Below are 55,370 nucleotides of genomic sequence, written 5' to 3' on the forward strand. Positions count from 1 at the left end.
GGCGTCACCCTGTCGGCGCGGCCGCGCATGTCAACGACCAGGATCTTGTTGCCAAGCCCGTTCATCTTCGCGAATTCGACCGTTGCGCTCATGGGTGTCACGTCCGTCTCTGTTTGGGCTGTATATGGCGGAAATGCGGGGGAATTACCAGTGGGTTGACGGACCCGAACGCAGCGACACATTGATGGGAGCGCTATACCGAAGCCTCATATTTAAGAATGATCGCAACTGTCTGGCGCTTTTCTTCGCTTCGAGGCATTCTTTGGTTTCGGATGCGTGCTTTTGGCAGGGAGGATCGCCGATGCGCTGCTTCACGGTACTTGGGCCCTCGCAGACGGGAAAAACGACGCTCGTCGCAAAGCTGGCCTCGCTCGAGGGAACGCCCAGAAAGTCAGCCTCTCCATACGGATCAAGCCTGACGGAATTCGATTTCAAGGACGAAGCGTGGTGTGCGGTCGACACGCCTGGGGCAAACGAGGCCCTGGCCTTGGCGCAGGATGCCCTGCTCGTCAGCGACGCCTGTATTCTCTGCATATCACCGACGCCGGATGATGCCGTTCTGGCCGCACCTTATCTGCGCGCCATCGAGGCTTCCGGCACGCCCTGCGTGGTCTTCATCAATCGGATGGACGAGCCGCGCGGTCGACTGCGTGATGTCATTGCCGCACTTCAGGCCTATTGCAACCATCCCCTCGTCTTACGACAGGTCCCGATCCGTGACGGCGACACGATTGTCGGCAGCTGCGACCTGATTTCCGAGCGCGCCTGGCGCTACCGGGAGGGGCAGCCCTCCGCGCTGATCGAACTGCCGCAGGATGCCGTCGAGCGCGAGCACGAGGCGCGGGCAGAGATGCTCGAGCAGTTGTCGGAGTTCGATGACTGGCTTCTCGAGGAGCTCATCGAAGACCGGGAGCCGGCAAGTGACACGCTGTTTGCCATCTCCTCGCGCATCCTCAAAGAGAACCGGGTCATCCCCGTGCTGTTCGGTGCCGCCTCCCACAGCAACGGCATCATGCGCCTGATGAAGGCCCTGCGCCACGAAGCCCCACCGGCAACGGCACTGCGGACCCGTCTCGCAACAGGTTCCGGTGCGGAAGGAGGGGCACTTTCCGCCGTCAGTTTCCATGCCTATCACAAGGCCAATGTCGGCAAGACGGTGCTGGTTCGCGCGCTGGCCGACGGCTTGAAGCAAGGTGCCTCCTTGGGCGGCGCAACTCTGGGCCCGCTGCAGGAGGCCGGCAGCGGAAAGCCGATCAGCGGCAGCGTGCAGCCAGGCGGCGTCTTTGCCGCTCTCAAATCAGACCATCTGCCCGCGCCCGCCCTGCTGACACAGTCGGCAAGCGTCGAACCGCCCGACTGGACTACACCGCCGACACCGATGCTGGAGAGAATACTTGTTCCCGGCAGCGAGCGTGACGAAACCAAGCTCTCGGCAACGCTGGCGAAATTGGCGGAAACCGATCGCGGCCTGAAGGTGATGCAGGAGGAAGGCACCGGCGCGGCACTGATCTGCGCTCAGGGACCGGTCCATCTACGCGAACTTCGCAAGACGCTGTCGGAAGTCTTCCGGGTCGAAGTTTCGGACCGCGCGCCAAACCCGATCTACCGGGAGACCATCTCGAAGCCCTCGGACGTCCACTACCGACACCGCAAACAGACGGGCGGCGCCGGACAATTCGCCGATGTGCAGCTCAGCGTCCGGCCGAACGAGCGCGGCCAGGGCTTCACGTTCGGCGAAAGCGTCAAAGGGGGCACTGTGCCGCGAAACTACATACCGGCCGTCGAGGCCGGTGCCCGCGAAGCGATGGAGAAAGGGCCGCTCGGCTTCCAGGTCATAGACGTCGATGTGACATTGACCGATGGCCAGTATCATTCGGTCGACAGCTCTGATTTCGCCTTCCGTGCGGCCGGCAAAATGGGCGTCAAGCAGGCGCTTTCACAGGCGTCCGCCGTTCTCATGCAGCCGGTCGTACGGGTGGAAATCCATATCCCCTCGATCTTTTCGGGCGGCATTGTGACGCTCGTCTCCTCAATGAGGGGTCAAGTGCTCGGCTTCGATCGGGACGAGAACGCGAAGGGCTGGGACATATTTCGAGCACTCGTCCCCGGCGGGGTGCTTGACGAATTGGGGCGGTCGCTCAGGTCCGCAACGCAGGGCATTGGCCATTTCTCCAAGAGTTTCGATCACTTCGAGGAGCTCTATGGCAAGGAGGCCGACACCATCATCAATGCGCACGGCGCGGGGGCACAAGCGCACTAACGATCATGCCGACGGCACGTCGAATACCTCGCCTGCCCTGAGCGGACGGAACCGCTCGGGCGGTATGCCATGCTCAACCATGGCGGCTTTCAGCGCCTTGACCGGCGCATCGACCGCCTCGTCGGTCAGCTGGAACGTTGCAAAGTGATGCCCTGCCACATAGGCCGCATTCGCCAGCTGCATGCCCATCACCGCTTCCGAAGGATTCTGATGCTGGCCCTTCATGAACCAACGCGGCTCGTATGCCCCGAAGGGCAGGATGGCGAGGCGAAAGGCGCCATGCTTTTGCCGCGCGGCCTCATAGTTGACGCCGCCGTGGAAGCCCGTATCCCCGACGTGGTAGATCTTCCCGGCCGGCGTCGCCAGGACGAAAGCAGCCCACAGCGCCATGCGGCGATCCCCGGTGCCGCGTGCGGACCAATGATGCACGGGTTCGGCATCGATGCTGATTCCCGCAAGGGAGAGGCGCGTGCCCCAATCCATAGCCGTCACCTGCATGTCGGGCACCGCACTGCGAATGATCGTATCGTTGCCGAGGGGCGTCACAACATGCGGCCGATGCTTTGCCTGCAAGAGCTTGAGCGTCACAACATCAAGATGGTCGTAGTGATTGTGGGACACAAACACGAGATCGATCGGCGGCAGATCGTCGATTGCGATGCCCGGGGCAACGGCGCGCTTCGGGCCGGCAAAGGTGAAGGGGCTGGCACGCTCGGACCAAACAGGATCCGTGAGAATGTTAAGCCCCGCGACCTGCACCAACAGTGTCGCATGACCGACCATGGTCACCCGCAGATCATTTCCATCCACGCGCAGATCGGGTTTTACTGGTGCGAACGGGCTTGGAACCGACCTCGGCCAGCGATCGCGACCGCCGCCGAACTGCCATCTCATCAAATCTCGGAAGCCGAGAGGCTCGATACCATCCGGATTGAAGAAATGCGTGCCGTCGAAGTGATCGGAAACAGGCCCCTGATAGTATGGATTGCGTCGCTTGGCTGTCGGCATTCGAAAGCGGTTCCGTTTGAGAGCAAAACAGGATCTGGGTTTTAGCGCGTACTTTTGAAAGACCCGCGCGTGGTCTTTTCTCGGCGTTCCCTTGACTCCCAGCCCGTTTTCCTGTTTATCGCCGCTCAATCTGCGACGAGCTTCAAGACTCGAGCCACCGACCGGGACCCGTTAAAAGGTATAAAGAGATCCCGGAGGTCCACACCCGACAGCGCGATGCGCCCTCGGGTGCTTTTTGGTTATGCGTCTTGTTTTCGTCAAGGAAAAGCACGAGGTTTCCGCTATCCCGGAAACACAAGGAAGAGCCGATGTTTGAAAACCTCCAGGACCGTCTTGGTTCCATTCTCAATGGACTGACAGGCCGTGGCGCGCTTTCGGAAAGTGATGTTTCCGCAGCGCTGCGCGAGGTTCGCCGTGCGTTGCTGGAAGCCGACGTCGCGCTCGACGTGGTGCGTGCCTTCACCGACCGCGTCCGCGAAAAAGCCGTCGGCGCCGAGATCCTGAAGTCGATCAAGCCTGGCCAGATGGTCGTCAAGATCGTCCATGACGAGCTGATCGAGATGCTCGGTGGAGAAGGCGTCGGTGTCGACCTACACGCAGCCGCCCCCGTCGTCATCATGATGGTCGGTCTGCAGGGCTCGGGCAAGACTACCACGTCCGCCAAGATTGCCCACCGCCTGACGACGCGCGAGAAGAAGAAGGTGCTGATGGCATCGCTCGACACGCGCCGTCCGGCAGCGCAGGAGCAGTTGCGCCAACTCGGCGTCCAGGCGAGCATCGACACGTTGCCCGTCATCGCGGGCCAGTCGCCCACCGATATCGCCGCCCGCGCCGTGCAGGCAGCCAAGCTCGGCGGCCATGACGTCGTCATCCTCGACACCGCCGGCCGCACTCATATCGACGAACCCTTGATGGTCGAAATGGCCGATATCAAGAAGAAGTCGAATCCGCACGAAATCCTGCTGGTCGCGGACTCGCTGACCGGTCAGGACGCCGTCAACCTCGCCCGCAATTTCGACGAGCGCGTCGGCATCACCGGCCTCGTTCTGACCCGCATGGACGGCGACGGCCGTGGCGGCGCCGCGCTGTCGATGCGCGCCGTGACAGGCAAGCCGATCAAGCTGATCGGTGTCGGCGAGCGCATGGGCGAGTTGGAGGAATTCCATCCCCGCCGTATCGCCGACCGTATTCTCGGAATGGGCGACATCGTTTCGCTGGTCGAGCGCGCTGCCGAAAATATCGACGCCGAAAAGGCGGCCGCGATGGCCGCCAAGATGGCCAAGGGCAAGTTCGACCTGAACGACCTCGCCGACCAGCTGCGCCAGATGCAGAAGATGGGCGGCATGGGCGGCATCATGAGCATGATGCCCGGCATGGCCGGCATGAAGGACAAGATGGCCTCCGCCGGCCTCAACGACAGCCTGTTCGGCCGTCAGCTCGCCATTATCGGTTCGATGACCAAGGCCGAACGCGCCAACCCTGACATGCTCAAGCATTCGCGAAAGAAGCGCATCGCCGCCGGTTCCGGTACCGATGCCTCCGACATCAACAAGCTTCTGAAGATGCACCGTCAGATGGCCGACATGATGAAGATGATGGGCGGCAAGGGCAAAGGCGGGATGATGAAGCAGATGATGGGCGGCCTTGCCGGCAAGATGGGCCTCGGTGGCCTTGGCGGCGGCATGGGCGGCATGCCTGATCTCTCCAACATCGATCCGAAGCAGCTCGAAGCACTGCAGAAGCAGGCGGAGGCCGCCGGCCTCGGCAAGCCGGGCGGCGGCATGCCTGGTCTCGGCAATGGTTTGCCGGGTCTGGGCGGCGCCAAGCTCCCCGGCCTTGGCGGTGGTTTCCCGGGTCTGCCCGGCTTGCCCAAGAAGAAGTGAAGGGTCGCGTAGAAGATGATTGATCCTGAAATCAAAGCCCAGCTTTCGAGCTATCGCCAGTCGATCGACAACATCGACGCGGCATTGGTGCATATCCTGGCCGAACGTTTCCGCTGCACCAAAGAGGTCGGCGTTCTCAAGGCCAAGTACAAGTTGCCGCCGGCCGATCCGGCGCGCGAAGAATACCAGATCGAACGCCTTCGCCACCTGGCGAAGGATGCCAATCTGGATCCGGATTTCGCCGAGAAGTTCCTGAACTTCGTCATCAAGGAAGTCATCCGGCATCATGAGCAGATCGCCGCGGATCACGCCGAAAACGGCGCCGCAGCAAAATGAACCATACCGCCAAACCAGGCGGTCCAAAAAGTCCAAGGAGTAAAGAAAATGGCACTGAAAATTCGTCTCGCCCGCGGTGGCTCCAAGAAGCGCCCGTACTACCATGTTGTCGTCGCCGACGCCCGTTCGCCGCGCGATGGCCGCTTCCTCGAAAAGCTCGGTTCCTGGAACCCGATGCTCGCCAAGGACGATGCAAAGCGCATTGAACTGAACGCCGAGCGCATCAAGCATTGGCTCGACAACGGCGCACAGCCGACCGACCGCGTTTTGCGCTTCCTCGACGAAGCTGGCGTTGCAAAGCGCGAAACCAAGAACAACCCGGTCAAGGCAAAGCCGGGCAAGAAGGCTCAGGAGCGCGCTGCTGAAAAGGCTCAGAAGGTCGCTGACGCTGCCGAAGCTGCTGCTTCCGCAGAATAATCGGGATCCTTCCCTTATGACGCGGGCGGCATGGCGACATGCCGCCCGTTTTCGTTTCCATTCCGCCGCACTTCGGTTAAGAGAAGCCCCAGATTTGCGGCTTCATGTGAAGGACGTCATGGCAAAGCTTGAAAATCCGGTTCTGATGGCAACGATCGGTGGCGCCCAGGGGCTGCGCGGCGAAGTGCGGGCTAAGGCCTATACCGCCGACCCAACCGCGCTCGGCGACTACGGCAACCTGCACAGCACGGATGGGCGCACCTTCGAGATCCTCGATATCCGGGAAATGAAGAACGTTGTCGTCGTCCGCTTCCGCGGCATCAACGACCGCAATGCGGCCGAGGCGCTGAACGGATTGGAGCTCTACATCGAGCGCGACAACCTTCCGGACGAGGAGCTGGAGGAGGACGAATTCTTCTACGCCGATCTCGAGGGGCTGGAAGCGCTCGACGACCAGGGCGTCAGCTACGGCACCGTGACCGGCGTTTTCGACTTCGGCGCCGGCGATCTCCTGGAACTGAAGGGGCCCGGCAAGCGCCCGGTACTGATCCCCTTCTCGGAAGTCTCGGTGCTCGACATCGACCTCGAAGGCGGAACGATCACCATCGATCCGCTGGCCGCCGGCCTCGTGGACGGTGAGGATGACGGCCCGAAATTCACACCCGACAAGCCTAAAAAGAAGAAGTGAGGCCGTCGATGGCGTTCCGCGCGACCGTGCTGACCCTCTACCCGGAAATGTTTCCTGGCCATCTCGGCTACTCCCTTGCCGGCAAGGCAATCGAGCGTGGCCAGTGGTCGCTCGATACCGTGCAGATCCGCGATTTCACCACGGACAAGCACCGCACCGTCGATGACACGCCCGCCGGTGGCGGCGCCGGTATGGTGCTGAAGCCCGACGTTCTCGCCCGCGCCATCGATAGCGCCTGCGAAAATGACACCCGCCCGCGACTGCTGATGAGCCCGCGCGGCAAGCCGTTGACACAGGAGCGCGTGCGCGAACTCGCATCCGGCGACGGCGTTATCATCGTTTGCGGCCGCTTCGAGGGGGTGGATCAGCGTGTCATCGATGCACGCGAGCTCGAAGAAGTCTCGATCGGCGACTACGTGCTCTCGGGAGGCGAACCGGCGGCGTTGACCGTGCTCGATGCGATCGTCCGCATTCTACCCGGCGTCATGGGCAACGATCTTTCCGGATTGCATGAGAGCTTCGAAGGCGGCCTGCTGGAGCATCCGCACTATACCCGGCCGCAAGAATGGGAAGGCCGGGAAATTCCGGCGATCCTGACATCGGGGAACCACGGTGCGATCGACAAATGGCGCCGCGAGCAGGCACTTCAGCTGACCCGGGAACGGCGCCCGGACCTGCTGGAAGACTAGGAAATGCCCGGGCGAAGCCGGGCACTCGATCTTCAGGGTGGTCAGCTGGTGGCTCCGACCGCCGAGCCGCGCGCGCTCATGCGCAACACGTAGTAGACGAGGCCGCCAATGCCGACGCCGAAGAACCAGCCATAGGTCGCCCACCAATCCGGCAGGATTGACGTGAAGGTCGGTAGGATCGATGAGAACAGCGCACCGATCACGAAGGCGATGAAGGCATTCGTGTGCCAGCCGTTCTGGAAGCGGAACTCACCATTCTCCTGATAGAGGGCCGCAACGTTCAACTCGCCCTTCCGGATGAGATAGTAGTCCACCATCATGATCCCGAAGATCGGCCCCATCGTCGAACCGATGAAGTTGACGAAGTGCGCGGCACCCGTTTCCCACGGTGCGAACGGATAGAGCACCAGCGCAATCAGAGCAGCGATGTAACCGCCCCGCTTGAAGCTGATCTGCCGGGGGAAGACATTCGAGAAATCGAAAGCCGGCGAGACGAAGTTTGCAACCACGTTGATGCCAAGCGTTGCGACGGCGAAGGTCAGAGCCGCAAGCAGCGCCAGGAACCAGCTGTCGAATTTCGCCGAGATCGCCTCCGGATGCAGCAGCACTTCACCGTAGACGGTGAACGCAGCCGTGGTCGTGACGCCGGCGACGAGGCAGAAGGCGATAAGGTTGATCGGCAGACCCCAGAGATTGCCCTTGCGAAGCGTCTTGGTGTCCTTGGCATAGCGGGAGAAATCGCAGAAATTCAGGTAGAGAGCCGCGAAGTAGGTGATCCATGTCGCGGCAACCGCGGCAAGAGCCGGGAACGAGCCCGGTTCGCCCGGAATGCCCGCATCCTTCGTCTTCTCAAGCAGGACGTCGCGCGGGATCTCGGCTCCGAAGGAGAAGGTGCCTGCCTTGATGACAAGATAGACCGCCAGGACAAGCATCATCACCCAGACGGCCGGACCAGCCATATCCTGGAACTTGCGCACCGTCTCCATGCCACGCTGGATGATCAGGAGCTGCAGGGCCCAGACGACGACGAAGCATATGACCTCCAGCGTCGAATGGCTGAGCATGTGGCTATTCTGATGGAAGGCGAGCATGCTCTCGTTGCGGATCAGCAGGGCAACAATCGCGCCGGATGCCGCCGCCGTTTGCGCGCCGTACCAGAAGCAGGCGACGACCGCGCGCACGAGGGCCGGGGCATTGGCCCCGAACGTACCGAACGAGGCGCGGGCAAGAACCGGGAACGGCACCCCCGTCTTGACGCCGGCATTGCCGACGAGGCTCATGAGGAAGAAGATGACTAGCGATCCGATACCAATCGCGATCACGAAGTTGATGAAGCTGCCGCACAGCAGGAAAAGGCTCGCGGCAAGATAATAACCCCAGAGGCTGTGAACGTCCGAAGTCCACACATTGAAGATACTGAAGGCGCCCCACTTCCTCTCCTGAGCGGGCGCCAAGTCCTCGTTATATAACGAGGGCGACGGATTGCTTGTTGTCATTCATTCCCCTCCGAAACTGAAACGGATCACAATTTGACCCAAACGCGAATCTGCTCCCCTCTTGTGCATTTGACAAATATTTAATCAAATGAGTCACAGGCTTGGCATCGAGCAATGCTGGCAAAAGCCGCGTTTGGCGTTCGGCGCGGCGAAATTTCCAGCCCGAAGGGGTGACAAAGCCTGCGTAATAGGGTATCCGCACGCCCGGAATGGGAAATTTCCCATCAACCACGTAAAGAAAAACAGACGAATTCGCTCCTGCCCTCACCGGCAAATATCTGCGGCTTGACCAAGGATAGATCGCCAGAGCGCTCTGGCTGTTGAACCAACAAAGAGGTTGAGTCATGAATATCATTCAGCAGCTTGAGGCCGAACAGGTCGCCAAGATCGAAGCCCAGCGCACGCTTCCGGAATTCTCCCCGGGCGACACCGTTCGCGTCAACGTCCGCGTCAAGGAAGGCACCCGTACCCGCGTACAGGCCTACGAAGGCGTTTGCATCGCTCGCTCCGGCGGCGGTCTGCAGGAAAACTTCACGGTTCGCAAGATCTCCTACGGCGAAGGCGTCGAGCGCGTATTCCCGGTCTACTCCCCGGCTATCGAAAGCGTAGAAGTCGTTCGCCGCGGTAAGGTCCGTCGCGCCAAGCTCTACTACCTGCGCGACCGTCGCGGCAAGTCGGCTCGTATTGTCGAGAACACCGGCACCCGCGCCCGCAAGCTCAACGACGCCGAGCGTCAGGCCGTTGCTGAGGAAAAGGCACGCCTGGAAGCCGAAAAGATTGCAGCAGCTCAGGCGCTCGCAGCCGAGAAGGCAGCACAGGAAGCCGCAGAAGCCAAGGCAGCAGCAGAAGCTGCAGCCGCTGCGGAACCGGCAGCAGAATAAGTTCTGCGGCAACGCAAAAATCTTTGCACGGAAAGGCGGTCTTTGGGCCGCCTTTTCTGTTTTTGGATGCCTGCATACGGCAATGCTCTTGCCATCGGCTTTGCACCTATGACAGGTTTCGCGAGCTATGTTTCGGGGAGATATTCAATGCCGTTCCGCCGTACCGTCCTTGCTGGACTGACCGCTCTCATTCTGTCGCCACTGGCAGCCTTCGGCGCCGATCTTCCGAACCTTCAAGGCAAGTCGGTCGTCGTCGTTACCGAGAACGCCTACCCGCCTCTGCAGTTCGTCGATCCGAAGTCGGGCAAGGCGATCGGCTGGGAATATGATGCGATGAACGAGATCGCCAAGCGGTTGAATTTCAAGGTCGAGTACCAGAACACCAGCTGGGACGCGATGATCCAGGCCGTCTCGGACAACCAGTACAACATCGGCATGACCGGCATCACCATCAAGGATGATCGCAAGGCCAAGGTGGATTTCTCCGATCCCTACATGCGCTCGCAGCAGTTCATGCTGGTACGCGGAGACGAGAAACGCTTCACCGACGCCAAGACGTTCGGTGCCTTCAACGACGGCCTCGTCGGCGCACAGCCGGGTACCTCGCCTTTCTATACAGCCGTCTACGAGATTCTTGACGGCAACGAGCAGAACCCCCGCGTGAAGCTCTTCGAGACCTTCGGCGCCACCGTGCAGGCCCTCAAGGCGGGCGACGTCGACGTGGTGCTGACCGACAGCGTCGCTGCCAAGGGTTACGTCGATGCCTCGAACGGCGGCCTGAAGGTCATCGGCGGCCCGCTCGGCACCGAGGATTTCGGCTTCATCTTCCCGAAAGGCTCCGATCTGGTTGCGCCGGTGAATGCCGCGATCGCAAGCCTGAAGGCCGACGGCACCTTTGATGCCCTAAACAAGAAGTGGTTCCTCGACTACAAGATGGGCGAATGAACCTGTCTTCGGCTAACACGTGATGGCTCCTCAGCAAGCCCCTGGCGGGCATAGTAAGGGCGACTACCCCTGGTGGCTGGTCGCCCTTATCGTGATCGGCATCGTCCTTGCCGTCGTCATCATTACCAACGACATCTATGCGCAAGTCTTCCGCACCATCTTCAACGGCGTCGGCGTCACCATCTTCGTGACGTTGGTTGGATTCGCACTGGCGACCATCCTCGGCCTAGGCATAGCGCTGCTTGGGCTGTCGGACAGCGTCGCGCTCCGCCAGATCTCGCGCTTCTATATCGAGGTTATCCGCGGCGTGCCGATGCTGGTGCTGCTGTTCTATGTTGCCTTCGTCGGCGCCCCTGGCATGGTCGCCGCCTACAATTTTCTGACCACGCCGCTGGTCCGGGCCGGCTTGAGCGAGCCGGTGATGGTGCGGGACTTCTCGCTGATGTGGCGGGCGATCATCGCCCTGATGATCGGCTATTCCTCCTTCATCGCCGAGGTTTTCCGCGCCGGCATTCAGTCCGTCGATCATGGGCAGATCGAAGCGGCCAAAGCGCTCGGCCTGTCGCGCTATCACCGCTTCCGCTTCGTCGTCTTTCCGCAGGCGATCAGGGTGATCTTCCCGCCGCTGTCGAACGATTTCGTGGCGATGGTGAAGGACAGTTCGCTGGTCTCGGTACTCGGCGTTTCCGACATCACGCAGATGGGCAAGATCTACGCCTCCGGTTCGTTCCGCTTCTTTGAGACCTATTCGATCGTCACCTATATCTACCTCATCCTGACAATCGGTTTGTCGCTTGCCCTGAGGCAAGTGGAGAAACGGATGCGCGGCAGGGATCAGCGATAGCGGCTGAACGATTCGAATTGCCGCCGTCGCGAAAAATTGGTATGTGACAGCCCATGGAATCCAAGTTTAGTTGCATTGGGGCGCATGTTTTCGTGCTGCAGGATCATTACCGCCTGCCGGCACGCTTCTTTGCGGCCGTTTCCGGTGCACTCAACAGCCGACTTCGTTGATCGAACGACGGCGCGGCGGACCTGTCCGTCACCAGCTCCATTTCTCCTTATGCATCCAAAAAAACGGACCTACCGCCATGAGCGCACCGCGTACCCTTTACGATAAGATCTGGGACGACCATCTGGTCGATCAACAGGGCGATGGCACCTGTCTTCTCTACATCGACCGCCACCTGGTCCACGAAGTTACCTCGCCGCAGGCCTTCGAAGGCCTGCGGATGACCGGCCGCAAGGTTCGTGCGCCTGAAAAGACACTGGCTGTCGTCGACCACAACGTTCCGACCTCGCCGGATCGTCATCTCGGCATCAAGAACGAGGAAAGTCGCATCCAGGTCGAGCAGCTGGCCATCAACGCCGCTGAATTCAACGTCGAATACTACTCGGAGAACGACAAGCGCCAGGGGATCGTCCACATCATCGGACCGGAACAGGGCTTCACCCTGCCGGGGATGACGATCGTCTGCGGCGACAGCCACACCTCGACGCACGGCGCCTTCGGCTCGCTTGCACATGGCATCGGCACCTCTGAGGTCGAGCACGTGCTCGCAACCCAGACGCTCATCCAGAAGAAGGCGAAGAACATGCTGGTGCAGGTCGACGGCCAGCTGCCTGCTGGCGTCACTGCCAAGGACATCGTTCTCGCCATCATCGGCGAAATCGGCACGGCCGGCGGCACCGGCTACGTCATCGAGTATGCCGGCGAAGCCATTCGCGCGCTGTCGATGGAAGGCCGCATGACGATCTGCAACATGTCGATCGAAGGCGGCGCCCGCGCCGGCCTGATCGCGCCTGACGACATCACCTTTGAGTACATCAAGGGCAAGCCGCGTGCGCCGAAGGGCGAGACGCTGGAGCAGGCTATCGCTTACTGGAAGACCCTGAAGTCAGACGAGGGCGCGCATTTCGACCGGGTTGTGAAGCTCAACGCCGCCGAGCTGCCCCCGATCGTTTCCTGGGGCTCCTCGCCGGAGGATGTCATTTCCGTTCAGGGCGTCGTTCCGAACCCGGACGAAATCCCGGAAGAGACGAAGCGCGCTTCCAAATGGCGTGCGCTTGACTACATGGGCCTGAAGCCCGGCACCCCGATCACCGAGATCAACATCGACCGTGTCTTCATCGGTTCCTGCACCAACGGCCGCATCGAGGATCTGCGCGCCGTTGCCAAGGTCGTCGAAGGCAAGACCGTTGCCTCGACCGTCAATGCCATGATCGTTCCAGGCTCCGGCCTCGTGAAGGAACAGGCAGAGCAGGAAGGCCTCGACAAGATCTTCAAGGCCGCCGGCTTCGACTGGCGCGAGCCGGGCTGCTCCATGTGCCTGGCCATGAACGACGACCGCCTGAAGCCCGGCGAACGCTGCGCCTCGACCTCGAACCGCAACTTCGAAGGCCGTCAGGGCTTCAAGGGTCGGACGCACCTCGTCTCGCCGGCAATGGCCGCCGCTGCCGCGATCGCCGGCCACTTCGTCGACATTCGCGAGTGGAACTAACAATGGATAGCCTCCCTCTCGCAGACGAGGGGGAGGTTATCCCAGCACACGCCGGACGTATTCGGTGAGACAATAGCCGCGTTCGACCCCGGGCTCCTTTTGGATGAGCAACATGAACGCCGCAAAGTCGACCGCGAAACGACGCCTCCTGCTTCTTCGCCACGCCAAATCCGCGTGGCCTTCCAATGTCGCGGACCACGATCGCCCGCTTGCCGGTCGAGGCGAGAAGGCGGCACCGCTGATGGGCCGCTATCTCGCTCATGAAAGACTTATTCCCGATCTGGTGCTCGTGTCGTCCGCTCGCCGCACGCAGGAGACTTGGGAACTCCTCGCCAAGAAGCTTCCATCCTCGATCACAAAGCAGGATGCGGACGATTTGTACGAAGCGTCCGCGGGGAAAATCGCTGCCGTCATGCAGACCATCGGCCCGCAGGTTCGAACGCTCATGCTGATAGGGCACAATCCGGGATTTCAGGATCTCGCAGACGGTCTGATCGGCGGAGGCGATCCGGAGGCATGCGCTCGCATCAGAGAGAAATTCCCGACGGCCGCACTCGCCGTCATCGATTTCGATGCCGATCGCTGGAAGGATCTGAAGCCGAGAAGCGGCATGCTGGAACGGTTCATCACGCCGCGCTCACTTGGCTGACTGCCAAGGCGGTATCTCCCCTGTCTCGAAGCGGAGAAGGAAGAGCGAAGTTCCGATCAGAAGTTGGCCGTGTACGGATCCGGCCCCATACGGGCGCCCTTGTCGTCAAGCTTGGCAATCGCCGCCATGTCGGCCGCATCGAGCTTGAAATCGAAGACCTTGAAATTCTCCTCGATGCGCGACGGCGTCACCGACTTCGGAATGACGACGAGGCCGCTGTCGATATGCCAGCGGATGATGACCTGCGCGGGCGTCTTCCCGTGCTTCTTGGCGATATCGGCAATCGTCGGATCGGCGATCAACTTGCCCTGACCGAGCGGGCTCCAGGATTCGGTGACGATGTTCAGCTTCCTGTGTGCTTCCTGGGCCGCCTTCTGCTGGAAATCGGGATGCAGCTCGATCTGGTTGATGACGGGAACGACGCCCGTGTCACCGATGATCTGTTCGAGATGATCCGGATAGAAGTTCGAAACGCCGATGGAACGGGCGCGGCCTTCTTCCCTGATCTTCACGAAAGCCTTCCAGGTTTCGCGATACAGCCCACGGTGCGGCGATGGCCAGTGGATGAGGTAGAGATCGACATACTCGGTGCCGAGCTTCTTCAGGCTGCCCTCGAACGCGCGCATGGTCGCGTCGTAGCCTTGGTCGGTATTGCGAAGCTTGGTGGTGACGAAAATGTCCTTGCGATCGAGACCGGACGAGCGGATGCCTTCGCCAACACCTTCCTCGTTGTCATAGCCGGAAGCCGTGTCGATGTGACGATAGCCGGCGGCAATGGCCGTACGCACCGTCGATGCTGCGATGTCCTGGGGCGTCTGCCAAACACCGAGGCCGACCTGGGGAATGGAATGTCCGTCATGGAAAGTGATGATGGGTTGCTGTGCCACAATATGTCTCCGGAAGTTTAAAGAATTGCACGGGCGTGATTGAACCCGCGTCCGTTGCGGATTTCCCTGCGCGCATTTCAGCCGGTGCGCCGGTCGGAAGGCATATAGGTCAGCAGGGCTGGTTTATCACCCCCGCGGATCAAAGAACGCGAACGACTGTGCCCTTGCGCATGAAGGGCAGAAGGCGCCGCATATCGCGCGGATGAACCGCCACACATCCCGCGGTCGGCTCGTAGCCGGGCTTGATCAGATGCAAGAAGATTGCCGAGCCGCGATTTCGCGTCCGCGACGTGATATTCCAGTCCATGACGAGGCAGACGTCATAGAGCCCGTCCTTGCGCTTCATTTCCTCGTGGCTCGGCCGAAACGGTGCTCTGACGAGCCTGTTGTAATTCGCATTCTCGGGCTGGTCGCACCAAAGCATATCGCCACGAATGCGGCGAACCGCAAGTGGCGTCTCAAGGCGTATGGGTCGGTCGCCGCGTCGGAAGCCGGAAAGCAGCGTCATCGAGGCTATGGGGGTGGCACCATCTCCCTCGCGCTTGAGAACCGTTCGGCCGGAGCGACCGATTGCGGCAGGCACGGTAATCGTGCCGAACTGGATCAAAGCCCTGCTTTTTTTTCCCGGCGCAGGACGAACGAGGAGGGTCGTCGACTTTATCGGTCTCGGACGCCTTGTTTTCTCCATTTTTCTCACATGTGGTTGCGATTGCTAGGACAACGATTGAAATCATATAGCATCGTATACGACAACAGCTCGGTCGCCCGATCTTTGCCAATGGTAGAAAATTGGCGTAGGAATGAGGGACCGCAGGCGAGGGATAGAGCCGCATGACCGCACGCACCATTCTCTTGGTGGATGATGATGACGACCTCCGCGAGACACTCACGGAGCAGCTTTCTCTCTATGACGAGTTCACGGTCCTTCAGGAAATGACGGCGGCCAAGGGCGTCGAGCGCGCGCGATCAACGCCGATCGACCTGCTCATCATGGATGTGGGCCTGCCTGACATGGACGGCCGCGAGGCTGTAAAGTTGCTGCGCAAGGGCGGACTGAAATCCCCGATCATCATGCTGACCGGCCATGACACAGACTCGGATACGATCCTTGGCTTGGAGGCCGGCGCCAACGACTACATCACCAAGCCATTCCGCTTTGCGGTCCTGCTTGCCCGCATCCGCGTACAGCTGCGACAGCATGAGCAAAGCGAGGATGCTACCTTCAATGTCGGCCCCTACGTCTTCAAGCCGAGCCAGAAGCTCCTCACGATGGACAGCGGCCAAAAGATCCGCCTGACCGAGAAGGAAGCGGCGATCATTCGCTACCTCTATCGCGCGGAACAAAAGGTCGTCACCCGTGACGTGCTGCTTGAAGAGGTATGGGGTTATAATTCTGGCGTGACGACGCACACGCTGGAAACCCATGTCTATCGGCTGCGCCAGAAGATTGAACGCGATCCCTCCAATGCCGAGATTCTGGTAACGGAAAACGGCGGTTACAAGATCATACCGTAAGATGGCACTGAACGATGACATCCGGCTGCTGTCGCAGCTTCCGCTGTTCCACGGCATGTCCGAGGATCAGTTGCGGCTGATCGCCTTCGGCGCGGATAGACGCGTCATTTCAGCCGGCCAGATGCTCTTTCGGGAAGGCTCGCCGGCGGAAAGCGCCTATGTCATCCTCGGTGGCGGCGTCGAACTCAGCCGGATGGGTCGCGATGGCCAGCCCGAAATTCAGAGCACCGTCGGACCTGGTACGCTTCTGTCCGAACTTGCGTTGATCACGTTGGTCGAGCGCAAGTTTACGGCGATTGCAACGGAAGACACGAGTATTATCCGCATCACCCGCTCGCTCTTCCATCGGCTGATCGAGGAGTATCCGGATGCCGCCCGACTGATCGAGCATCGCATCCGCGACAACATCGCGGAGCTCGCGGCCAAAGCCGCTGCCCAACTTCACCGCTTTGTCTGATAGATCAGAGATTGAAGTGCGCCGTGACCGGCACATGGTCGGACGGCCGTTCCCAGCCGCGGGCTTCCTTCAGGATTTCGATGCGCTGCAGGTGCGGTCCAAGGTCTTTTGAGGACCATATATGGTCAAGGCGGCGACCGCGGCCAGCCGCTTCCCAGTCCTTGGCGCGATAGCTCCACCATGTATAGAGCTTTTCGTTTTCCGGGACGTGCTGCCGCATCAGGTCGAGCCAGGCGCCACGTTGCATCACTTCGAGAAGACCTTCGGTCTCCACAGGCGTGTGGCTGACGATCTTGAGCAGCTGCTTGTGTGACCAGACGTCGTGCTCGAGGGGAGCAATGTTAAGGTCGCCGACAAGGATTGCCGAGGTGTTCGCCTCGCTATCTGCATTGAGTTGTTTCATTTCCTCGACGAAATCGAGCTTGTGGCCGAATTTCGGATTGATCGTCCGATCCGGTTCGTCGCCGCCGGCTGGCACGTAGAAGTTATGCAGGCGAATACGCCGGCTACCGCGCTCGAAGACGGCCGAGATGTGTCGCGCGTCACCGACGTTGCAATAGTCCTGGCGGTGGTCCTCGACCAGCGGGAAACGCGACGCGATGGCAACGCCGTGATAGCCCTTCTGGCCATGGACAATGATATGTTCGTAGCCCATTGCGCGCAACGGCGAGGCAGGAAACAGGTCGTTCGGAACCTTCGTTTCCTGGAGGCAGAGGATGTCTGGCTTATGCTTGAGGACGAATTGCTCGACGATCGGCATGCGCAGCCGCAGAGAATTGATATTCCAAGTCGTAACCGAGAAGCCCATTCGAACGCCTTTCAAAACCGGACAAACTGGCTTTAGAGCAAAGGCTGTGCCGATGGAACGGATGCGCGCAAAGAAAAACGCCCCGCGGGATCGCAGGACGTTCTTCTCGTAAAACAGCAGACATCAATCTCGGTAAGCGGCCGTTCCCGGGATCACCTCGTACGGCACCCTGAACACCTTGTCGTCGAACTGGACGCCGGTCTTGACGTTGAAGACCATGACCGAGGTGTCCTTGCCCTGGTTGTCGGTGATCGTCCACTGGCGAAGATCGTAGGTCTTCGGATCGAACATCATCGTAATCGTCGAGTTACCAAAAACCGTGTTGTTGCCGAGAGCGATTGTCGTCAGGTCGGATTCCTGCTTGACGCTCTTCACCGAACCGGACGACAAATCGATACGCTGCGCCAGCAGCAGACTGAGAGGCGTCTTGGAGAGCGGATACAGATCCCACGTCTTGAGCTTCATATTCCCGACAGCCACGTTCTTTCCGTCAGCAATGACGCGGATCGGCGACGGGTTGTCATAGTTGAAACGCAGCTTACCGGGGCGCTGGATGTAGAACTTTCCGCCCGTCTGCTCGCCGCGCGGGCCGAATTGAACGAATTCGCCCTGCATCGTGGCGACACTCGAGAAGTGGTCCGCGATCGCCTGTGCTGTAGCGTTGTTGGAAGCAGCGGATGCCGCCTGGGCATAGGCAGCGATCGGAATCGCAGACGCCGCAGCGACCGCCAGCGTACCCAAAAGATGGCGCCGGGTCAGCGAGATGCGGTCCAGGATGGGATCGGAGTTGTTCATCTATGTCTCCTTTATGCAATTTGAATGCTGCGGAAACGCGGCGCCTTCATGGCGTAGCTCGCAGACCTGCATAAACTAACGGTTTCGAGGCAATCAGGTTTCCGTGAAGACGGCGTCATTCAATTGCTGCCGACTTCAGCGGTCAAGAATATCGCCTTCGGTCGGAACCAGGATCTCGCGTTTACCAGCATGGTTGGCGGGGCCGATGATGCCTTCCTGCTCCATCCGCTCGATCAGTGATGCGGCGCGGTTATACCCAATGCCAAGTCTGCGCTGAATATACGACGTTGACGCCTTTCCGTCACGCAGAACGATGGCGACGGCCTGATCATACGGATCGTCGGAATCGGAGAGATTGGACGTCCCGGCTGGACCACCACTGTAATCGCCATCCTCGTCCTCATCGGCCGTGATGGCGTCAAGGTACTGCGGCGCGCCTTGCGTCTTCAGATAAGAGACGATCTCTTCCACTTCCATGTCGGCAACGAACGGGCCGTGGACACGCTGAATGCGTCCGCCCCCGGCCATGTAAAGCATATCGCCCATGCCGAGCAGCTGCTCTGCGCCCTGTTCACCGAGGATGGTGCGGCTGTCGATCTTTGACGTCACCTGGAAGGAGATGCGCGTCGGGAAGTTCGCCTTGATCGTACCCGTGATGACGTCGACGGACGGACGCTGCGTCGCCATGATAACATGGATGCCGGCAGCGCGCGCCATCTGCGCCAGGCGCTGCACCGCGCCTTCAATGTCCTTGCCCGCGACCATCATCAGGTCAGCCATCTCGTCAATGATGACGACGATATAAGGCATCGGCTGCAGGTCGAATTCCTCCGTCTCGTACATTGCCTCGCCCGTATGGCGGTCGAAGCCTGTCTGGACGGTTCGCGAGATCACGTCACCCTTGGCGAGCGCCTGTTCGACGCGGCTGTTGAAGCCGTCGATGTTGCGGACGCCGATCTTGGACATCTTCTTGTAGCGCTCTTCCATCTCGCGGACGGTCCACTTGAGCGCAACGACAGCCTTCTTGGGATCCGTCACGACGGGCGAGAGAAGGTGCGGAATGCCGTCATAGACCGACAATTCGAGCATCTTCGGATCGATCATGATCAGGCGGCACTGCTCGGGCGTCATACGATAGAGCAGGGACAGGATCATCGTGTTGATGGCGACCGATTTGCCGGAACCGGTGGTACCGGCGACCAGCAGGTGCGGCATCTTCGCAAGGTCGGCGATGACAGCCTCGCCGCCGATGGTCTTGCCGAGCGCCATGGCGAGTTTCGCCTTCGAGCCTTCGAAGTCGCGGGAGGCAATGAGCTCGCGCAGATAGACGGTCTCGCGCGTCGAGTTCGGGAGTTCGATACCGATCGCGTTGCGGCCTGGCACGACTGCGACGCGGGCAGCGATCGCGCTCATCGAACGGGCGATATCGTCGGCAAGGCCGATGACGCGGGACGATTTGATGCCCGGCGCAGGTTCCAGTTCGTAAAGCGTCACGACGGGACCTGGGCGAACATGGATAATCTCGCCCTTGACGCCGAAATCCTCGAGCACGCCTTCGAGCATGCGCGCATTCTGTTCCAGGGCATCAGCAGACAGCGTCGAATCACGCACGACATTCTTCGGTTCGGCGAGCAGGTGCATCGACGGAAGCTGGAAGCCTTCGGGACGAATGAACGATCCCTGCTGTTCGTGTTCGACGCGGGCACCGGGTTTGGGCCGCGCCGCAGGCTGCACGACGCGCGGCTCCGCGCGCCCGGTCGGCTTGGCTGGGGCACGCATCATCCAGTCGTCGTCATCGGGCAGGATATCGGCCGGACGCGGCGGCATATCGTCGAACGGCAGATCGTCGTCATCCTCGTCATCATTAAGCGAAATGGATGGCGCAGAAACAACACGGCGCTGCGAGGCGGCGCGCGTGTCCATTGATGGTTCCATGCGCTCTCCGCGCGCGACCGGCGCCTTTGCGCGGACCGGCTCGTTCAGCTTGCCAAACTCGTCATCATTGAAATCGTAAGGCGACTCGAAATCGCTCTGCCGACGCTTGCGGGGGCCCATGCCGAGCAGGCGTCGCATCCGAGCCTGGCTCATGTACCAGGCGTGCGTCAGCGCACCGAAGGCAAGCCAGCCACCGTCATCGTCATCCTCGTCTTCATCGCCCACCGAACGCAGCTTCGAGCGAGTGTTTGCGTATTCCGCCTCTGCCTCGTCCTCTTCATCCTCGCTGCGACCGACGATACCGGCGGCAAACAGCATCATCCACACTGTCGGGACAGCAAACACGCAGCCGACCGCCGTCGCGAAGGCACCCGTCGGATAGGCGCCAACAAACAGCGCAGGAAACCGCAGGATCATATCGCCGATGACGCCGCCGATGCCATTCGGGATTGGCCAGGTGAGCGGCGGCGGGAAGCAACCGATGACGGCCGAGGAGAGCACGGAACCGAGGCCCCAGGCGGCGGCTCGCGCCGGAATACGGCTGAAACGGCGGCCTGAGATCAATGCGAGCGCCCAAGCCACGACCGGCAAAAGCGCGACGACACTGGCAAGGCCGAAGAATTGCATGGCGATGTCGGCGAAAGCGGCGCCGCTGTAGCCCAGAATGTTGCTCGGTTCGTTCCCGGTCGCATAGGAATAGCTCGGGTCCGCGACGTTCCAGGTCGCGAGCGCTGCGACTGCCAATGCGAGCAGCAGGAAGATCGCGAAGCCAAAAAGCGTCTGCGCCTGCCGGAACATGAAACCCGAAAGGGAAAAACGGTCCGGCCGGCCATCCATTGCTGGCGATGTGCTTCTTGCCATATGTGTACCCGTCCAATGCGTGAGAGCGTGTGAATCGCCAGGCGGCTGCGCTCAGTGCCTGCGCCCCACCTAATCAGAGGACGGTTAAAGCGGTATTAACCATGCCGTCCCCACATCTTGCACCAGAAAATAAAAAAGCCCAAACCTGTGGAGGTCCGGGCCAAGAGCGGTCTATTCGGATGAACAGGCCGCGACGGGGTGTTCAGCGGCGCCTGCTTCCGCAAGCGCCGCAATGCCTTGATTAGGAGTGGTAGGCTGCTTCGCCGTGGGTTGCGAGGTCGAGACCTTCGCGCTCGGCTTCAACAGAGACGCGCAGACCAATGACGACATCAACGATCTTGTAGAGGATCGCGGAACCGACGCCCGACCATACGATCGTCGTCAGGACGGCCTTCAGCTGAGCGAGAACCTGCGTCGCAGTACCCGGATAGCTGGCTGCAAAATCAGCCGTCGAGTAATCGACGATGCCTGCACCACCAAGCGCCGGGTTGACCAGGATACCGGTGCCAATAGCGCCGAGGATACCGCCGATGCAGTGAACGCCGAAGACGTCAAGGCTGTCGTCGTAGTTGAACTTGTTCTTCACGACGTCGACAAAGAAGTAGCAGACCGGCGAAACGATGAGGCCGAGAACGATCGAACCCATCGGGCCGGCGAAGCCGGCTGCCGGGGTGACGGCAACGAGACCAGCGACGGCACCCGAAGCTGCACCGAGCATCGAAGCCTTTCCGCGTGCAAAGTTTTCGACGAGGCACCAGGACACAGCGGCAGCAGCCGTTGCAACGAAGGTGTTGATCATGGCGAGCGAAGCATAGGCGTTGGCTTCGAGGTTGGAGCCGGCGTTGAAGCCGAACCAACCAACCCAGAGAAGCGAAGCACCGACCATGGTCAGGGTCATGGAATGCGGAGCCATGATTTCCTTCTTATAGCCCGTACGCTTGCCGAGCATGATGGCGCCGATGAGACCGGCCATACCGGCATTGATGTGGACGACCGTGCCGCCGGCGAAGTCAAGCGCGCCGTAGGAGAAGATCAGGCCCGATGGCGATGTGTAGGAGCTCGGACCGCCCCAGAACCAGACCATGTGTGCCATCGGGAAGTAGACGAACGTGACCCACAGGATGACGAAGAGCATGACAGCGGAGAACTTGATGCGCTCGGCAAAGGCGCCGACGATCAGCGCCGGCGTGATGCAAGCGAAGGTCATCTGGAAGCAGACGAAGGTCAACTCCGGAATGGCAACGCCCTTCGTGAAGGTCTCGGACAGGGTCGTCGTGTCGACACCCGCGAGGAAAGCCTTCGAGAAGCCGCCGACGAAGCTGTTGAGCGAACCGCCATCGGTAAAAGCCAGCGAATAGCCGTAGGTTACCCAGATGATCATCACCACGGCCGTGATCATGAAGACCTGCATGAGAACCGAGAGCATGTTCTTGGCGCGAACGAGACCGCCGTAGAACAGGGCAAGGCCCGGGATCGTCATCAAAAGGACGAGGACCGTCGAGATCAGCATCCAGGTGTTGTCACCCTTGTCGACCGTCATCGCAGGAGCAGCCGCGGCAGCAGCAGGCGCAGCCGTCGTGGCGGCATCCTGCGCGAAGGCAGCGATCGGCGCGAGCAGCGCAGCCGACGCAGCAGCAAGCCGCGCATATGTGGAAGAAAACTTCGAAATTGACATTGAAAGAGGCTCCCTTGCTCTGCCGCTCTTACAGCGCTTCTGTGTCGGTTTCGCCGGTACGGATGCGCACGGCATGGTCGATCGAATAGACGAAGATCTTGCCATCGCCGATCTGGCCCGTCTTGGCAGAGGACGCGATAGCCTCGACGGCCTTGTCGACGAGTTCGGAGGCAACCGCGATCTCGATCTTGAGCTTCGGCAGGAAGCTGACCGCATATTCGGTGCCGCGATAAATCTCAGTATGCCCCTTCTGGCGTCCGTAGCCCTTCACTTCGGTCACGGTCAGGCCCTGAATGCCGATCGCCGTGAGGGCTTCACGCACCTCATCCAGCTTGAACGGCTTGATAATGGCCATCACAATTTTCATCTGGTTTTCCATCCTTCGTTACCCTCGGCGCGGAGCCGACTCTCCTTGCCGCTGACGTTCCCGAACAGCGACCGCGGATATACATTCAAAGGGCGTGCCAGATTCGAAGGGTGAAACTAACTCATTGAAAAATAAAAGGTATATAAATTGGCGCCAATAAACAGGCAAATGATTGCCCAATAATCGCGCATAAAATATCCAAATGAATAAATATGCCTATAATTTATTCATCTGCCCTTTTACGAATCAGTCCCTCCTGCGCCACCGACGCAATCAGGAGACCGTCTTTCGTAAACAGACTACCGCGGGTCAGCCCCCTCGCGCCCGAGGCCGAGGGGCTGTCCTGCGTATAAAGAAGCCAATCGTCGAGTTTTGTCGGCCGATGGAACCACATGGAGTGATCGAGGCTGGCGACCTGGATCGTCTGGTCGAAGATCGACGTTCCGTGCGGATGGAGCGAGGTATCGAGCAGGGTCATATCGGAGAGATAGGCAAGAATGGCAGCCTGATAGTACCGATCGTCGGGAACCGGCCCCGTTGCCCGAACCCAGACATGCTGCACCGGATCAAGCTTCTTATCCGAGAAATAGTGCGTGAGTGATATCGGCCGGATTTCGATCGGCCGTTCGCGCTCCCAGTATTTGCGAATCGGGGCCGGCGCGTTGGCGAGAAACTGAGCCGCGATCTGCTGTTCATCGAGCAGCTTCTCGGGAGCGGGCACATCAGGCATGGCGATTTGGTGATCGAAACCGGGCTCCTCGATCTGGAACGAAGACGATAGGGCGAAAATTGCCTTTCCGTGCTGGATCGCCACGACCCGGCGCGTATTGAAACTCGATCCGTCACGAATCCGCTCCACCTGATAGACGATCGGCACCGAGGGATCGCCGGGGCGCATGAAATAAGCGTGCAACGAGTGCACGGTGCGTTCGCGCTCCACCGTGCGTTGTGCCGCCATCAACGCCTGCGCAATAACCTGACCGCCGAAAACGCGCTGCCAGCCGACCTGCGGGCTTCGTCCACGAAAGATGTCAACCTCGATCGGCTCAAGATCCAGCGTAGAAAGCAGGGTCTCCATCGCAGTCGGTTTTTCGGTGTCGCGCGTCATTTTGTATAGCTCCGGGCGGTAGGAAGTGCGGCAGCGATGATCTATATAGATCAATACGATATTCACAAGAAACGGAGCGGAACTCCATGCGGGACATGCTAGTTGTAGGCGCGGGTTATGTCGGGCTTTCCGCTGCCGTGGCAGTCAAGCAGGCGGCGCCTCACCTCGATATCGCGGTCGTCGAAGCAGCGCCTGCTGGCGTATGGCAGAAGGACATGCGCGCCTCGGCGATTATCGCCGCCGCGACCAGGATGCTTGAGGTTTTCGGCATCTGGGACGAGATCGAGCCCGAAGCGCAGCCGATCATCAAGATGATCGTTACCGATTCGAAGACATCCGATCCCGTGCGCCCGGTCTTCCTGACTTTCGATGGCGAAGTGGAGGATGGACGGCCTTTCGCGCACATGATTTCAAATGTCGCATTGGTCGGGGCACTCCGCGGAGCATGTGACCGGCTTGGCATCGAAATTCGTCACGGCTTCAGCGCGACCGGGCTTTCCATTGCCGATACGCATGCAACGGTCACGGCCTCGGATGGCAGCGTGCTGGACGCCCGGCTCGTCGTCGCCTGCGACGGCGTCCGCTCACACCTACGGGATCTGGCCGGCATCAAGACAGTCTCTTGGGACTACGGCCAGTCGGGGATCGTCACGACGGTCGAGCATGAGCGTCCGCATCATGGTTGTGCGGAAGAGCATTTCCTTCCGTCTGGACCTTTTGCCATCCTGCCGCTGAAAGGGAACCGCTCCTCGCTTGTCTGGACGGAGCCGACGTCGGAGGCCAACCGTCTCGTCACATCCGACGATCTCATCTTTGAGGAAGAGCTGGAGCGCCGCTTCGGTCACAAGCTCGGTATCTTGAGGGTTGTCGGCGAGAAGCGGGCCTTCCCGCTCGGGTTGACGCTTGCAAGGGCTTTCGTGGCGCCGCGTGTCGCACTCGCCGGCGACGCTGCGCACGGCATTCACCCGATTTCCGGCCAGGGCCTGAATCTCGGTTTCAAGGATGTTGCCGCGCTTGCCGAGACCATCGTCGAAGCCGACCGGCTCGGCCTGGATATCGGTTCAATCAATATCCTCGAGCGCTATCAGGCATGGCGTCGCTTCGACACCTTCCGCATGGGCGTCACAACGGACGTGCTGAACCGGCTCTTTTCGAACGATATGGCACCACTGCGCGTCGCCCGCGATTTCGGCCTGGGTATCGTCGATCGCCTCCCCGGCCTCAAATCATTCTTCATCGGACAGGCTGCCGGCACCACCGCCAGGGACAATCCCCGCCTGCTAGCAGGGCAGACAATTTAGTCAGTCGTCCAGCCCGCGCGCCTCTGAGACCAGCATGATCGGAATGCCATCACGGATCGGATAGGCTAGGCGCGCCTTCTCCGACACGAGTTCATTGTGCTCCTTGTCGTAGGTAAGCCGCCCCTTGGTCAGGGGGCATACCAGCAATTCCAGAAGCTTCGGGTCAACGCGGCTTAGCTTTTCATCCATAAGACGAACCTACTGCAGAACCGTGTCCGAGTCACCGAAGACACGCGCCAGCACGATCTCCGTGATCGCGATCAGTGTTTCGGCCCGCGTCTTTAGATCGGGCGCCTCCAGAAGGGCTTGCTTCTCGGCCGGTCCGAAGGGCGACATCATCGCGAGCGAATTGACCAAGGTCAGATTGCTGGCGCGCTCGACGCTTTCCCAATCGGCCTCGAGCTTGTTTGCGTCGAGATAGGCTTTGAAGGCGGCTAGAAGCGCGGCACGATCAACGGCATCCTCCTCGTCGCGCGCGGAAAGATCGGCAATGAAGGGGGCGATGCGAAAAGTCCGGAACGGATGATGTGTCTCCCGTTCCTCCAGCAGGCGAAAACGGCAGATCCCCGTGAGGGAAACGATGTAGCGACCATCACCCGTCTCGGCGAACGAGGTAATGCGCCCAAGGCAGCCAACCGGGGCCAGATGAGCCTCGCCTGGCCCTTCCTGGTCGCCCAGGGCCGGCTGAACGATGCCGATTAGCCGATTGCCTGACAAGGCGGCATCGAACATCGCAAGATAGCGCGGCTCGAAAATATTGAGGGGCAACTGGCCGGTGGGCAGCAGCAGCGCGCCGCCAAGCGGAAAGACCGCGATCGTATCGGGCAGATCACCGGGTTTCAGATATCGTGCATTCCCCACTTGCATAGAGACTGGTCCTGCGTCACCGGCAAGCGCGACACGATGCGCCCGCACAAACGGAAATGTGGGGCCCGGCTCCAAAAACGCAAGGGCGCTGATCGAAACTTAGAGGACGGATTACGAAAACAGCATCGCGGAAAGCTTGCGCCGCGCCGAAACCGTGGCAGAATCCTTGAAACCCCAGACGTCGAAGAACTGCAGCAGCTGGCGGCGAGCACCATCGTCGTCGAAAGCCCGGTCCTTGCGCATGATATAGAGCAGATGCTCTGCCGATTCCTCGCGCCGACCCTCAACGTTGCGGATCTTAGCAAGTTTCAGCCGGGCTTCGTGATCATCGGGATTTCGCGCCAACTCCTGCTCCAGGGCAACGGGGTCACCGAGCTTGCGCGCTTCCTCGATCTGGTCGAGCTTCTTCGATACGGCCTGGATCGCCGGGTCCTTCGCCATTTCCTCCGGCAGTTCGGCCAGCGCCTCGCGCGCGCGCTCGTACTGGTTTGCCGCAATCATGCACTCCGCCATTCCCGCCAATGCCTTGGCATTTTCGGGTTCGGCCTGCATGACGGCGCCGTAAAGCTGTGCGGCACCGTTGGTATCGCCGGATGCCAGCAGTTCGTCAGCCTCCTTCAGGACAGCCTCGATTTCGGCCGCCTGATCGGCGCCGGCCGGACCAGCGATGCGGTCGATGAACTGATGAATCTGGCTTTCCGGCACAGCACCCATGAAGCCATCGGCAGGACGACCGCCGACAAAGGCGATCACGGCCGGAATCGACTGGATGCCGAGCTGGCCTGCGATCGAGGGATGGTCATCGATGTTCATCTTGACCAGTTTGACGCGCCCTTGCGCTTCGTTGACGACCTTTTCGAGCACCGGCGTCAGTTGCTTGCAAGGACCGCACCAAGGCGCCCAGAAATCCACGAGAACCGGCTGGTTGCGTGATTCCTCGATGACATCCTTCGCAAAACCCGCAGTCGTCGTATCCTTGATATAGCCGCCCGCGCCCGGGGCCGGTGCTGCCCCGTAGTTTGCCGTAGCCGTCATCTGGCCAAAGGAATTGTTGTAAGGATTGTCGTTGCCGCTCATGGATATCTCCCGCCGCGCCGGTCAGCCGGCTTTTCTAGCGCTAAAATCGTATGTCAGGACGTCACTTTCAAGACAAGCGGCTTGTGCCCTGTCGCTTCCATAAAGCGAATGAGATCGCTGCTTGCGATCGATGTCGTGGCATCATTGGACAACGGATGACAATTGATGGTCTCATCTTCCATCAGATCGACATCGAGAACGAACGTTACGTTTCCGCCCGTATCGTTGATCGCTCCAAACGCCGTGACCGCACCGGGAACGACGCCAAGATACTCCATCAGCTTTTCCGGCTTTCCGAACGACACCTTGCTGGCGGCGCCGATTAGTGTATGCACCGTCTTCAGATCCACAGTCGCGTTCTCTTCCACCGTCAGCAGGAAGAATTGATCCTTCTTGTCTTTGACGAAGAGGTTCTTTGTGTGGCCGCCGGGGATCTCGTCACGCAGCGCGACCGATTCGGCGACCGTGAAGACGGGCGCGTGATCCTTGGTGCAGTGCTTGATATCCAGGCCGTCAAGAAAGGCAAAAAGGTCATCTCTGGTCTTCGGCGTCGCGTCGGTCATCATAAAATCCATGCGGTCAGGAGAGCGATAGGGTGTCTGATTACGTCCCGCCACCGTCTTTTGCAACGCTCGGAGTCGACGCTTTGCCCTGCATTTGCGGCACTTCCGATGACTTCAAGCGAGGTTCGAGAATTTTTCTTCGAGTTTCCGTCATTTCCCTGTTGCATTTGAAAATCGTTTGGGCGATATAGCGCCCGTCGCCGCAAGGTGGCGCCCACGGTCCTCACAACTACCCCGGACCGATGCGGATTGAGCGGGTGTAGCTCAGGGGTAGAGCACAACCTTGCCAAGGTTGGGGTCGAGGGTTCAAATCCCTTCGCCCGCTCCAAATTCTCTAAAAATATCAGTAAGTTATCCCGCTTCGGCGGATTTCTTTGTTTTGGCGACCGTCCCTCGGGCAGCACCGGCACGGTTTGTCGGTGGCGCGCTATCGTTGCTGATACTCGCGGGATGCCAGACAGGCGCGAGCCTTCGTTGGTTCACCTTGGTCGCGACGGTGATCCGATTGAAGCGCGACGGTCAAAGGTAAAGGACTTCGATAGCCTCTATGCGAAATGCGTTTGGTGGAAACCCGGAGCGGTTTGACATCAGGTTAAGCCGAATGCGAAGGGTGTCACAACGGCGCCCATCCTTTAGCGACCAACGAGATGTAGGCCCGGAAGGAGAGTGCAACTGAATCTTGATTTGCAGATGCCGGTTATCATCCCTGCCTGGCATCAGATCAGATGAGACGGCTTGTCTAGTGGCCGCCTGGGGGCCGCGTCCGCATCGGTTTCCGCCAAGATGACGACGGGGCAGAATGGCGCGCAATTTGAAAAGATACCGCCGACCGCTCACTATCAGGCGACCTCGGCCGCCGCGCTCGCTAGAACGTTCTGGACCATCGCCACGCTGAAACCAACGCTCTTTGCGATCGAGCGGAAGCTTTGGCCGGCTGCCCGTCGCGCCCATATGTCGCTGGCGATTTCGGGCGTGACTGACTTCGGCCGGCCACCAGTGCGGCCCTCAGCTTTTGCCCGCGCCATCCCTTCCATCTGCCGCTCCTCACGAATCTCCGTTTCAATTCCGCGATTAGCGCCAGGATACCCCTGACAAGCTTGCCCGTGCGGCTTGAGGTATCGACGGCCGCACGTCCAGAACCTTGAAGGCAACGCCTTTCTCATCCAGCTTTGAAATGACGCCGTAGAGGTCCATTGTCGATCGCGCCAGACGGTCGAGCTTCGTCACCAAAAGCGTATCGCCCTCACGCAAGTACTCTAGGCATCGCGCCAGCTCGACACTCTCCCGATCCAATCCGGAGCGCTTCTCGCGAAACACCCTCGTCGCGCCGGAACTAATGTACGCAAACAATACGCGCAATAGGCACGCCGTGGAAACGGGAACGGTTCTAGATGAGCGGAAGAGACGACATTGCATGTGAACCGTGTTATCGTTTCAACGAGGGAAATCATGTGACGCTCACTGTCCATTGGCGTCTTTTCCCAAGCGCTCAAACTGGGCGCGCCGTTTTTCGTGCAGATCCAACTCGACCACTACACGGCGCAAAAGTTGACCGATCTCAGGATCGACACGTCGGCAGTCGTCCGGGAGGACGACGTGGGCTACATCAACCAGCTTCTCGGCTCCAGAGCCGACAAAGCACGATGAAGGCTGAGATCATGAAGCTTCTCTAAGAGGACTAGGCGCCGCCGCCACCAACCAGAGATGAAGGGCATGACGGGATTCGAGCATACCGCGTTAACCCGGTTGGGCCAGTTCTTCAGCCCGGCGGCCGCCGCGCATCCTGGCCTCTCCGGCTTCAGCCTCTTGAGCCAGGCGCGCGAGGCCTTCATCACCCGTTTGGCGCTGGCCGACCTGGCCGAGCGATGTCTCGACATGCAGTACTATGTCTGGGACGGCGATACGACCGGCCGGATCATCGTCGACCGGGTGATGAGGGCGGCCGATCGCGGGGTCCGGGTGCGGCTCCTCGTCGACGATCCCTATTACAAGGCCAGCGATCAGGTCAAAGCTGCCCTCGACGCCCACCCCAACGTCGAGATTCGTCTATTCAACCCGACCAGGAACCGGAGGTGGTCCCGGCTGGACTTCCTTGTCGACTTCCGCCGGGTCAACCGCCGCATGCACAACAAGCTGATGGTGGCCGACAAGTCGGCGGCAATCGTTGGCGGCCGCAATATCGGCGATGACTACTATGGCGTGAACACGGTCGCCAATTTTCGCGATCTGGATGTGCTGGCGGTCGGGCCTGTTGTGGGCGATCTGTCGGAGGTGTTCGACCGATATTGGAACAGCGCCTCGACCGTGCCGATCGCAACCATCGTCGAGCGCGCCTACGGCGTCGCCGATCTCGATGCCATCCTGACCCGCTTGCGCCAGGAGATCGCCGCCGCTGACTACCCCTACCCGATCGACCAGGATCTCGGCGAGCTGGCTGCCCAGAGCGCCGAGCTGCGCGACGGTCTGGTGTGGGCGCCGGGCCGGATCATCGTCGACAACCCGGAAGCAATCGCCCGCGGCAAGGCGGCCGACGACGTGGTCGCCTTCATTCGCGGACGGGTCGCCGAGCTGAAGGAGGAGCTGCTCGCCGAGGCGCCCTATTTCGTCTTGCCCGCCGGGGCACAGGCGACCGTCAAGGCGCTGCACGAGCGCAAAGTCCGGGTGCGCGTGCTGACTAACTCGCTCGCTTCGAACAATCAGCTCGCCGCGCATTCGTGCTATGCCAAGACCCGCAGGCGCCTGCTCGAGAACGGCATGGAGCTCTACGAGCTACGCCCGGACACCGACGCCTTCCGGCGTGACTGGTCGCTCCGTTCGGGACGGTCGCGGGCGGCATTGCACACCAAGGCCATGGTCTTCGACCGCAAGGCCGTGTTCGTCGGCAGCTTCAACCTCGACCCACGATCTGCCGTGATCAACACGGAAGCCGGCCTCTACATCGAGAGCCCGGAGCTTGCCGAGAGGCTGACGGCCTACATGACGACCGGCGTCGCACCCGCCAGCAGCTACCGCGTCTTCCTTGATCCGAATGGTGGGATCATCTGGGAGACTGTGCGGGACGGCGAGATTGTCAGCTACCGGGACGAGCCCGAAACGGGGTTCCGCCGGCGGTTCGTCGCCGACCTCGTGAAACTTCTGCCGATCGACTCGCAAGTCTAACACCAATCGCTTTGCGACCGGCGCGCGGCCTGAGGTCTCGGCGTTGGCGCTAAAACATAAAAGATTCTCCCCCTACGCGCCTCTTGGAGCAGATCAAGTCGGATAGCCGTGTGGCTCTGGAATGGCTAGTTTAGCTAGATGGCCCGGTGCTTTGGGCCCCGCGTGTTTCTCAAAGGGAGGTATGTCGCGCGCAGCTATTCCAACACTACTAGTACAAACCCGGTCTTAGTCTCGCAGTTCATGCGGGTGGAATGCGTTGGCACCAAGCCGAGGACTTCTCGCATTGGGGTCGGGCGCTGGGCCTCGCGAAAAATGGCTTCCTCATCGCGATCGCGCTGATTCGGCAGCATGATCCTCCCATCGGTATCGCGATCCTCGATATGGCTTGGATCGTGCTGCAGCATTGGGAGAGTATGGATGATGGCGCGACAGTGATTCATTGAAACAGATCATCGCATGGCCATCGCCATTACCCTTCAGCCGAGCCCTTAGCTCGGTCCATCCGCCCATCCGCTCGTTATGATTGAGACGCTGATTGTCCGCTCGCCTGGGTATGGCCCCGCGAAGGCGGCCGGATCAAAGACACCGTAGTTTATAGGCTCACCCTGCCATTGAGCGTTTCCCGCTTAACAACCGCTCTTCCCCACCTCTTTGACCGGCGGCATGATACTCAGGGCGGCTTCAAAGAGTAGGGGCGGAAGCATGACTTCAAAAATGAAGTCGTGTGTCAGTGCACCCGTTTCGAAACCCAGCACGGCAAGACCCTGCCCGGCAAGAACGTGGCCTACGCATAGGGAGACGCATGCGCCTGATCGCGACGAGAACAAGCTACGCCCAGGAAGCCAATGGTGTGTGTGAGAACGGTGTCCATTGTTCCGCGGTCGCCGCGCTGATGTCCGTCCTATGAATTCTCAGACCGGCTGGTTGGGTTGAGCGCCTTGAAGGCGAAAGCCGCTGCGGCCCCGCCCAGCAGTTCGGCAATGATGTAAAGCCACAGGCTGGACCACGGGAGCATATTTCGAATAGAGGCGCCGATGGCAACGGCCGGATTGAAGGCCGCGCCCGACACTTGCCCCACCGCGAAGGCGCCAGCCAGGACGGTAAAGCCGATCGCGAGACCAAAGTAGGAATTTCCGTCGGTTGCGTCAGCCGTAGCCACGTTCAAGACGACGTACACCAGCGCAAACGTGAAAAGGAACTCGGCCAGAAACGCCCCCAATACGGGGGCGACGAATGGGCTAACCGGCGCCCCTTTGAGAGCCAAGCCGACGATCCACGCCGCAACGACAGCCCCCAGCAGTTGCGCGCCCCAGTAAGGCAGCACGTCCGCGGCAGGAAACCGCCCCCGCAGGTAAACCCCCAGCGTGACTGCCGGATTGTAGTGGGCACCCGAGATGTGGCCGCCTGCGTAGATCATAACCATCAGCACACTTCCTATGGCCAACGGAGCAATGACGCCCGGTGCCGCTGCCATTCCGGTGCAGCCGATTGTCAACACAAGAAAGAACGTCCCGATGAATTCCACGGCGTACCGGCGCATGATGCATCCTTTCGTCCTGATTGTCGGACCGCTTCAGAGACCAGCGTCAACAACGAAGCGAGTTGCAGGGGCGCTGCCGAAGAATTCCGACGGCGGGTTCCGGACTTCAGGCGTGAGCGAAACAAAAATGAACAACGCGCTGACTGAGCAAGACTGCCTCCCGGCGGGTTCCCTCGACCGAGGCATAATCTGCTGCACGCGGAGGTAACGTCAAGGGCATGATCCTGATGCCTCGATGGCGATGGAGCCCTCACTCGAACTGAAGGCCGGCGCGGCTTTCAAGGCGAACGAGGCGATCAACGTCTTTTACCGATGTCAGCTACACCTTCGATCTCGACGGCAACGACGACAACAGTTTCGGAGGCAAGGTCGGCTTGCGCTGGACATGGTAGCGCGCAGGCTTTTCAGTTACGCAGCCGGTATCCGGTCTTGAAGATCCAGCCCAGCGTTGCCAGGCAGATCGCCAGGAACAGCGAGATCATGCCGAGGCTGACCAGCGGGTTGACGCTGGCTATGTCAGCACGGACGCGAGCATGGCGGCTGTCGCGGCAAAGGAGAAAAGAGCTTCATGGTCGTTCCGATCGGTGGCGGGCTTGGCGGCAGGGGAATGCGTCGGCATAGGCATAGATGACGACGAGGGCGTAGAGGCCGGATGGTTTCGCGGCATCGTCGGGATGGGTGCGGAGATAGCGCTCGGCGATTTCCCGAGTCTGCTCGGGGACGAGGCCAAGATCGGGCGGAATGCAGAAGCTCTTTTGCTGTTTGCGCGTGACCTCAAGGTAGACGTTCATCGTCCGGACACCGTCGGCGGCGCCGCCGATGGCGGCAAGGAATTTGGGGTTGACATGGCTCTCAGCCAGGAAGTCGGCGACCGTCATCCCGTCGGCACGGGCAGCCGATGCTGTTGTCGTCATCATGGCCAAACAAGTCAGCACCAACCCGGCAACACGCATTTGAGCCCCCCACGCCAAACATGCCCAGCATAACGAAGAAGAACGAGGGCCGGAGCCGCCGGGATCGACGCCCAGAATATTCAGGGGTAAGTCATTCCTCAGGAGGCCGAAAAAGGCAACGATCCGCGGCCGTTGAGCACGGCAGTATGCGGCGGGCAGCACAGGCGTTTGGCGTGCAGAAATCCTGCGTCAGCCTATAGCGCGACAAATATCGTCGGTTCTCGGGACCCAAAAAAGTGGTCAGCGGGATTTAATTTCGAGGCGACGTCCAGGCATTCTGCGCGGCTTTCTTGGTGGGAGCATTGTCAAGCTGATCCCGGCGCTCGGCGCCGTCGCGAGACGCTTCCACCTGCCGGTCGGCGATGTAGGGCGCGAGCATTTGCTCCAAATGAGCTGCGGTCAGGCCTGCTGCAAAGCTTCTCATCTCATCCCTCATAGTATTTACACTTTGTAAACACTTACCGGCTCGCAGCGCCGATCGAAACGGTGCGATCGAACTCTCCACGTGCTTTTGTTCGGGCTAGGATGAGCGCTCGGAACTAGGGCATAGCCACCCCGAGCCGTTCGGCATGGGGTGCGAGTGATGTCGAGATGCTAGGGTGCAGCGCGACCCCTTCCGTCAGGGCGCGGCGCTTGCGCGCCAGGCCGTTTTCTCCCGGCAGCCGAACACGGGCAACGCCCGGTCGGGGCGGATTGCTGCGGCAGGCATCGGCGAGCCAGCCGGTCTGCCGCAGAAAGGCATCACGACCACCAAAGGCGTCAGGATCGAAGACCTGGACAGTGACCGCAGCGTTCGTACCCTTCGGTCCGTCAACGCGGCCAAATCCGGCAAGCCCTTGCGTGAAAGCTTCGACGTGAAGGGCCATGCCGTAGCCCTTCTGGCCATGATCAAGCCCTCCGACCGGTAGGAGCGTGCCGCCCCGTTCGATTACCCGCGGATCGCGGCTAGGCTCGCCATTCTCGCCCATCAGCCATTCGTGCTCATACTGCCGGCCTTCGCGAACCAGGCGCTGCGCCATGTTGACCGTCGTGATCGAAGCACTGATGTCGATCAGAATCGGATCGCCGGGGGTCGGGATGCCATGTGCGACCGGGTTCGGCGTGTAGACGCCCTTTCGGCCCCCGAATGGCGCGACCTGCGCGCCGGATGGGCTGGAGCTTGCGATGCTGACCATATAGCCGCGATCGGTAGCAATGGTGAGATAGGCGGCAAGGCAACCGATATGATGGCTGTCGGCGATCGCGATCGTCGCCGTGCCGTAGGTTTCTGCACGCTCGCAGGCAAGCTTCACTGCCTCCGATGTCAGCCAGGCACCGGGAAGGCGGCGTCCCTGCCATGCAATGGCCGGCCCGCGGTCGGATATGACCTCAGGCATGCCTTCGCGCTTCATCACGCCATCGGCGATACTTTGCAGATACCAGCCGGCCAACGCCAGACCATGCGTCGTGTGCCCCATCAGATCGGCTTCGACGAGATAGTGGGCGACAGCGGTGGCCTTTTCCCCCTCAAGCCCGGCAACAGTAAACAATGCCCGCGCGAATTGGCGCAGCGTATCCGGTGCGTAGCGGATATCGCATGTCTCGCCCATAATTCTCTCCATCGGTTGCCGGCATCAGGCGGGTCAGCGCGCCAGAAAGCGGGGTTCAAGTGTCCGGCCGTCAAACGCCGCAAGCACGTTCTCGGCCGCCATGATCGAAACGGCGCGTTTCGCATCGAGCGTGACGCCGGCGACGTGCGGCGTCACCAAAGTGTTCGATAACTGGAACAAGGGATTGTCGATGCCGGGCGGCTCGACGGCGAAACTGTCCAACCCGGCGCCGGCGAGATGCCCTTCTTCAAGGGCGGCGATCAGCGCGTTCTCGTCGACGACTTCGCCGCGCGCCGTGTTGATCAGGAACGCGCCCTGCTTCATCAGCCCGATGCGGCGGGCGTCGATCAGGTTCTGCGTCTCCGACGTCAACGGACAGTGCAGGCTGACGATGTCGGAGTTCGCAAGCAGGGTATCGAGATCGGTTTCGCGGCAGACGCCATCGTGAAAGGCGCTGTCTGGCGTATGTGGATCGAAGGCCGATACGATCAGGCCGATGGCGCCCGCCATTCTGGCAAGCGTCTGACCGATGAAGCCGAAGCCTACAAGACCGAGCCGCTGGCCGCGCAGTTCGCGTCCCCTGTACTGGTTCTTGTCCCAGATGCCGTCCCGGATCAGCGCATCTTGGCGCGGCAGATCCTTGACCAGTGCCATGATCAGCGCAAGCGCATGTTCGGCAACCGAATGCCCGTTGCTGCCTGTGGTCATCGACACCGGAATGCCGAGCGCCGTGGCCGCTTTCACATCGATGTCGTTTGTTCCGACGCCATGCTTGGCGATATGCCGCAGCTTTCCGCCCGCTTGCATTTCCTCCGGCCCGAGAAGATCGGCGAGCAGGCGCACAATAACCGCATCCGGCTTGTAGGCCTTCATTATCTCGACAACGGCCTGTCGGTCGACATAGGGAGGGGTGGCGATGACGCTTGCTCCGGCTTCTTCCAGAAGGGCACGGCCTTCCGCCGCCAGCTCGCCACCGAGAATGACAACTGTCTTTTCCATCGCCCCATCTCCTTCAAAGAGCAAAGCGGATCGAGCGGCGCAATGCTGCGTCCTCGACGATGCGGATAGCTTTCGAGGCGCTAGGCCGCCTGCCGGCGCGGAGACCGCGCCATCAGCCGCGCATAGGCGATAGCCGAAAGCATATTCACGTGGTTGGCCTTGCCCGTGCCGGCGATATCGAAGGCCGTACCGTGGTCAACCGACACGCGATCGATCGGCAGGCCGAGCGAGACGTTGACCGCCGTGTCGAAGGCGATGAGCTTGATCGGGATGTGGCCCTGGTCGTGATACTGCGCAATGACGAGATCGAAGGCGCCGTTATAGGCACGCGCAAACACGGTATCGGCCGAGATCGGCCCCACGACATCGATGCCCTTCGCCCGCGCCAGTTCGACGGCCGGCGCCAGGAATTCGGTATCCTCGGTACCAAACAGACCGTTTTCGCCGCAATGCGGATTGAGGCCGGCGACCGCGATGCGCGCCTTCTTGCCAAGGCGCATGAAGTGATTGTGGCCTGCCTCAATCGTCGCTAGGACACGCTCGGTCCTGGCGCGCTCGATCGCCCCTTTGAGCGAGATATGAGTGGAAACGTGGATGGTATTCAGCCGCTCGGAGGCGAGCAGCATAAAGGAACTCTTCGAACCCGTCAGGTGCGCCAGAAGGCCGGTATGGCCATCATAGTGGTGACCGGCAAGGTTCATCGCTTCCTTGTTGATCGGAGCCGTGACGATGACATCGGCATCGCCGGACGTCGCAAGATCGACGGCGCGACTGATGTAGCGCACCGAGGCATCGCCCGCGACCGGGCTGACCTTACCGATCTCAGGCAGCGGCGCGCCAAGCTCCACTTCGTCGACCGCGATTTTGCCGGCGCCGGCCGTATCTGCCGGCGCAAAGGAAAGTCCGGTTGCCGCAGCGCGATTGGCGCGCTCCAGCGCCTCGGTATTGCCGACGATGACGAAATCGCGCCGCTCCTGCTCCGGCATCGTGGCCAGCGCCTTGACGATCACCTCGGGGCCGACGCCTGCCGGATCGCCGAGCGTCACGGCGACTTTCGCATTCCTGTCCATCACTCACGGTCCTCTTTGGCAAAGCGCACTTTAAAAGGCGGCTTCATAGATCGAGCGGATATCGGCGCGCGACAGGTCGCGCGGATTATTGTCGAGCAGACGACGGATGGCAAAGGCATCATCAGCCATTGCATCCAGATCGCCTTCCGGCACGCCGAGACCGGAGAGCTTCATTTCAATCCCGAGTTCGGCGCAGAAGGAATAGGCGGCATCGAATACAGATTCGATATTGTCCGAAGTCTTGCGGCCAAGCGCTGCCATGACGGCACTAGTCTTTTCAGGCACCGCCGGCGTGTTGAATGCGAGGACATGCGGGAAGATCAGCGCGTTTGCCGCACCATGCGCCACATGCCAGCGAGTCCCAAGCGGATAGGCGAGCGCGTGGCCGCCAGCGGTGTTGACCGGGCCGAGACAGAAACCGCCATAGAGGGAGGCGAGTGACAGGCCGGCGCGCGCTTCAGCGTCGGACCCATCCTTGACGGCGCGGGCCAGATATTTTCCGACCAACCGTGTACCCTCGATTGCGTAGAGGTCGACCATGGGATGCGCCTTGCGATTGGTGAACGCCTCGACACAATGCGCCATGGCATCGACACCCGTCGCTGCGGTCGTGCGCGCAGGCACGCTGAAGGTCAGCGCCGGATCGACGACCGCGATATCGGCCAACATATGCATGCTCTCGACGGCAAGCTTGGCCATCGTCTTCGGATCGGTGACGAGGGCTCGGATGCCCGCCTCGCTGCCGGTGCCGGACGTCGTCGGCACCTGCGCCAGCGCAACGCGGCGCGGCCTCTTGACCTTGTTCGGTCCGACAACTTCATGCAGCGTCTGCGACGAACCGGAAAGGACGGCGGCAAGTTTCGCAAGATCCATGGCACTGCCGCCGCCGAAGCCGACGACAAGCTGGGCATCCGCCGCGTTTGCCGCCCCCAACACCTTGTCGAGATTGGCCGTATCCGGCTCGGGCGTTACATCGGCAAACACCGTGATTTCACCCTTGAGCGCCAGCGCATCGACGCGCGTTGCGTTGAAGGCGTCGGAAATGACGAGGATTCTGACATAGCCTTTCTCGCTCGCCCACTTGCCGAGGCGCTCCGCCGTGCCGATGCCGAACTCGATCAGGTGTGGTCGGACGATTGTTATAGGCGAATCCAAGCTGACCACTGGACGACTCCTCCCTGCAAATGCTGCGGCATCTCGGCCACTAAGATGTAAATTTGTTATACAATGCCGCCACCTTTGGCAAGCAGCGACATCACCCACATGGGAAAAAATTGCGTTTCGGCTGATCGTGCCGCGCATAGAGCAAGGCCAAATACTCGGTCATATATTTGATATTAAACGCTAAAATAGTAGGCACGGTCGTCTGACCATCGTGATATCAGGCTGGCGCCTCCATTGTCAGGAAAGCGATATGAAGTTGTCAAAACAGTTGTTTAAAGCCGACGCAACCGCCTCTTCTGAGCGCCGCGCCGGCTCTAGAATGTTCACAACTGACGACCTATGAAGGCGTCACGCAATCGCGTTAGCCGAAAGCCGGACGTATTTTATGGTTCGGCGGTAGTAGGTGTAGGCGATGTGCACGGCACCATCGGCCCCCTGGACGATCGAAGGGTAGGAAAACTCGCGATTGACCGAGTCCTTCGAGTTGTTGCTGAGGCAATATCCATCGCCGGTATCGAGGTCGATGCGGCGGGGGAAACTGGCGCCGCCATCACTGGAGAAGGCGAGGCTGAGTGGCGCGCGAGGCACGCCCCAGACTGCCTTACGGCGCTCGATCGTCGGCGCCGGCGCCACCTTGATATCCTCGTCACCGTCGATCTCGTCGTAAAGGGACTGGCGCCGGGCATCCGACATCGAGGCATTGGAATGGTTGTAAACCATCGCGATCACGTCGTTTTTTAGTCTTGTCGCCTGGATCGACGAGTTGTTGTTCGGCAGATCGATGGGCTGAGGCGCGCTCCAACGCTCACCGCCATCGCTCGAGCGGCTGGACAGAACCGATTCAGAGAAACGGTTGCGGTAGAAGGAGACAAGGTTGTCGCCGTCGAGCGGCACGATGTTCATGTGAACCGCCCCAACGCTATCTGGGACCTCAGTGAGGGCCCAACTCTTGCCCTGATCGCGCGAGATCAGCACGCCTGCCGTATCCACGTCGCCTGTCCAGCGCTCGCCGGGCAAACCGATGCAGCGAAAGATCGGCAGGAGCCAGATACCGCTTCTGTTGACGAGGATCGGCTGGCGCACAAACGTGCCCGGGATATCACAGAGAACGCGCACCCCTCCGAACGTTTTACCGCCGTCGCCCGAGATCCGGCATTTGACAACAGAGCCATCCTGATTGCCCGAGGTCTGCGAGGTGTAAAGCAGCCAGACCTTTCCGTCTGGCGCATTGAAAATCAGGGGATTTTGCTCTGATTTCGCCGGATCGTCGGACATTTTCTCCGGCTGCGACCAACGCGTTGCTCCAGGGGCGAGCCGCGACATGTAAATGGAAATGTCGCCCATCCCCTCCATCGTGCCGCCGAACCAGACGCAGGTCAGCGTGCCCTCGGGCAAAAAGGCGAGATTGGCTGCGTGGTTCTGGATGCACGGAGAGGGAAGGTAGGCATCTGCGCGCCCATTCTCGCTTGCATTCTCAACGACCTCGCCGGTCATCAGCGCCGGCACAGCCTCGGGTGGCAAACCTGTAAAGCTCACGGTCGCGCTCCTTGCGGCAGCTTGGCGTAGGCTTGGGAAAGTGCGGCATGGTCGGCATCGCTGATCGGCATCAGCGGTGCGCGCGTGCGCTTCCAAGCAGCATTGCCGGTCTTGAGGCCGACCATGGCCTTGATCGTCGGGATTTGCACGTAGGAATTGGAGAGGGTTCGGTAGACATTGATGCGAACCTGAGCGGCCTCGACCTCGCCAGCGTGCGCCTCGTCGTGCACCTTTTCGTAAACGGTGCGCAGCGAGTCCGCGACGAGATTGGAGGTTGCCGTGATGCAGCCCGCACCTCCCGCCTTCAACAGTGGCAGGAGCAGCGGATCGGCGCCCGCCAACACGGAGAAGCCCGGATAAGCCGCGATGATTGCCTGCATGTTGTTGAAATCTCCTGCAGATTCCTTGATTCCTACCACCGTGTCGGGGAAGGCTTCGATCAACCTGCCGATCAACGGAATGGAAAGCGGAACGCCGGAGACCTGCGGGATGTGATAGAGAACGACCTGCAGCCGGTTGTCGGCGACCTTTTCGAGAACTTGCGAGTAGGCGGCAAATAGCCCGTCGTCGGATACGCCCTTGTAGTAGAAGGGCGGCAGCATCACGACCTTCGTCACGCCGAGGGACAGAGCGTGCTTGGTCAGCTCCACCGTTTCCGGAATGGCGACAACGCCGGTTCCGGGGAGCAGCTTGTCAGCCGGCACACCTGCCTTGAGCGCCGCCTCTAGAATCGCCCGGCGCTCGCCGGAGGAAAAGGAATTTGCTTCGCCCGTCGTGCCAAGCAAGGCGACACCGTGGCAACCTTCCTGCAGCAGACGCCGGCAGTGCTCGGTGAACAGGCCAAGGTCCGGGCTGTTATCCGCATTGAGCGGCGTTGCGGCCGCGCTGAATACGCCTGTAATCTTGTGATCGCTCATATCGTCCTCCTCGGATGAACGCCGCATAGCTGGCGGCAAAGGCGGGAATCCAGGCCCGCGAGATGCGGTTTTCTTCGTCTCCACAAGAGGTGTTGTCAATATGACAATACGAGGCAGTAGCCACTTCATTTTTTAAGCTACGGAAAATATTGATAAAAATATTTCAGAATTTTCCAAAACCAACACATAGATTAATTTCTGTTGACATATTTACATTATCGAGCGAGTGTCTGCGCCATGTCGTGACGCACTTTCGGGATAGAGTGGAAAGTGGAGACGCCATCAATTTTGCCATGGGAGGACAACATGACTGATCGCAATGAAGAAAAATCTGCGCAGGGAACGCAGATGTCGCGCCGCGAGGCATTGAAGCTCGGCCTCGCTGCCGGTGTCGGCCTCACCGTATTCGGGATGAACGCCCGTATCGTGTTCGCCGATGAAGGACAGGTTCTCAAGGCCGCGCATCCGGCGTTCGACCAGGACTGGTCGCCGCTGCGTGGCGGCGGACGTCCTTTCCGCTGGAACTCGATCTGGTGGGCTTCGCCGATGTATTTCGACAGCGAAGGCAAGATCAAGCCATATGTCTTCACCAGCTGGGAATCCTCCGACAACAAGGTCTGGACCTTCAAGATCGATCCGAAGGCCGTCTTCTCCGATGGCAGCAAGATCACCTCGGCCGACGTCAAGGGCTCATGGGAAGTCGCGTCCATGCCGAACACCAAGAGCCTGCGCGCCGATCAGGTGCTGAGCAAGGTTCAGGGTTACAAGGAAATCAGCGGCGGCTCGGGCGACGAACTGACGGGCGTTGCTACGCCTGATGAGGGCACTGTTGTCGTGACCCTGACGGATGTCGATCCAATCTTCTTCATGCGCCTTGCCAACCATATCGCTCCGATCACCAAGGCAGCGCAGTCGCGCGGCAGCGATGGCGAGGAAGTCGCCGATTGGTACAAGCCCGACAGCAGCCCGGTGTTCTCCGGCCCGTTCAAGCTGACCAGCCTCGATATCGATGCCGGCAAGTTGGTATTCGAGCCGAACGAGAACTTTTTCGGGCCGAAGCCGAAGCTCGCCCGTATCGAGATCACATCGGTGGAAGACAACGTCACTGCGACCTCGCTGATCAACTCGGGCGAGTTCAACGCCCACACCGAGCTTGTGACCTCCACCATCATCCAGGATCTCGGTCCCGAATTCTCCTCCGGCCCGCTGATCCCGACCAGCCAGCACTTCTGGTTCAACATCAGCCGCGCTCCGATGGACGATCCGAAGGTTCGCCAGGCGCTGATCATGGCGATCGATCGCGACGGCCTGTTCAAGGCATCCTATCCGGATGGACCGCACAAGAAGGCTGATCAGATTCTCAATTCCGTCCCCGGCGCCGACAATTCCGGCTTCGAGCCCTACCCCTACGATCCGGCAGCGGCCAAGAAGTTGCTTGCCGAATCCAGCTACGGTGGTCCCGAGCGCCTGCCGAAGATCCTCTTTGTCGGCATCTCGGCCCCGGCCATCGAAGCCGCAGCCCAGTTCATCGCCGAACAGTGGCGCCAGAACCTCGGCATCACCGCCGTCGACATGAAGCCGCAGCAGGACTCCTATGCCGGTCCTGACCAGAACGCGGTCCAGATCTTCCGCGATGACGTTGGCACACGCGTACCTGACGCCGCCTCCTATCTCGCCGGCTGCATCGCCTCGACCTCGTCGAATGCACAAAACAAGCTTGGCGGATACAAGAACGACAAGGTTGATGCCGCCCTTGCCGAAGCGGCCACGAAGCCGGCTGACGACCCGCAGCGCATCAAGCTAGCGCAGGATGCCCAGAAGGCATTCCGCGACGATTGGGCCTTCATTCCGTGGTATTCTCAGGCGATGTCGCGCTGGGCCACCAAGGAGGTCAAGGGCATGGAAAAGAACCTCGACTGGCAGGTCGTGGCGCCCTGGGACATCTCGGTCGGCTGAGCCGCCGTCCGAAAATAGCCTCCGGGCATTTGGCAAAACCGCGCGAAGACCGCAAGGCCTTCGCGCAAGTTTCAAGAGGAGACGGCATCTCTGCGGGGACGACCCGAATACGGAGCCATGCCGACAACAGGTGGGAGGTAACCTTGTTACGCTACGTGCTAACCCGGTTTGCCATCTGGATTCCGTCCGTCCTGATAGTCATGCTGGCCGTGTATGCGCTGGCCTTCTACGGCGCCGGCGATCCGATCAAGCTGATCTTTCTGCGCGCACCCGGCGACGTTGCCTATAATCCCGAGCGCATCGAAGCGATCCGCGAAAGCGCCGGCCTGAATAAGCCGTTCATCGTGCAGTTCGGCCTTTATATCTGGAACCTGCTGCATGGCCAATTCGGCAACTCGCTGACCTCGGGCCGGTCGGTCTGGGCCATGGTTTCGGCTGCTGCGCCGGTGTCCTTCCAACTGGCGCTCGGTTCCATCATCTTGACCGCCGTCGTCGCCATTCCGCTCGGCATGATCGCAGCGCTGAACCAGAACACGAGGCTCGATTACACGATCCTTGGCAGCGCGCTCTTCCTGTGGGCGATCCCGGCCTACGTCGCTGGTCCGCTGCTCATGGTCGCCCTGATCGTGCTGTTGCCGATGATCAAGGTGCCCTACGGCTGGGGCGGCGTCTTTGACGTACGTATCATCTTGCCGCTGATCGTGCTGTCGTTCCAGCCGATCGCGCTCATCGTGCGCCAGACGCGTGCGGCGGTCATCGAGGTTCTCTCGGAGGACTTTGTACGCACTGCCCGCGCCAAGGGCGTTCCGGAAATCGTGGTGGCTCTGCGCCACATTCTACGCCCGGTGTTGACGCCTGTCGTGACCCAGCTCGGCCTGATCATGATTACCATCGTCAACGGCGCGATCTTTGTCGAACTCGTTTTCGGTCTGCCAGGCCTCGGACGCCTCACCGTTCAGGCGCTGACCAACTCGGACTATCCCGTCATTCTGGCAATCACGCTGATCGGATCCTTCCTGGTCATGGCCTCGAACCTCTTGGTCGACGTGCTCTATCCGCTGCTTGATCCGCGCGCCAATGATGCAAGAAGGAGCCGCTGACCATGTCCGCCGTCCCTCTCTCCACGATCGAAGCCACCCAGGAAGAACCCCCGGTCAACCTGTGGCGCGACGCCTGGCATCGCCTGAAGCGCAACAAGCTTGCCCTGTTCGGCTTGATTGTCGTCCTGACCCTCGGCTTCACCGCGATCTTTGGTCCGTACCTGGCGCCTTACGATTATCTGAGCCAGGATCTGCAGGCGCGAAACGCCGTTCCCTCGCTGCACCATCTTTTCGGCACGGACGATCTCGGCCGCGACGTCTTCAGCCGCGTCGTCTTCGGCACGCGCACGGCTTTCCTGGTTGCGATCGTCGTGACCTTGATCGCCGTTGCGATCGGTCTCGTGCTTGGAGCCATTGCCGGTTTCTTCGGCAATCCATTTGACAGCGCCATCATGTGGCTGACGGATGTGACCATGTCGGTGCCGAACCTGCTGCTCGTTGTCGTTATCAATGCGTCCCTGAAGACACCGATCGCGAAATGGATGGAGGCCCAGTATATGGCAACCCTCAATCCATTCTATCGCCAGACGATATGGGTGGATTTCTTCCTGGTCTTCGGCTCGATGGCGCTTATCTCCTGGCCGCCGTATGCGCGCTTGGTGCGCGCCCAGGTGCTGTCGATCCGCAGCCGCCCCTATATCACCGCGGCCCAGGCTCTCGGCCTGTCCAACTGGGTCATCATGAAGCGTTACGTGGTACCGAACGCGCTTGGACCGCTGATCGTTTCCGTCAGCGCTGGTCTCGGCACCGCGATGGTTCTAGAAAGCGCCTTCAGCTTCCTCGGCGTCGGCGTCAATCCGCCGACTCCGAGCTGGGGCAACATGATTTCGGACGGTCTACGCGTCTGGCAGCATTACCCCCATCTCCTCGCCGCACCGGCAGCCGTTCTCGGCCTTGCCTCGGTTGCCTTCAGCTTCCTCGGCGATGGCCTCAACGACGCACTCAATCCGCGGGGCAGCAAGTGATGAACACGACCAAATCCAGTGAACGACTGCTCGATGTCCGCGGCCTCACCGTCGAAATCGACGGACGCAACGGCCCTGCCGTTGTCGTCGACGGGATCGACCTTCATGTCAATAAGGGCGAGACGCTCGGCGTCGTCGGCGAGTCCGGCTGTGGCAAGAGTCTGACGATGCTGAGCCTGATGCGGCTCCTGCCCAACAAGATCAAGGTCAGCAAAGGCTCGGCCAGCTTCGACGGCAATGACTTGCAGAAGATGTCGAACAGGGAACTACGCAAGGTGCGCGGCGGTGATATCGGGTTCGTCTTCCAGGATCCGATGACCTCGCTAAACCCGGTCATGCGGGTCGGCGACCAGATCTGCGAGCCACTGATCTATCATCGCAGGATGAGCAAGGCGCAGGCCCGCGCACGTGCCGTCGAACTGCTGCGTCTCGTCGGCATTCCCGGTCCGCAAGAGCGGCTGCAGGCCTATCCGCACGAACTGTCTGGCGGTATGCGCCAGCGCGTCATGATCGCCATTGGCCTTGCCTGCAATCCGAAGCTCCTGATCGCCGACGAACCGACGACGGCGCTCGACGTCACCATCCAGGCCCAGATCGTCGATCTCGTGAAGGATCTGCGCGCCAAGCTCGGCATGTCGGTGGTGTGGATCACTCATGACCTGGCGCTGATCGCCGGTCTCGTCGATCGCGTCGCCGTGCTTTACGCTGGCACCGTTGTCGAGGATGCGCCGGTCGATGAACTCTACGCTCGCCCGAGCCATCCCTACACGCGCGGTCTCTTGGCCTCGATCCCGAAGCTGTCGGATGCACCGGCAAGCCGGCTGAGCTCGATCGGCGGGACACCGCCCGAACCGGGTCGCCGGCCGAAGGGCTGCCCCTTTGCGCCGCGTTGTCCGCTGGCGGAAGCAATTTGCCACGAGCGCGTACCGAAGCTCGAGCCGCTGGCCGGCGCCGGAAATCACCGGGCCGCCTGTTTTGTCGTCCAGAAAATGCAGGAGGCTGCGTGATGGGTGCCCAACCGCTGCTCAGGGTCGAGAACCTCGTCAAGCATTTCCACGTCAAGCTCGGCGCCTTCGGCGAACGCTCGGCGACGGTCTATGCGCTCGACAACGTCAATCTCGATATCATGGAAGGCGAGACGCTGAGCCTCGTCGGGGAATCCGGCTGCGGCAAGTCGACGACCGGCTTCACCATCCTCAACCTCTACAAGGCAACCAGCGGCAAGGTCGTCTACAAGGGCCAGGATCTGGCAACGCTGGACGAGAAGCAGATGCGGCCCTTCCGCCGCGACCTGCAGATCGTCTTCCAGGATCCCTATTCGACACTCAACCCGCGCATGACGATCGGTGAGGCGATTGGAGAGCCGATCCTGTTCCACAAGCTCTGCACCAAGGCGGAACTGAAGGACAGGGTCGCGACACTGCTGACCGACGTCGGCCTGTCGACCCGCTTTGCCCAGCGCTATCCGCACGAGCTTTCCGGCGGCCAACGGCAGCGTGTCGTCATCGCCCGCGCGCTCGCCTGCCAGCCCAAGTTCATCGTCTGCGACGAAGCGATCTCCGCACTCGACGTCTCCATTCAGGCGCAGATCATCAACCTTTTGCTCGACCTGCAGGAAAAATATGGCCTGACCTACCTGTTCATCGCCCACGATCTGGCCGTCGTTCGCCATATCAGCACCCGTGTCGGCGTGATGTATCTCGGCCGTCTGGCGGAGCTTGCGACCCGCGAGGAGCTGTTCGACAACCCGCTGCATCCCTACACCAAGGCGCTGCTGTCGGCCGTTCCGGACACCGATCCGGCGCTGGAGCGCAGCCGCAAGCGCCAGATCCTGCAGGGTGACGTGCCAAGTCCGCTCAATCCACCGACCGGCTGCCGCTTCCATACGCGATGCCCAATCGCCATGGAGGTTTGCAGCAGGGCGGTTCCGGAATGGAAGGCAGCCAAGCCCGGCCATCTCGTCGCCTGCCACGCGGTCAACACAGGACAAACCACATGACGTTGAAGGTCGCGATCATCGCTGACGATCTGACCGGCGCACTCGACACGGGAACCCCCTTTGTCGATGCCGGGCTTTCCGTCGCTGTCGCGATCGAGGTCGAAGCCATATCGGATGCGCTTGTGACCGGTTGCGAGGTCGTCGTGGTCAACACGGCCTCAAGAGCTCTCCCGGAGGAGGAAGCGGCAGGAAGGGTCAGCGCTGCGGCGAAGGCCCTTCTTGCCGCCTCGCCTCAGATCGTTCTGAAAAAGATAGACTCCCGTCTCAAGGGGAATGTTGCAGCAGAAAGCGCAGCTATTGCCGCCATCTTCGGCCACGAGGCAATCGTCGTGGCACCAGCCATCCCCGATCAAGAGCGCTTGACCCGCAACGGCCATGTCGTCGGCCGTGGCGTCAACGAGCCCGTACCGATTGCCGATCTCTTCAAGACAACCGACAGCCAGGTCCTCGTTTGCGACGCCGAGAGTGATAGCGATCTCGACCGGCTGATCGGCAAGCACGACTGGAAGATCACACTTGTCGTTGGCGCGCGCGGCGTCGGAGCTGCGCTTGCTCGCAAGATCGGCAGGGCCAACAAAGCAGGCCGACCCTTTGCGGCATTAAATCGGACAGTTTTCGCCGTCGGCTCCCGCGACCCGATCACGGCCGCACAAATGACCAAGCTGGAGGCTTCCGGTGTCCTGACCTCGGCCATTGATGCTCCCGCGGGAGTGCTACCGGACGAACAATCGTTAGGCCTGCCGGTGCTTCTGCGCTGTACAGGCAAAGTCACGGGCGAGACCGCGGCAGTTGCCGACCGGTTCGCGAAAGGCGTAAAGTCGATCATAGATGCGACGCGCCCGGAGATGCTGATGGTTGGCGGTGGCGATACGGCGCTGGCAGTTTTTCGCGAGCTCGGAATTCGGATCCTGAGGCCGCAGGGCGAAATCGAGGCGGGCATTCCGTGGTTTGACGTCGCAACCGCCGATGGCCTGCGTTTCCGCTGCGCAGTGAAGTCCGGGGGCTTCGGTAATTCTGATAGTTTGATAAGACTGATTGCACAGAATCAGGCGGCATAGGACAATGCCGACGGGGAGAATGAAGGTGGACGAAGCAAACGGTGTATCGGCGAATGCGCAAGCGGCGCCTGCGACAAAGCCGGAGCGCGGTAAGGCCGTCAAGCTGGTCGATCGGGTGTTCGATCAGTTGCAAGAGCGCATTCGCTCGGGAAACTATCCGCCGGATTCACGACTTCCCGGTGAGCACGAGCTTGCATCGATGCTTGGCGTCTCGCGCCCCATCGTGCGCGACGCGTTGGCACGCTTGCGCGATCAGGGCATCGTCTACGCCAGGCAAGGTGCCGGCACCTTCGTCAGCGCTCATGGCTCGCCGACGACGCAGCTTTCCTATTCGCCGGTCAAGACGATCGCCGATATTCAGCGCTGCTACGAGTTTCGCCTGACGATCGAGCCTGCTGCCGCCTATTTTGCTGCCAAGCGCCGCGACGAGGCGGCGATTCAGAAGATTGCAGCTGCTCTCGCCGATCTCCGTGAGGCGACCAGCCACCAGCTTCATCGCACTGACGCCGACTTCACGTTCCATCGCGCGGTCACGGAAGCCGCCAACAACCACTACTACACGGCCTCGATCGATGCCCTGAAAGCGCATATCGCGGTCGGCATGCATCTTCACGGTCTGTCTCTGCTTGGCCCGCGCCAAGGTCTTGAGCAGGTCTACGAAGAACACAACAAGATCTACCTCGCCATCGTCGAAGGTCGCGCGGAAGACGCGCGGGCGCTGATGAAGGCGCATCTCGAGGGCTCGCAGAGCCGTCTCTTCGAAGGCCGCGCGCTGGACCTTTCGATGTAGCCTACGCGGTCGGCTTGACAGCTTTGCTACTCTGGTTCTAACCTTTTCGCATTCACCAGGGGGGTCCCGGCAAGGGGCTGAGATACTGCTATCGCACGCAGTGACCCGTTGAACCTGATCCAGTTCATACTGGCGTAGGGACGGTGCAAGCGCTCGAAGGCATTGGATTCTCGCGAGGAAACCGTGTCGGCGTCTTTTCATCATTCCGGCTGAGGACTGGGTCTCCAAACGCAAACTTGGAGCCTCAAACCATGAATATTGCCGCAAAGAATATCACCCCGACCGTTACGACAGGCCCATTGCCGGCCTCTCGAAAAATCTACATTCCCGGAGAAATCCACCCTGATGTCCGCGTCCCGATGCGCGAGATCAGCGTTCACCCGACATCGGGCGAACCGCCGGTCACGGTCTATGATTCCTCGGGCATCTATACCGTCGAAGGTGCCGACATCCGCATCGAGCAGGGACTTCCAGAACTGCGCCGCGGCTGGGTGGTCGCCCGCGGTGACGTCGAAGCCTATCAGGGCCGCCGGGTCCGCCCCGAAGACAACGGCTTTGCCAGCGGCGAACGGCTGACACCGGAATTTCCCGGCAAGCGCCAGCCGTTCCGCGCAAGGGACGGCAAGGCCGTGACCCAGCTCGCCTATGCGCGCGCCGGCATTATCACGCCGGAGATGGAATTCATCGCGATCCGCGAGAACCTTGGCCGCAAGGCGCAGGCGGAGGCTATCACGCGCGACGGCGAAAGCTTCGGCGCCCGGATTCCGGATCACGTAACCCCGGAATTCGTCCGGCAGGAGATTGCCGCCGGCCGCGCGATCATCCCCGCCAACATCAATCATCCCGAATCCGAACCGATGATCATCGGCCGGAACTTCCTGGTGAAGATCAACGCCAATATCGGCAACTCCGCCGTCACGTCTTCCATGGCCGAAGAGGTCGAGAAGATGGTCTGGGCTGCCCGCTGGGGCGCCGACACAGTCATGGATCTCTCCACCGGCCGTAACATCCACAACATCCGCGAATGGATCATCCGCAACTCGCCACTGCCGATCGGTACCGTTCCACTCTATCAGGCGCTTGAGAAGGTCGAGGGCATTGCCGAGAACCTGACCTGGGAAGTCTATCGCGACACCCTGATCGAGCAGGCCGAGCAGGGGGTCGACTACTTCACCATTCACGCCGGCGTGCGGCTGCACTACATTCCGCTCACCGTCAACCGCGTCACCGGCATCGTCTCGCGCGGTGGCTCGATCATGGCCAAGTGGTGTCTTCATCACCACCGCGAAAGTTTCCTCTACGAGCATTTCGAGGAGATCTGCGACATCTGCCGCGCCTATGACGTCTCCTTCTCGCTCGGCGACGGCCTGCGTCCGGGCTCGATTGCCGACGCCAACGACGCGGCACAGTTCGCAGAGCTGGAAACGCTCGGCGAACTGACGAAGATCGCTTGGGCCAAGGACTGCCAGGTCATGATCGAAGGACCCGGACACGTGCCGATGCACAAGATCAAGGAGAACATGGACAAGCAGCTCGCCGTCTGCGGCGAGGCGCCCTTCTATACGCTGGGACCGCTGACCACCGACATCGCACCCGGCTACGACCACATCACCTCGGGCATCGGTGCTGCGATGATCGGCTGGTTCGGCACGGCGATGCTCTGCTACGTCACCCCGAAGGAGCATCTTGGTCTACCCGACCGCAACGACGTGAAGACCGGCGTCATCACCTACAAGATCGCTGCCCACGCCGCCGATCTCGCCAAGGGGCACCCGGCCGCTCAATTGCGCGACGACGCCCTGTCGCGCGCGCGCTTCGAATTCCGATGGGAGGACCAGTTCAACCTCGCGCTGGACCCCGAAACCGCCCGCAGCTTCCACGACGAGACGCTGCCGAAGGAAGCGCATAAGGTGGCGCACTTCTGCTCCATGTGCGGCCCGAAGTTCTGCTCGATGCGGATCTCGCACGACATCCGTGCCGAGGCGCAGAAGGAAGGGCTCGACGCGATGGCAGCGAAATACCGCGAGGGCGGCGATCTCTACATGCCAATCGAAGCCGTCGAACAATCGGGCGACTGATATGCATGTGCTTGTCAAAGGGGCCGGCGTTGCCGGCCTCGTCGTCGCCCACGAACTCAGCCTTCGCGGTGCCGATGCGACGGTCATTGATCCCGCTAAAGGTTCCAGGCAGGCAGCCTCCTGGCTCGCGGGCGGCATGCTCGCGCCCTGGTGCGAGCGCGAAAGTGCCGAGGAAGCCGTATTGCTGCGAGGCCGCGATGCTCCCGACCGGTGGGACATGATGCTGCCGGGGGAGGTACACCGAAACGGAACGCTGGTGGTTGCTCCCGCCCGCGACCAGAGCGAGCTCAATCGCTTCGCCGGTCGCACAAGCGGCCATAGATGGTTGGATGAAGAAAATATCGCCTCATTGGAGCCAGCTCTGGCAGGGCGCTTCAGGCGCGGCCTTTTCTTCCCACTGGAAGGACACCTCAATCCAAGGCGAGTCTTGGGTCTGCTGCGAGAAAAACTTGTCGATCGGCGTATAGCATTCATCGAGCGAGTGGCCGAAGAGACCGACTACGACGACATCGTGGATTGCACTGGCGCCGCGCGGATCGGGCAGACGAGCGGACTTCGCGGCGTTCGCGGCGAAATGCTTTATCTGGAAACCGGCGAGGTTACCCTCACCAGACCCGTTCGCCTGCTGCATCCCCGCTTCCCTGTCTATATCGTTCCGCGCGGAGATGGCCTTTTCATGGTGGGTGCCACCATGATCGAGACGGAGTTCGACGGTCCGATCTCGGCGCGTTCGATGATGGAGTTGTTGAACGCCGCCTATGCAGTGCATCCTGCCTTCGCGGATGCTGCCGTGGTCGAAACCGGCGTGGGAATCCGGCCGGCATTCGCCGACAATTTTCCCCGCGCGACCCGCGAGCGCGGTGCAGTCGTGCTCAACGGCCTCTATCGCCACGGCTTCCTGCTTGCACCGGCAATGGCGCAGGAAGCCGTTGACCTTGTCTTCTCCAGAACTGAACCAGGAGGAAATAGCCGATGAAACTGATCGTCAACGGCGAGCATCACGACCTCATTGCAGCAACGTTGTCGCAACTGCTGACGCTGATGGAATACGAGGGCGAATGGTTGGCGACCGCCGTCAACGGCGAAATCGTCCACCGCGAGGACCGTGTCGACCACGCGCTCAACGACAATGACAGGATCGAAATCTTGTCACCGATGCAGGGCGGCTGAATGATGCAGAAGCTCTATAACACTGAGGTGTCGTCCCGCTTGCTTCTTGGCAGCGCGCGATACCCTTCGCCCGCGATCCTAGCGGAGGCCGTCAAACGATCAGAAACGGAGATTGTCACTGTCTCGTTGCGCCGAGAGACCGCTGGCGGGCATAGCGGCGGCGCCTTCTTCGAACTGATCCGGGCGCTCGGCGTCCGCGTGCTACCGAACACAGCCGGGTGCCATGGGGTCTCCGAGGCCGTGTTGACAGCCCAGATGGCGCGAGAGCTGTTTGGCACCAGCTGGATCAAACTGGAGGTGATCGGCAATCACGATACGCTTCAGCCTGATGTCTTCGGACTGGTCGAGGCAGCGCGTATCCTCTCCAGCGAAGGCTTTCAGGTTTTTCCCTACACAACCGATGACCTTGTGGTCGCCGAGAGGCTGCTCGAAGCGGGATGCCGGGTGTTGATGCCCTGGTGTGCCCCGATCGGCAGCGCCGCGGGACCGCTCAACCTTTCGGCGCTGCGTTCGATGCGCGCGCATTTTCCCGACATCCCATTAATCGTCGACGCCGGCATCGGCCGGCCTTCGCACGCGGCAACCGTCATGGAACTCGGCTTCGATGCGGTCCTCTTGAACACCGCCGTTGCCAGCGCCGGCGACCCGGTTGCCATGGCCGGCGCATTCGCCAAGGCGATCGAGGCGGGCCGGCAAGCGTTCAGCGCCGGCTTGCTGGAGCCGCGCGATGTCGCAGTCCCGTCGACACCTGTCATTGGAAAGGCCGTCTTCGCATGAAACTCGATCCCTTCTATCTCATCGTCGACAGCGCCGATTGGATCGCGCGGCTCGTGCCCCTCGGCGTCAGGCTCGTGCAGTTGCGGATCAAGAACAAAGCGCCCGCGCAGTTGCGGGCTGAAATCCGCACCGCGAAAGCGATTTGCGCATTGAACGACTGCCAGCTGATCGTAAACGACTACTGGCAGCTCGCCATCGAAGAAGCGTGCGCTTTCGTTCACCTCGGCCAGGAGGACCTGGAAATGGCCGACCTCGGCGCGATTCGTGCCGCCGGCCTGAAGCTCGGGCTGTCGACCCACGACGATGCCGAACTCGAAACAGCAAAGGCAGCAAAGCCAGACTATATCGCGCTCGGCCCGATCTATCCGACCATTCTCAAGCAGATGAAATGGTCGCCGCAAGGACCGGAACGCCTGCGCACATGGAAGGCGCACGTCGGCGATCTGCCGCTCGTCGCCATTGGTGGGCTGAACGTCGATCGAATCGAGGGCGTTCTGTCTCAAGGCGCCGACAGTGCTGCTGTCGTGACCGACATCACCTTGAACCCCGATCCCGAGGCGCGAACACGCCAGTGGCTCGCTGCCACCGCACCCTGGCGAACGGTGGAAATGCCATTGGGTGAGTAGCAGAGCCGGGCGGCCAAGGGACGTGCTGTCGCATGCCTTCAAAAACGATTGATTTGCGCGTCATGCTCCACCATTTTGAACGGGGGCTAGACAACAAGTTGGGTTTGGCACGTATGTTACAACGGACCGAGGAATCGGATGTCGCGCTGATCGACAGGCTTCAGCGGGGCGCATTCAATTATTTCCCGAAGCATTACAATCCCGAAAACGGACTTGTTGCGGATACTTCAGTCGCGGGCGTCCCCTGCAGTATCGCTGCGGTCGGCTTTGCCTTGTCGTCCTATACCGTCGCGGTCGAGCGCGGCTGGATGGAGCGCGCCGACGCGATAGAGCGCACGCTGAAGACACTTTGCTTCTTTGCCAACGGTCACCAGGGTCGTGAGCGACACGCGATCGGCTATCGCGGCTTCTTCTATCACTTCCTGCACATGGACACCGGCCATCGTGCCTGGAACAGCGAGCTGTCGACCATCGACACCACGCTCCTGGTTACGGGCATGTTGACCGCTGCGGCCTATTTCGATCGCAATACCGAAGCCGAGATCGAAATCCGCAGACTCGCAAGCTTGGTCTATGAGAGGATCGACTGGCACTGGGCTCTCAACAAGGGCGAGACGGTCTGCATGGGCTGGAAGCCAGGCAGTGGCTTCCTGCGTTGGCGCTGGCAAGGCTACGACGAAGCGGTCCTGCTTTATACGCTGGCGCTTGCCTCCCCGACGCATCCAATCCCGGCGGCGAGCTATGATGCCTTCACCGCGAGCTATTCGTGGATGCTGTTCGGCGAACAACCTTATGTCTATGCCGGCCCGCTCTTCATTCACTTCTTCTCACATGCCTGGATTGATTTCCGCGGAATCCAGGACAAGGCGATGGCCGATCGCAACTGGGACTATTTCCGCAACACGCAGGTATCGATCGCCGTGCAGCGGGACTACGCGGAGCGCAATCCCGGGCACTTTGTCGGCTACAACAAGGACATCTGGGGCCTGTCTGCCTCGGATGGCCCGCCGCCGACCCGCAACATGCGTGGCGGTCGCCACCCGCGCGTGCTCGGCTATGCCGCCCGCGGCGCGCCGCTGGGACCCGATGACGGCACGATTGCACCCTGGGCAGCGCTTGCCTCGCTCCCGTATGACCGCCAGGCTTCGCTCGATGGCCTTCGTGCCCTTATGTCCACTTACCCGAACCTGCTCCATGAGGATCGTTTTCCCGATGGGTTCAATCCGACCGTGAAGACCAAGCGACCTGAGGGCTGGGTCGACGACCGCTGCGTCGGTATCGATCAGGGACTTCTTGTGATGACGATCGAAAATGATCGATCCGATTTCATATGGGGTCTCATGCGGTGCTCACCGGTGATCCGGCGCGGTCTCGAGCGCGCTGGTTTTACCGGCGGCTGGCTGTCGGAAGACGAAAGCGCCGAACGGAAAATCGCCTGATCAGCGGTTGCCGAAAACATGCGCCTTGCCGGCGATATCGAGACGAACGCGGTCGCCCTGTGACGGAAGTGCGACGCTCGAGGTCTTGATCATGATCGGCGGCAGGGCGACGCCTTCGAGTGACACAGCGACGGTGCAGGTCGCTCCACCGAATTCCACTTCGACGACCCGTCCGCGATAGGTCTGCTCGCTTTGATCAGGAACGACCCTGATCTGTTCAGGCCGCAACATGATCTCAACCTTGCCCTGATGACCGCCATCGACCGCGACACGGCCGAGCGCGCAATCGGCAAAGCCGTTGCGAGCGACTGCCGGGAGCATCACCGCGTCGCCGAGGAACAGGGCTGTCTCTCGATCGAGGGGCTGCAGGTAAACCGATTGCGGCGAGCCGGCCTGGATCAATCGCCCTTCCCGCAGGACGGCAACCTGATCGGCAAAGGAGAGCGCCTCCGCCTGATCGTGCGTGACGAGGATCGCCGTGATGCCTGCGGACTGAAGAACGCGTGCCACGGCCTT

Annotated in this window: 58 protein-coding genes, 1 tRNA gene, 1 pseudogene and 1 riboswitch (2 of these 61 running past the window's edge); of the genes and pseudogenes, 31 read left to right on the top strand and 29 right to left on the bottom strand. The window is 60.8% G+C overall.

Annotated elements, in window-relative coordinates:
• Positions 1-92, bottom strand: the 5' end (the start) of a protein-coding gene (gene dapF / locus LPU83_RS58060; protein ID WP_024315316.1) for a diaminopimelate epimerase. It extends 814 nt beyond the left edge of the window; only the first 92 of its 906 coding nucleotides appear in the window; it begins with the start codon at positions 90-92; the stop codon falls past the left edge of the window.
• A 209-nt stretch (positions 93-301) separates the two neighbouring features.
• On the opposite strand from dapF, the gene LPU83_RS58065 reads away from it, so the two are divergent.
• The gene (locus tag LPU83_RS58065) at positions 302-2,260 is read left to right on the top strand and encodes an elongation factor G (protein ID WP_024315317.1); all 1,959 of its coding nucleotides are present in this window, start codon (positions 302-304) and stop codon (positions 2,258-2,260) included.
• Between the two features lie 3 nt (positions 2,261-2,263).
• Here LPU83_RS58065 and LPU83_RS58070 read toward each other — a convergent pair whose 3' ends face one another.
• Complete coding sequence (locus LPU83_RS58070; protein WP_024315318.1) at positions 2,264-3,268, bottom strand: MBL fold metallo-hydrolase; 1,005 nt, start codon at positions 3,266-3,268, stop codon at positions 2,264-2,266.
• A 308-nt stretch (positions 3,269-3,576) separates the two neighbouring features.
• Between LPU83_RS58070 and ffh the strand changes: the two genes are divergently transcribed.
• The 5 genes from ffh to trmD all read left to right on the top strand — a co-directional run bounded on the left by ffh (position 3,577) and on the right by trmD (position 7,281).
• Positions 3,577-5,151, top strand: a complete 1,575-nt coding sequence (gene ffh / locus LPU83_RS58075) for a signal recognition particle protein (protein WP_024315319.1) — start codon at positions 3,577-3,579, stop codon at positions 5,149-5,151.
• Between the two features lie 15 nt (positions 5,152-5,166).
• Entirely contained in the window at positions 5,167-5,487 is a 321-nt protein-coding gene (locus LPU83_RS58080) for a chorismate mutase (protein WP_024315320.1), read from the top strand.
• A gap of 48 nt (positions 5,488-5,535) precedes the next feature.
• Positions 5,536-5,904: a 30S ribosomal protein S16 gene (gene rpsP / locus LPU83_RS58085; protein WP_024315321.1), complete on the top strand. Its 369-nt coding sequence runs from the start codon at positions 5,536-5,538 to the stop codon at positions 5,902-5,904.
• Between the two features lie 118 nt (positions 5,905-6,022).
• Positions 6,023-6,592 carry a ribosome maturation factor RimM gene (gene rimM / locus LPU83_RS58090; protein WP_024315322.1) on the top strand — a complete coding sequence of 190 codons (570 nt, stop codon included), beginning with the start codon at positions 6,023-6,025 and terminating at the stop codon, positions 6,590-6,592.
• Between the two features lie 8 nt (positions 6,593-6,600).
• The gene (gene trmD, locus LPU83_RS58095; RefSeq protein WP_024315323.1) at positions 6,601-7,281 is read left to right on the top strand and encodes a tRNA (guanosine(37)-N1)-methyltransferase TrmD; all 681 of its coding nucleotides are present in this window, start codon (positions 6,601-6,603) and stop codon (positions 7,279-7,281) included.
• 41 nt (positions 7,282-7,322) lie between these two features.
• Here trmD and LPU83_RS58100 read toward each other — a convergent pair whose 3' ends face one another.
• The gene (locus tag LPU83_RS58100; RefSeq protein WP_024315324.1) at positions 7,323-8,777 is read right to left on the bottom strand and encodes an NCS1 family nucleobase:cation symporter-1; all 1,455 of its coding nucleotides are present in this window, start codon (positions 8,775-8,777) and stop codon (positions 7,323-7,325) included.
• Positions 8,743-9,123: a hypothetical protein gene (locus tag LPU83_RS72830; RefSeq protein ID WP_141652559.1), complete on the bottom strand. Its 381-nt coding sequence runs from the start codon at positions 9,121-9,123 to the stop codon at positions 8,743-8,745. Before LPU83_RS72830 ends, LPU83_RS58100 begins: the two co-directional genes overlap by 35 nt.
• On the opposite strand from LPU83_RS72830, the gene rplS reads away from it, so the two are divergent.
• The 5 genes from rplS to LPU83_RS58130 all read left to right on the top strand — a co-directional run bounded on the left by rplS (position 9,122) and on the right by LPU83_RS58130 (position 13,753).
• Positions 9,122-9,658: a 50S ribosomal protein L19 gene (rplS, locus tag LPU83_RS58105; RefSeq protein WP_024315325.1), complete on the top strand. Its 537-nt coding sequence runs from the start codon at positions 9,122-9,124 to the stop codon at positions 9,656-9,658. The genes LPU83_RS72830 and rplS overlap by 2 nt on opposite strands.
• A gap of 147 nt (positions 9,659-9,805) precedes the next feature.
• Complete coding sequence (locus tag LPU83_RS58110) at positions 9,806-10,603, top strand: transporter substrate-binding domain-containing protein (RefSeq protein ID WP_037070382.1); 798 nt, start codon at positions 9,806-9,808, stop codon at positions 10,601-10,603.
• Positions 10,604-10,625: 22 nt separating this feature from the next.
• Entirely contained in the window at positions 10,626-11,447 is an 822-nt protein-coding gene (locus LPU83_RS58115; protein ID WP_024315327.1) for an amino acid ABC transporter permease, read from the top strand.
• A gap of 247 nt (positions 11,448-11,694) precedes the next feature.
• Complete coding sequence (leuC, locus tag LPU83_RS58125; RefSeq protein ID WP_024315328.1) at positions 11,695-13,104, top strand: 3-isopropylmalate dehydratase large subunit; 1,410 nt, start codon at positions 11,695-11,697, stop codon at positions 13,102-13,104.
• Positions 13,105-13,216: 112 nt separating this feature from the next.
• Positions 13,217-13,753 (top strand): SixA phosphatase family protein, encoded by a 537-nt coding sequence (locus tag LPU83_RS58130; RefSeq protein WP_024315329.1) that lies wholly within the window; start codon positions 13,217-13,219, stop codon positions 13,751-13,753.
• Positions 13,754-13,809: 56 nt separating this feature from the next.
• Here the strand turns inward: LPU83_RS58130 and LPU83_RS58135 are convergent, their stop codons facing one another.
• Positions 13,810-14,640, bottom strand: a complete 831-nt coding sequence (locus LPU83_RS58135; protein WP_024315330.1) for an aldo/keto reductase — start codon at positions 14,638-14,640, stop codon at positions 13,810-13,812.
• Positions 14,641-14,779: 139 nt separating this feature from the next.
• Positions 14,780-15,328, bottom strand: a complete 549-nt coding sequence (locus tag LPU83_RS58140) for a L,D-transpeptidase family protein (RefSeq protein ID WP_082321244.1) — start codon at positions 15,326-15,328, stop codon at positions 14,780-14,782.
• A 143-nt stretch (positions 15,329-15,471) separates the two neighbouring features.
• Between LPU83_RS58140 and LPU83_RS58145 the strand changes: the two genes are divergently transcribed.
• Both LPU83_RS58145 and LPU83_RS58150 read left to right on the top strand, forming a co-directional pair.
• Positions 15,472-16,155: a response regulator transcription factor gene (locus LPU83_RS58145; RefSeq protein ID WP_024315332.1), complete on the top strand. Its 684-nt coding sequence runs from the start codon at positions 15,472-15,474 to the stop codon at positions 16,153-16,155.
• A 1-nt stretch (position 16,156) separates the two neighbouring features.
• Positions 16,157-16,612, top strand: coding sequence for a cyclic nucleotide-binding domain-containing protein (locus tag LPU83_RS58150; protein ID WP_024315333.1), 456 nt, complete (start codon positions 16,157-16,159; stop codon positions 16,610-16,612).
• Positions 16,613-16,616: 4 nt separating this feature from the next.
• Here the strand turns inward: LPU83_RS58150 and xth are convergent, their stop codons facing one another.
• From xth to tesB, 6 genes are all read right to left on the bottom strand, one after another.
• Positions 16,617-17,420, bottom strand: coding sequence for an exodeoxyribonuclease III (xth, locus tag LPU83_RS58155; protein WP_024315334.1), 804 nt, complete (start codon positions 17,418-17,420; stop codon positions 16,617-16,619).
• A gap of 123 nt (positions 17,421-17,543) precedes the next feature.
• Positions 17,544-18,215, bottom strand: a complete 672-nt coding sequence (locus tag LPU83_RS58160; RefSeq protein ID WP_024315335.1) for an outer membrane lipoprotein carrier protein LolA — start codon at positions 18,213-18,215, stop codon at positions 17,544-17,546.
• A 135-nt stretch (positions 18,216-18,350) separates the two neighbouring features.
• A complete protein-coding gene (locus LPU83_RS58165) occupies positions 18,351-21,011 on the bottom strand; it encodes an FtsK/SpoIIIE family DNA translocase (protein ID WP_024315336.1) in 2,661 nt (886 codons plus the stop codon).
• 241 nt (positions 21,012-21,252) lie between these two features.
• Positions 21,253-22,686, bottom strand: coding sequence for an ammonium transporter (locus LPU83_RS58170; RefSeq protein ID WP_024315337.1), 1,434 nt, complete (start codon positions 22,684-22,686; stop codon positions 21,253-21,255).
• A 28-nt stretch (positions 22,687-22,714) separates the two neighbouring features.
• Entirely contained in the window at positions 22,715-23,065 is a 351-nt protein-coding gene (locus LPU83_RS58175) for a P-II family nitrogen regulator (protein WP_007794422.1), read from the bottom strand.
• A gap of 211 nt (positions 23,066-23,276) precedes the next feature.
• Positions 23,277-24,161 carry an acyl-CoA thioesterase II gene (gene tesB, locus LPU83_RS58180; protein ID WP_024315338.1) on the bottom strand — a complete coding sequence of 295 codons (885 nt, stop codon included), beginning with the start codon at positions 24,159-24,161 and terminating at the stop codon, positions 23,277-23,279.
• An 86-nt stretch (positions 24,162-24,247) separates the two neighbouring features.
• Between tesB and LPU83_RS58185 the strand changes: the two genes are divergently transcribed.
• Entirely contained in the window at positions 24,248-25,462 is a 1,215-nt protein-coding gene (locus LPU83_RS58185; RefSeq protein WP_024315339.1) for a ubiquinone biosynthesis hydroxylase, read from the top strand.
• On the opposite strand, the gene LPU83_RS58190 is transcribed toward LPU83_RS58185, so the two are convergent.
• The 4 genes from LPU83_RS58190 to LPU83_RS58205 all read right to left on the bottom strand — a co-directional run bounded on the left by LPU83_RS58190 (position 25,463) and on the right by LPU83_RS58205 (position 27,969).
• Positions 25,463-25,651, bottom strand: a complete 189-nt coding sequence (locus LPU83_RS58190) for a Trm112 family protein (RefSeq protein ID WP_024315340.1) — start codon at positions 25,649-25,651, stop codon at positions 25,463-25,465.
• A gap of 9 nt (positions 25,652-25,660) precedes the next feature.
• Complete coding sequence (locus tag LPU83_RS58195) at positions 25,661-26,329, bottom strand: LON peptidase substrate-binding domain-containing protein (protein ID WP_024315341.1); 669 nt, start codon at positions 26,327-26,329, stop codon at positions 25,661-25,663.
• A 111-nt stretch (positions 26,330-26,440) separates the two neighbouring features.
• Positions 26,441-27,406, bottom strand: a complete 966-nt coding sequence (trxA, locus tag LPU83_RS58200; RefSeq protein WP_024315342.1) for a thioredoxin — start codon at positions 27,404-27,406, stop codon at positions 26,441-26,443.
• A gap of 53 nt (positions 27,407-27,459) precedes the next feature.
• Positions 27,460-27,969 (bottom strand): prolyl-tRNA synthetase associated domain-containing protein, encoded by a 510-nt coding sequence (locus LPU83_RS58205; RefSeq protein WP_024315343.1) that lies wholly within the window; start codon positions 27,967-27,969, stop codon positions 27,460-27,462.
• Positions 27,970-28,222: 253 nt separating this feature from the next.
• Here LPU83_RS58205 and LPU83_RS58210 point away from each other — a divergent pair.
• Positions 28,223-28,297 (top strand) — tRNA-Gly (locus tag LPU83_RS58210).
• Between the two features lie 511 nt (positions 28,298-28,808).
• Here the strand turns inward: LPU83_RS58210 and LPU83_RS58215 are convergent.
• Entirely contained in the window at positions 28,809-29,003 is a 195-nt protein-coding gene (locus LPU83_RS58215) for a hypothetical protein (protein WP_051166670.1), read from the bottom strand.
• A gap of 37 nt (positions 29,004-29,040) precedes the next feature.
• On the bottom strand, positions 29,041-29,262 hold the full coding sequence (locus tag LPU83_RS58220) for a recombinase family protein (protein WP_157997368.1): 222 nt from the start codon (positions 29,260-29,262) through the stop codon (positions 29,041-29,043).
• Between the two features lie 219 nt (positions 29,263-29,481).
• Between LPU83_RS58220 and LPU83_RS75185 the strand changes: the two genes are divergently transcribed.
• From LPU83_RS75185 to LPU83_RS58230, 3 genes are all read left to right on the top strand, one after another.
• Positions 29,482-29,616 (top strand): hypothetical protein, encoded by a 135-nt coding sequence (locus LPU83_RS75185; protein ID WP_258579478.1) that lies wholly within the window; start codon positions 29,482-29,484, stop codon positions 29,614-29,616.
• Positions 29,617-29,682: 66 nt separating this feature from the next.
• Positions 29,683-31,128 (top strand): phospholipase D family protein, encoded by a 1,446-nt coding sequence (locus LPU83_RS58225; protein WP_051166672.1) that lies wholly within the window; start codon positions 29,683-29,685, stop codon positions 31,126-31,128.
• A 251-nt stretch (positions 31,129-31,379) separates the two neighbouring features.
• A complete protein-coding gene (locus LPU83_RS58230; protein ID WP_024315345.1) occupies positions 31,380-31,571 on the top strand; it encodes a hypothetical protein in 192 nt (63 codons plus the stop codon).
• 458 nt (positions 31,572-32,029) lie between these two features.
• On the opposite strand, the gene LPU83_RS58235 is transcribed toward LPU83_RS58230, so the two are convergent.
• The 10 genes and pseudogenes from LPU83_RS58235 to LPU83_RS58275 all read right to left on the bottom strand — a co-directional run bounded on the left by LPU83_RS58235 (position 32,030) and on the right by LPU83_RS58275 (position 40,896).
• A complete protein-coding gene (locus LPU83_RS58235; RefSeq protein ID WP_024315346.1) occupies positions 32,030-32,668 on the bottom strand; it encodes an MIP/aquaporin family protein in 639 nt (212 codons plus the stop codon).
• Positions 32,669-33,072: 404 nt separating this feature from the next.
• Positions 33,073-33,183: pseudogene (locus LPU83_RS58240) on the bottom strand (ABC transporter permease); the annotation flags it as partial.
• Between the two features lie 51 nt (positions 33,184-33,234).
• A complete protein-coding gene (locus LPU83_RS58245; protein WP_024315347.1) occupies positions 33,235-33,585 on the bottom strand; it encodes a Rap1a/Tai family immunity protein in 351 nt (116 codons plus the stop codon).
• Between the two features lie 286 nt (positions 33,586-33,871).
• A complete protein-coding gene (locus LPU83_RS73155; RefSeq protein WP_167546213.1) occupies positions 33,872-34,045 on the bottom strand; it encodes a hypothetical protein in 174 nt (57 codons plus the stop codon).
• Positions 34,046-34,160: 115 nt separating this feature from the next.
• A complete protein-coding gene (locus LPU83_RS58250) occupies positions 34,161-35,210 on the bottom strand; it encodes an Ldh family oxidoreductase (protein WP_024315348.1) in 1,050 nt (349 codons plus the stop codon).
• Positions 35,211-35,243: 33 nt separating this feature from the next.
• Positions 35,244-36,209: a hydroxyacid dehydrogenase gene (locus LPU83_RS58255; RefSeq protein WP_037070117.1), complete on the bottom strand. Its 966-nt coding sequence runs from the start codon at positions 36,207-36,209 to the stop codon at positions 35,244-35,246.
• Between the two features lie 80 nt (positions 36,210-36,289).
• On the bottom strand, positions 36,290-37,279 hold the full coding sequence (pdxA, locus tag LPU83_RS58260; RefSeq protein WP_024315349.1) for a 4-hydroxythreonine-4-phosphate dehydrogenase PdxA: 990 nt from the start codon (positions 37,277-37,279) through the stop codon (positions 36,290-36,292).
• A 30-nt stretch (positions 37,280-37,309) separates the two neighbouring features.
• Entirely contained in the window at positions 37,310-38,443 is a 1,134-nt protein-coding gene (locus LPU83_RS58265; protein WP_024315350.1) for an iron-containing alcohol dehydrogenase, read from the bottom strand.
• Positions 38,444-38,791: 348 nt separating this feature from the next.
• On the bottom strand, positions 38,792-39,979 hold the full coding sequence (locus LPU83_RS58270) for a sialidase family protein (protein ID WP_024315351.1): 1,188 nt from the start codon (positions 39,977-39,979) through the stop codon (positions 38,792-38,794).
• Entirely contained in the window at positions 39,976-40,896 is a 921-nt protein-coding gene (locus LPU83_RS58275; protein ID WP_024315352.1) for a dihydrodipicolinate synthase family protein, read from the bottom strand. The genes LPU83_RS58270 and LPU83_RS58275 overlap by 4 nt, the downstream gene beginning before the upstream one ends.
• Positions 40,897-41,202: 306 nt before the next feature.
• Between LPU83_RS58275 and LPU83_RS58280 the strand changes: the two genes are divergently transcribed.
• From LPU83_RS58280 to LPU83_RS58340, 13 genes are all read left to right on the top strand, one after another.
• Positions 41,203-42,852, top strand: coding sequence for an ABC transporter substrate-binding protein (locus LPU83_RS58280; protein WP_024315353.1), 1,650 nt, complete (start codon positions 41,203-41,205; stop codon positions 42,850-42,852).
• A 143-nt stretch (positions 42,853-42,995) separates the two neighbouring features.
• The gene (locus LPU83_RS58285) at positions 42,996-43,952 is read left to right on the top strand and encodes an ABC transporter permease (protein ID WP_024315354.1); all 957 of its coding nucleotides are present in this window, start codon (positions 42,996-42,998) and stop codon (positions 43,950-43,952) included.
• A gap of 2 nt (positions 43,953-43,954) precedes the next feature.
• Positions 43,955-44,917 carry an ABC transporter permease gene (locus LPU83_RS58290; RefSeq protein WP_024315355.1) on the top strand — a complete coding sequence of 321 codons (963 nt, stop codon included), beginning with the start codon at positions 43,955-43,957 and terminating at the stop codon, positions 44,915-44,917.
• Positions 44,917-45,924, top strand: coding sequence for an ABC transporter ATP-binding protein (locus LPU83_RS58295; RefSeq protein WP_024315356.1), 1,008 nt, complete (start codon positions 44,917-44,919; stop codon positions 45,922-45,924). Before LPU83_RS58290 ends, LPU83_RS58295 begins: the two co-directional genes overlap by 1 nt.
• Positions 45,924-46,916 carry an ABC transporter ATP-binding protein gene (locus LPU83_RS58300; protein ID WP_024315357.1) on the top strand — a complete coding sequence of 331 codons (993 nt, stop codon included), beginning with the start codon at positions 45,924-45,926 and terminating at the stop codon, positions 46,914-46,916. The genes LPU83_RS58295 and LPU83_RS58300 overlap by 1 nt, the downstream gene beginning before the upstream one ends.
• A complete protein-coding gene (locus LPU83_RS58305) occupies positions 46,913-47,974 on the top strand; it encodes a four-carbon acid sugar kinase family protein (RefSeq protein ID WP_024315358.1) in 1,062 nt (353 codons plus the stop codon). Before LPU83_RS58300 ends, LPU83_RS58305 begins: the two co-directional genes overlap by 4 nt.
• 25 nt (positions 47,975-47,999) lie before the next feature.
• A complete protein-coding gene (locus LPU83_RS58310; RefSeq protein ID WP_024315359.1) occupies positions 48,000-48,764 on the top strand; it encodes a FadR/GntR family transcriptional regulator in 765 nt (254 codons plus the stop codon).
• Positions 48,765-48,811: 47 nt separating this feature from the next.
• Positions 48,812-48,923: riboswitch (TPP riboswitch) on the top strand.
• Between the two features lie 92 nt (positions 48,924-49,015).
• Positions 49,016-50,842, top strand: a complete 1,827-nt coding sequence (gene thiC, locus LPU83_RS58315) for a phosphomethylpyrimidine synthase ThiC (RefSeq protein ID WP_024315360.1) — start codon at positions 49,016-49,018, stop codon at positions 50,840-50,842.
• A gap of 1 nt (position 50,843) precedes the next feature.
• Positions 50,844-51,818 (top strand): glycine oxidase ThiO, encoded by a 975-nt coding sequence (gene thiO / locus LPU83_RS58320; protein WP_024315361.1) that lies wholly within the window; start codon positions 50,844-50,846, stop codon positions 51,816-51,818.
• Positions 51,815-52,012, top strand: coding sequence for a sulfur carrier protein ThiS (thiS, locus tag LPU83_RS58325; protein ID WP_024315362.1), 198 nt, complete (start codon positions 51,815-51,817; stop codon positions 52,010-52,012). Before thiO ends, thiS begins: the two co-directional genes overlap by 4 nt.
• A 3-nt stretch (positions 52,013-52,015) precedes the next feature.
• A complete protein-coding gene (locus LPU83_RS58330) occupies positions 52,016-52,789 on the top strand; it encodes a thiazole synthase (protein ID WP_024315363.1) in 774 nt (257 codons plus the stop codon).
• Positions 52,786-53,415 carry a thiamine phosphate synthase gene (locus LPU83_RS58335; protein WP_024315364.1) on the top strand — a complete coding sequence of 210 codons (630 nt, stop codon included), beginning with the start codon at positions 52,786-52,788 and terminating at the stop codon, positions 53,413-53,415. The genes LPU83_RS58330 and LPU83_RS58335 overlap by 4 nt, the downstream gene beginning before the upstream one ends.
• Positions 53,416-53,528: 113 nt before the next feature.
• Positions 53,529-54,854, top strand: coding sequence for a glucoamylase family protein (locus LPU83_RS58340; RefSeq protein WP_024315365.1), 1,326 nt, complete (start codon positions 53,529-53,531; stop codon positions 54,852-54,854).
• Here the strand turns inward: LPU83_RS58340 and LPU83_RS58345 are convergent, their stop codons facing one another.
• Positions 54,855-55,370, bottom strand: partial view of an ABC transporter ATP-binding protein gene (locus tag LPU83_RS58345; protein WP_037070121.1) — the 3' end only. Its footprint extends 525 nt past the window's final position; only the last 516 of its 1,041 coding nucleotides appear in the window; its start codon lies beyond the right edge, outside the window; its stop codon occupies positions 54,855-54,857.

Source organism: Rhizobium favelukesii, from assembly GCF_000577275.2.
Classification (GTDB): domain Bacteria; phylum Pseudomonadota; class Alphaproteobacteria; order Rhizobiales; family Rhizobiaceae; genus Rhizobium; species Rhizobium favelukesii.

What these genes read in the sequence shown, in the direction of transcription:
- LPU83_RS58235 (WP_024315346.1), bottom strand. Translation starts at nt 32,668, where the DNA reads ATGCGCCGGTACGCCGTGGAATTCATCGGGACGTTCTTTCTTGTGTTG.
- rpsP (WP_024315321.1), top strand. Translation starts at nt 5,536, where the DNA reads ATGGCACTGAAAATTCGTCTCGCCCGCGGTGGCTCCAAGAAGCGCCCG.
- rplS (WP_024315325.1), top strand. Translation starts at nt 9,122, where the DNA reads ATGAATATCATTCAGCAGCTTGAGGCCGAACAGGTCGCCAAGATCGAA.
- trxA (WP_024315342.1), bottom strand. Translation starts at nt 27,406, where the DNA reads ATGAGCGGCAACGACAATCCTTACAACAATTCCTTTGGCCAGATGACG.
- LPU83_RS58070 (WP_024315318.1), bottom strand. Translation starts at nt 3,268, where the DNA reads ATGCCGACAGCCAAGCGACGCAATCCATACTATCAGGGGCCTGTTTCC.
- LPU83_RS58100 (WP_024315324.1), bottom strand. Translation starts at nt 8,777, where the DNA reads ATGACAACAAGCAATCCGTCGCCCTCGTTATATAACGAGGACTTGGCG.
- LPU83_RS58255 (WP_037070117.1), bottom strand. Translation starts at nt 36,209, where the DNA reads ATGGAAAAGACAGTTGTCATTCTCGGTGGCGAGCTGGCGGCGGAAGGC.
- LPU83_RS58215 (WP_051166670.1), bottom strand. Translation starts at nt 29,003, where the DNA reads ATGGAAGGGATGGCGCGGGCAAAAGCTGAGGGCCGCACTGGTGGCCGG.
- LPU83_RS72830 (WP_141652559.1), bottom strand. Translation starts at nt 9,123, where the DNA reads ATGACTCAACCTCTTTGTTGGTTCAACAGCCAGAGCGCTCTGGCGATC.
- pdxA (WP_024315349.1), bottom strand. Translation starts at nt 37,279, where the DNA reads ATGGACAGGAATGCGAAAGTCGCCGTGACGCTCGGCGATCCGGCAGGC.
- LPU83_RS58205 (WP_024315343.1), bottom strand. Translation starts at nt 27,969, where the DNA reads ATGACCGACGCGACGCCGAAGACCAGAGATGACCTTTTTGCCTTTCTT.
- trmD (WP_024315323.1), top strand. Translation starts at nt 6,601, where the DNA reads ATGGCGTTCCGCGCGACCGTGCTGACCCTCTACCCGGAAATGTTTCCT.
- LPU83_RS58130 (WP_024315329.1), top strand. Translation starts at nt 13,217, where the DNA reads ATGAACGCCGCAAAGTCGACCGCGAAACGACGCCTCCTGCTTCTTCGC.
- leuC (WP_024315328.1), top strand. Translation starts at nt 11,695, where the DNA reads ATGAGCGCACCGCGTACCCTTTACGATAAGATCTGGGACGACCATCTG.
- LPU83_RS58290 (WP_024315355.1), top strand. Translation starts at nt 43,955, where the DNA reads ATGTCCGCCGTCCCTCTCTCCACGATCGAAGCCACCCAGGAAGAACCC.
- LPU83_RS73155 (WP_167546213.1), bottom strand. Translation starts at nt 34,045, where the DNA reads ATGAGAAGCTTTGCAGCAGGCCTGACCGCAGCTCATTTGGAGCAAATG.
- LPU83_RS58250 (WP_024315348.1), bottom strand. Translation starts at nt 35,210, where the DNA reads ATGGGCGAGACATGCGATATCCGCTACGCACCGGATACGCTGCGCCAA.
- thiS (WP_024315362.1), top strand. Translation starts at nt 51,815, where the DNA reads ATGAAACTGATCGTCAACGGCGAGCATCACGACCTCATTGCAGCAACG.
- tesB (WP_024315338.1), bottom strand. Translation starts at nt 24,161, where the DNA reads ATGACGCGCGACACCGAAAAACCGACTGCGATGGAGACCCTGCTTTCT.
- LPU83_RS58335 (WP_024315364.1), top strand. Translation starts at nt 52,786, where the DNA reads ATGAAACTCGATCCCTTCTATCTCATCGTCGACAGCGCCGATTGGATC.
- LPU83_RS58160 (WP_024315335.1), bottom strand. Translation starts at nt 18,215, where the DNA reads ATGAACAACTCCGATCCCATCCTGGACCGCATCTCGCTGACCCGGCGC.
- ffh (WP_024315319.1), top strand. Translation starts at nt 3,577, where the DNA reads ATGTTTGAAAACCTCCAGGACCGTCTTGGTTCCATTCTCAATGGACTG.
- LPU83_RS58110 (WP_037070382.1), top strand. Translation starts at nt 9,806, where the DNA reads ATGCCGTTCCGCCGTACCGTCCTTGCTGGACTGACCGCTCTCATTCTG.
- LPU83_RS58170 (WP_024315337.1), bottom strand. Translation starts at nt 22,686, where the DNA reads ATGTCAATTTCGAAGTTTTCTTCCACATATGCGCGGCTTGCTGCTGCG.
- rimM (WP_024315322.1), top strand. Translation starts at nt 6,023, where the DNA reads ATGGCAAAGCTTGAAAATCCGGTTCTGATGGCAACGATCGGTGGCGCC.
- LPU83_RS58165 (WP_024315336.1), bottom strand. Translation starts at nt 21,011, where the DNA reads ATGGCAAGAAGCACATCGCCAGCAATGGATGGCCGGCCGGACCGTTTT.
- LPU83_RS58080 (WP_024315320.1), top strand. Translation starts at nt 5,167, where the DNA reads ATGATTGATCCTGAAATCAAAGCCCAGCTTTCGAGCTATCGCCAGTCG.
- thiC (WP_024315360.1), top strand. Translation starts at nt 49,016, where the DNA reads ATGAATATTGCCGCAAAGAATATCACCCCGACCGTTACGACAGGCCCA.
- LPU83_RS58330 (WP_024315363.1), top strand. Translation starts at nt 52,016, where the DNA reads ATGCAGAAGCTCTATAACACTGAGGTGTCGTCCCGCTTGCTTCTTGGC.
- LPU83_RS58230 (WP_024315345.1), top strand. Translation starts at nt 31,380, where the DNA reads ATGCGTTGGCACCAAGCCGAGGACTTCTCGCATTGGGGTCGGGCGCTG.
- LPU83_RS58280 (WP_024315353.1), top strand. Translation starts at nt 41,203, where the DNA reads ATGACTGATCGCAATGAAGAAAAATCTGCGCAGGGAACGCAGATGTCG.
- LPU83_RS58300 (WP_024315357.1), top strand. Translation starts at nt 45,924, where the DNA reads ATGGGTGCCCAACCGCTGCTCAGGGTCGAGAACCTCGTCAAGCATTTC.
- LPU83_RS58140 (WP_082321244.1), bottom strand. Translation starts at nt 15,328, where the DNA reads ATGGAGAAAACAAGGCGTCCGAGACCGATAAAGTCGACGACCCTCCTC.
- LPU83_RS58275 (WP_024315352.1), bottom strand. Translation starts at nt 40,896, where the DNA reads ATGAGCGATCACAAGATTACAGGCGTATTCAGCGCGGCCGCAACGCCG.
- LPU83_RS58305 (WP_024315358.1), top strand. Translation starts at nt 46,913, where the DNA reads ATGACGTTGAAGGTCGCGATCATCGCTGACGATCTGACCGGCGCACTC.
- LPU83_RS58225 (WP_051166672.1), top strand. Translation starts at nt 29,683, where the DNA reads ATGACGGGATTCGAGCATACCGCGTTAACCCGGTTGGGCCAGTTCTTC.
- LPU83_RS58195 (WP_024315341.1), bottom strand. Translation starts at nt 26,329, where the DNA reads ATGCAAGTGGGGAATGCACGATATCTGAAACCCGGTGATCTGCCCGAT.
- LPU83_RS58115 (WP_024315327.1), top strand. Translation starts at nt 10,626, where the DNA reads ATGGCTCCTCAGCAAGCCCCTGGCGGGCATAGTAAGGGCGACTACCCC.
- LPU83_RS58145 (WP_024315332.1), top strand. Translation starts at nt 15,472, where the DNA reads ATGACCGCACGCACCATTCTCTTGGTGGATGATGATGACGACCTCCGC.
- LPU83_RS58295 (WP_024315356.1), top strand. Translation starts at nt 44,917, where the DNA reads ATGAACACGACCAAATCCAGTGAACGACTGCTCGATGTCCGCGGCCTC.
- LPU83_RS58185 (WP_024315339.1), top strand. Translation starts at nt 24,248, where the DNA reads ATGCGGGACATGCTAGTTGTAGGCGCGGGTTATGTCGGGCTTTCCGCT.
- thiO (WP_024315361.1), top strand. Translation starts at nt 50,844, where the DNA reads ATGCATGTGCTTGTCAAAGGGGCCGGCGTTGCCGGCCTCGTCGTCGCC.
- LPU83_RS58190 (WP_024315340.1), bottom strand. Translation starts at nt 25,651, where the DNA reads ATGGATGAAAAGCTAAGCCGCGTTGACCCGAAGCTTCTGGAATTGCTG.
- LPU83_RS58175 (WP_007794422.1), bottom strand. Translation starts at nt 23,065, where the DNA reads ATGGAAAACCAGATGAAAATTGTGATGGCCATTATCAAGCCGTTCAAG.
- LPU83_RS58150 (WP_024315333.1), top strand. Translation starts at nt 16,157, where the DNA reads ATGGCACTGAACGATGACATCCGGCTGCTGTCGCAGCTTCCGCTGTTC.
- LPU83_RS58340 (WP_024315365.1), top strand. Translation starts at nt 53,529, where the DNA reads ATGTTACAACGGACCGAGGAATCGGATGTCGCGCTGATCGACAGGCTT.
- LPU83_RS58065 (WP_024315317.1), top strand. Translation starts at nt 302, where the DNA reads ATGCGCTGCTTCACGGTACTTGGGCCCTCGCAGACGGGAAAAACGACG.
- xth (WP_024315334.1), bottom strand. Translation starts at nt 17,420, where the DNA reads ATGGGCTTCTCGGTTACGACTTGGAATATCAATTCTCTGCGGCTGCGC.
- LPU83_RS58245 (WP_024315347.1), bottom strand. Translation starts at nt 33,585, where the DNA reads ATGATGACGACAACAGCATCGGCTGCCCGTGCCGACGGGATGACGGTC.